This window comes from Paenibacillus sp. Soil724D2, from assembly GCF_001427935.1.
Lineage (GTDB): Bacteria > Bacillota > Bacilli > Paenibacillales > NBRC-103111 > Paenibacillus_E.
The window spans coordinates 288358-345497 of record NZ_LMRY01000059.1 but is presented as its reverse complement, the minus strand read 5'-3'; the positions used below and the strand labels follow the sequence as shown (position 1 = coordinate 345497).

General features: G+C 44.7%; 60 protein-coding genes (1 of these 60 running past the window's edge). 45 read left to right on the top strand and 15 right to left on the bottom strand.

All coding sequences use genetic code 11. The features are described from left to right. Positions 1-52: 52 nt before the first annotated feature. The gene (locus ASG85_RS35100; protein WP_057307893.1) at positions 53-625 is read right to left on the bottom strand and encodes a hypothetical protein; all 573 of its coding nucleotides are present in this window, start codon (positions 623-625) and stop codon (positions 53-55) included. A gap of 164 nt (positions 626-789) precedes the next feature. On the opposite strand from ASG85_RS35100, the gene ASG85_RS35095 reads away from it, so the two are divergent. From ASG85_RS35095 to ASG85_RS35075, 5 genes are all read left to right on the top strand, one after another. Then, positions 790-1086, top strand: coding sequence for a hypothetical protein (locus tag ASG85_RS35095; protein WP_057307892.1), 297 nt, complete (start codon positions 790-792; stop codon positions 1084-1086). Continuing rightward, positions 1080-1715 carry an HAD hydrolase-like protein gene (locus ASG85_RS35090; RefSeq protein ID WP_057307891.1) on the top strand — a complete coding sequence of 212 codons (636 nt, stop codon included), beginning with the start codon at positions 1080-1082 and terminating at the stop codon, positions 1713-1715. Before ASG85_RS35095 ends, ASG85_RS35090 begins: the two co-directional genes overlap by 7 nt. 156 nt (positions 1716-1871) lie before the next feature. Then, positions 1872-2342, top strand: coding sequence for a signal peptidase II (lspA, locus tag ASG85_RS35085; protein ID WP_057307890.1), 471 nt, complete (start codon positions 1872-1874; stop codon positions 2340-2342). A 103-nt stretch (positions 2343-2445) separates the two neighbouring features. Continuing rightward, a complete protein-coding gene (locus ASG85_RS35080) occupies positions 2446-2781 on the top strand; it encodes a hypothetical protein (RefSeq protein ID WP_060649317.1) in 336 nt (111 codons plus the stop codon). A 155-nt stretch (positions 2782-2936) separates the two neighbouring features. Further along, entirely contained in the window at positions 2937-3311 is a 375-nt protein-coding gene (locus tag ASG85_RS35075) for a DUF2512 family protein (RefSeq protein WP_060649316.1), read from the top strand. 96 nt (positions 3312-3407) lie between these two features. Here the strand turns inward: ASG85_RS35075 and ASG85_RS35070 are convergent, their stop codons facing one another. Further along, positions 3408-3602: a DUF2892 domain-containing protein gene (locus ASG85_RS35070; protein WP_063860470.1), complete on the bottom strand. Its 195-nt coding sequence runs from the start codon at positions 3600-3602 to the stop codon at positions 3408-3410. Between the two features lie 332 nt (positions 3603-3934). On the opposite strand from ASG85_RS35070, the gene ASG85_RS35065 reads away from it, so the two are divergent. The 8 genes from ASG85_RS35065 to ASG85_RS35030 all read left to right on the top strand — a co-directional run bounded on the left by ASG85_RS35065 (position 3935) and on the right by ASG85_RS35030 (position 8461). Next, the gene (locus tag ASG85_RS35065; RefSeq protein ID WP_060649315.1) at positions 3935-4714 is read left to right on the top strand and encodes a sulfite exporter TauE/SafE family protein; all 780 of its coding nucleotides are present in this window, start codon (positions 3935-3937) and stop codon (positions 4712-4714) included. Between the two features lie 59 nt (positions 4715-4773). After that, positions 4774-5904 carry an MBL fold metallo-hydrolase gene (locus ASG85_RS35060; RefSeq protein WP_414858808.1) on the top strand — a complete coding sequence of 377 codons (1131 nt, stop codon included), beginning with the start codon at positions 4774-4776 and terminating at the stop codon, positions 5902-5904. A gap of 18 nt (positions 5905-5922) precedes the next feature. After that, the gene (locus ASG85_RS35055; RefSeq protein WP_060649313.1) at positions 5923-6243 is read left to right on the top strand and encodes a rhodanese-like domain-containing protein; all 321 of its coding nucleotides are present in this window, start codon (positions 5923-5925) and stop codon (positions 6241-6243) included. Between the two features lie 37 nt (positions 6244-6280). Next, positions 6281-6853 carry a sulfurtransferase TusA family protein gene (locus ASG85_RS35050; protein WP_060649312.1) on the top strand — a complete coding sequence of 191 codons (573 nt, stop codon included), beginning with the start codon at positions 6281-6283 and terminating at the stop codon, positions 6851-6853. 32 nt (positions 6854-6885) lie between these two features. Further along, positions 6886-7113 carry a sulfurtransferase TusA family protein gene (locus ASG85_RS35045; RefSeq protein WP_060649311.1) on the top strand — a complete coding sequence of 76 codons (228 nt, stop codon included), beginning with the start codon at positions 6886-6888 and terminating at the stop codon, positions 7111-7113. 105 nt (positions 7114-7218) lie between these two features. Next, positions 7219-7701, top strand: a complete 483-nt coding sequence (locus tag ASG85_RS35040) for a DsrE/DsrF/DrsH-like family protein (RefSeq protein ID WP_060649310.1) — start codon at positions 7219-7221, stop codon at positions 7699-7701. Positions 7702-7789: 88 nt separating this feature from the next. Beyond that, complete coding sequence (locus ASG85_RS35035; protein ID WP_060649309.1) at positions 7790-8050, top strand: metal-sensitive transcriptional regulator; 261 nt, start codon at positions 7790-7792, stop codon at positions 8048-8050. Positions 8051-8074: 24 nt separating this feature from the next. After that, positions 8075-8461: a rhodanese-like domain-containing protein gene (locus ASG85_RS35030; protein WP_060649308.1), complete on the top strand. Its 387-nt coding sequence runs from the start codon at positions 8075-8077 to the stop codon at positions 8459-8461. Between the two features lie 140 nt (positions 8462-8601). Here ASG85_RS35030 and lgt read toward each other — a convergent pair whose 3' ends face one another. Beyond that, on the bottom strand, positions 8602-9393 hold the full coding sequence (gene lgt / locus ASG85_RS35025; protein ID WP_060649307.1) for a prolipoprotein diacylglyceryl transferase: 792 nt from the start codon (positions 9391-9393) through the stop codon (positions 8602-8604). Positions 9394-9570: 177 nt separating this feature from the next. On the opposite strand from lgt, the gene ASG85_RS35020 reads away from it, so the two are divergent. Then, positions 9571-10047, top strand: a complete 477-nt coding sequence (locus tag ASG85_RS35020) for a ferritin-like domain-containing protein (RefSeq protein ID WP_060649306.1) — start codon at positions 9571-9573, stop codon at positions 10045-10047. A gap of 81 nt (positions 10048-10128) precedes the next feature. On the opposite strand, the gene ASG85_RS35015 is transcribed toward ASG85_RS35020, so the two are convergent. After that, positions 10129-10368: a DUF3231 family protein gene (locus ASG85_RS35015; RefSeq protein WP_268796153.1), complete on the bottom strand. Its 240-nt coding sequence runs from the start codon at positions 10366-10368 to the stop codon at positions 10129-10131. Between the two features lie 147 nt (positions 10369-10515). Continuing rightward, positions 10516-12663, bottom strand: a complete 2148-nt coding sequence (locus ASG85_RS35010; protein WP_060649304.1) for a DNA topoisomerase III — start codon at positions 12661-12663, stop codon at positions 10516-10518. 203 nt (positions 12664-12866) lie between these two features. Between ASG85_RS35010 and ASG85_RS35005 the strand changes: the two genes are divergently transcribed. The 6 genes from ASG85_RS35005 (at position 12867) to ASG85_RS34980 (ending at position 19817) form a co-directional block, all read left to right on the top strand. After that, a complete protein-coding gene (locus ASG85_RS35005) occupies positions 12867-14471 on the top strand; it encodes a sensor domain-containing diguanylate cyclase (protein ID WP_057307887.1) in 1605 nt (534 codons plus the stop codon). 109 nt (positions 14472-14580) lie between these two features. Then, positions 14581-15639, top strand: coding sequence for a hypothetical protein (locus ASG85_RS35000; protein ID WP_057307886.1), 1059 nt, complete (start codon positions 14581-14583; stop codon positions 15637-15639). Then, positions 15632-16285, top strand: coding sequence for a DUF4129 domain-containing protein (locus ASG85_RS34995; RefSeq protein WP_057307885.1), 654 nt, complete (start codon positions 15632-15634; stop codon positions 16283-16285). Before ASG85_RS35000 ends, ASG85_RS34995 begins: the two co-directional genes overlap by 8 nt. Further along, a complete protein-coding gene (locus ASG85_RS34990; protein WP_060649303.1) occupies positions 16269-17567 on the top strand; it encodes a DUF4350 domain-containing protein in 1299 nt (432 codons plus the stop codon). Before ASG85_RS34995 ends, ASG85_RS34990 begins: the two co-directional genes overlap by 17 nt. A 5-nt stretch (positions 17568-17572) precedes the next feature. Continuing rightward, positions 17573-18493: an AAA family ATPase gene (locus ASG85_RS34985; RefSeq protein ID WP_057307883.1), complete on the top strand. Its 921-nt coding sequence runs from the start codon at positions 17573-17575 to the stop codon at positions 18491-18493. Then, complete coding sequence (locus ASG85_RS34980; RefSeq protein ID WP_063860469.1) at positions 18444-19817, top strand: DUF58 domain-containing protein; 1374 nt, start codon at positions 18444-18446, stop codon at positions 19815-19817. The genes ASG85_RS34985 and ASG85_RS34980 overlap by 50 nt, the downstream gene beginning before the upstream one ends. On the opposite strand, the gene ASG85_RS34975 is transcribed toward ASG85_RS34980, so the two are convergent. Next, positions 19812-20783, bottom strand: coding sequence for a stage II sporulation protein M (locus tag ASG85_RS34975; protein WP_057307882.1), 972 nt, complete (start codon positions 20781-20783; stop codon positions 19812-19814). The two genes, ASG85_RS34980 and ASG85_RS34975, sit on opposite strands and share 6 nt — an antisense overlap. 156 nt (positions 20784-20939) lie before the next feature. On the opposite strand from ASG85_RS34975, the gene ASG85_RS34970 reads away from it, so the two are divergent. The 4 genes from ASG85_RS34970 (at position 20940) to ASG85_RS34955 (ending at position 23414) form a co-directional block, all read left to right on the top strand. Continuing rightward, the gene (locus ASG85_RS34970) at positions 20940-21737 is read left to right on the top strand and encodes an RDD family protein (RefSeq protein WP_060649302.1); all 798 of its coding nucleotides are present in this window, start codon (positions 20940-20942) and stop codon (positions 21735-21737) included. A 14-nt stretch (positions 21738-21751) separates the two neighbouring features. Beyond that, the gene (locus ASG85_RS34965; protein ID WP_060649301.1) at positions 21752-22432 is read left to right on the top strand and encodes an NAD(P)H-binding protein; all 681 of its coding nucleotides are present in this window, start codon (positions 21752-21754) and stop codon (positions 22430-22432) included. Between the two features lie 125 nt (positions 22433-22557). Next, entirely contained in the window at positions 22558-22851 is a 294-nt protein-coding gene (locus ASG85_RS34960) for a Dabb family protein (RefSeq protein WP_057307879.1), read from the top strand. Positions 22852-22997: 146 nt separating this feature from the next. Beyond that, positions 22998-23414 carry a hypothetical protein gene (locus ASG85_RS34955; protein WP_057307878.1) on the top strand — a complete coding sequence of 139 codons (417 nt, stop codon included), beginning with the start codon at positions 22998-23000 and terminating at the stop codon, positions 23412-23414. A gap of 56 nt (positions 23415-23470) precedes the next feature. On the opposite strand, the gene ASG85_RS34950 is transcribed toward ASG85_RS34955, so the two are convergent. After that, complete coding sequence (locus ASG85_RS34950; protein ID WP_060649300.1) at positions 23471-24325, bottom strand: helix-turn-helix domain-containing protein; 855 nt, start codon at positions 24323-24325, stop codon at positions 23471-23473. Between the two features lie 147 nt (positions 24326-24472). On the opposite strand from ASG85_RS34950, the gene ASG85_RS34945 reads away from it, so the two are divergent. Next, positions 24473-25771, top strand: a complete 1299-nt coding sequence (locus tag ASG85_RS34945; protein ID WP_057307876.1) for an alpha-glucosidase/alpha-galactosidase — start codon at positions 24473-24475, stop codon at positions 25769-25771. 577 nt (positions 25772-26348) lie between these two features. Here the strand turns inward: ASG85_RS34945 and ASG85_RS34935 are convergent. The 6 genes from ASG85_RS34935 to ASG85_RS34910 form a co-directional block, all read right to left on the bottom strand. Next, a complete protein-coding gene (locus ASG85_RS34935; RefSeq protein ID WP_060649298.1) occupies positions 26349-26666 on the bottom strand; it encodes a hypothetical protein in 318 nt (105 codons plus the stop codon). Between the two features lie 95 nt (positions 26667-26761). Then, a complete protein-coding gene (locus tag ASG85_RS34930) occupies positions 26762-28987 on the bottom strand; it encodes an MMPL family transporter (protein WP_060649297.1) in 2226 nt (741 codons plus the stop codon). Between the two features lie 73 nt (positions 28988-29060). Then, positions 29061-30440: a sensor histidine kinase gene (locus tag ASG85_RS34925; RefSeq protein ID WP_060649296.1), complete on the bottom strand. Its 1380-nt coding sequence runs from the start codon at positions 30438-30440 to the stop codon at positions 29061-29063. Next, the gene (locus tag ASG85_RS34920; protein ID WP_060649295.1) at positions 30437-31117 is read right to left on the bottom strand and encodes a response regulator transcription factor; all 681 of its coding nucleotides are present in this window, start codon (positions 31115-31117) and stop codon (positions 30437-30439) included. The genes ASG85_RS34925 and ASG85_RS34920 overlap by 4 nt, the downstream gene beginning before the upstream one ends. Positions 31118-31259: 142 nt before the next feature. Next, positions 31260-31706, bottom strand: a complete 447-nt coding sequence (locus tag ASG85_RS34915; RefSeq protein WP_060649294.1) for a cupredoxin domain-containing protein — start codon at positions 31704-31706, stop codon at positions 31260-31262. Positions 31707-31816: 110 nt separating this feature from the next. Then, positions 31817-32293: an HPP family protein gene (locus ASG85_RS34910; RefSeq protein WP_156397063.1), complete on the bottom strand. Its 477-nt coding sequence runs from the start codon at positions 32291-32293 to the stop codon at positions 31817-31819. Positions 32294-32412: 119 nt separating this feature from the next. Between ASG85_RS34910 and ASG85_RS34905 the strand changes: the two genes are divergently transcribed. From ASG85_RS34905 to ASG85_RS34830, 16 genes are all read left to right on the top strand, one after another. Continuing rightward, complete coding sequence (locus tag ASG85_RS34905; RefSeq protein ID WP_060649292.1) at positions 32413-33324, top strand: LysR family transcriptional regulator; 912 nt, start codon at positions 32413-32415, stop codon at positions 33322-33324. A gap of 71 nt (positions 33325-33395) precedes the next feature. Further along, on the top strand, positions 33396-33995 hold the full coding sequence (locus ASG85_RS34900) for a DedA family protein (protein WP_047680532.1): 600 nt from the start codon (positions 33396-33398) through the stop codon (positions 33993-33995). Positions 33996-34071: 76 nt separating this feature from the next. After that, positions 34072-34638 carry a thioredoxin family protein gene (locus tag ASG85_RS34895; protein WP_057307867.1) on the top strand — a complete coding sequence of 189 codons (567 nt, stop codon included), beginning with the start codon at positions 34072-34074 and terminating at the stop codon, positions 34636-34638. 11 nt (positions 34639-34649) lie between these two features. Beyond that, positions 34650-35273, top strand: a complete 624-nt coding sequence (locus ASG85_RS34890) for an MBL fold metallo-hydrolase (RefSeq protein WP_057307866.1) — start codon at positions 34650-34652, stop codon at positions 35271-35273. A 308-nt stretch (positions 35274-35581) separates the two neighbouring features. Beyond that, positions 35582-35887 (top strand): hypothetical protein, encoded by a 306-nt coding sequence (locus ASG85_RS38530; protein WP_057307865.1) that lies wholly within the window; start codon positions 35582-35584, stop codon positions 35885-35887. A 422-nt stretch (positions 35888-36309) separates the two neighbouring features. After that, positions 36310-36753: a DUF1761 domain-containing protein gene (locus ASG85_RS34880; protein WP_060649291.1), complete on the top strand. Its 444-nt coding sequence runs from the start codon at positions 36310-36312 to the stop codon at positions 36751-36753. A 195-nt stretch (positions 36754-36948) separates the two neighbouring features. Beyond that, positions 36949-38382 (top strand): spore germination protein, encoded by a 1434-nt coding sequence (locus ASG85_RS34875; protein ID WP_060649290.1) that lies wholly within the window; start codon positions 36949-36951, stop codon positions 38380-38382. Positions 38383-38384: 2 nt separating this feature from the next. After that, positions 38385-39629, top strand: a complete 1245-nt coding sequence (locus ASG85_RS34870; protein WP_082588350.1) for a Ger(x)C family spore germination protein — start codon at positions 38385-38387, stop codon at positions 39627-39629. A 252-nt stretch (positions 39630-39881) separates the two neighbouring features. Continuing rightward, complete coding sequence (locus ASG85_RS34865; RefSeq protein ID WP_060649289.1) at positions 39882-40979, top strand: GerAB/ArcD/ProY family transporter; 1098 nt, start codon at positions 39882-39884, stop codon at positions 40977-40979. Between the two features lie 111 nt (positions 40980-41090). Further along, positions 41091-41441, top strand: a complete 351-nt coding sequence (locus ASG85_RS34860; protein ID WP_060649288.1) for a hypothetical protein — start codon at positions 41091-41093, stop codon at positions 41439-41441. A gap of 236 nt (positions 41442-41677) precedes the next feature. Then, entirely contained in the window at positions 41678-42841 is a 1164-nt protein-coding gene (locus ASG85_RS34855; protein WP_060649287.1) for a YhgE/Pip domain-containing protein, read from the top strand. A 27-nt stretch (positions 42842-42868) separates the two neighbouring features. Beyond that, positions 42869-43465, top strand: coding sequence for a TetR/AcrR family transcriptional regulator (locus tag ASG85_RS34850; protein ID WP_060649286.1), 597 nt, complete (start codon positions 42869-42871; stop codon positions 43463-43465). Between the two features lie 7 nt (positions 43466-43472). Further along, positions 43473-44435, top strand: a complete 963-nt coding sequence (locus ASG85_RS34845; RefSeq protein WP_057307840.1) for a PfkB family carbohydrate kinase — start codon at positions 43473-43475, stop codon at positions 44433-44435. A 468-nt stretch (positions 44436-44903) separates the two neighbouring features. After that, entirely contained in the window at positions 44904-45509 is a 606-nt protein-coding gene (locus tag ASG85_RS34840) for a sensor domain-containing protein (RefSeq protein ID WP_063860468.1), read from the top strand. A gap of 84 nt (positions 45510-45593) precedes the next feature. Beyond that, a complete protein-coding gene (locus tag ASG85_RS34835) occupies positions 45594-46247 on the top strand; it encodes a YkoP family protein (protein ID WP_063860466.1) in 654 nt (217 codons plus the stop codon). Beyond that, positions 46244-47011 carry a polysaccharide deacetylase family protein gene (locus ASG85_RS34830; protein WP_082562668.1) on the top strand — a complete coding sequence of 256 codons (768 nt, stop codon included), beginning with the start codon at positions 46244-46246 and terminating at the stop codon, positions 47009-47011. Before ASG85_RS34835 ends, ASG85_RS34830 begins: the two co-directional genes overlap by 4 nt. 42 nt (positions 47012-47053) lie before the next feature. On the opposite strand, the gene ASG85_RS34825 is transcribed toward ASG85_RS34830, so the two are convergent. After that, positions 47054-48853, bottom strand: coding sequence for a hybrid sensor histidine kinase/response regulator transcription factor (locus ASG85_RS34825; protein ID WP_060649349.1), 1800 nt, complete (start codon positions 48851-48853; stop codon positions 47054-47056). A 124-nt stretch (positions 48854-48977) separates the two neighbouring features. Then, the gene (locus ASG85_RS34820) at positions 48978-49562 is read right to left on the bottom strand and encodes a sensor domain-containing protein (protein ID WP_057307838.1); all 585 of its coding nucleotides are present in this window, start codon (positions 49560-49562) and stop codon (positions 48978-48980) included. A gap of 203 nt (positions 49563-49765) precedes the next feature. Between ASG85_RS34820 and ASG85_RS34815 the strand changes: the two genes are divergently transcribed. The 4 genes from ASG85_RS34815 to ASG85_RS34800 all read left to right on the top strand — a co-directional run. Further along, entirely contained in the window at positions 49766-51757 is a 1992-nt protein-coding gene (locus ASG85_RS34815) for a serine hydrolase (RefSeq protein WP_060649284.1), read from the top strand. Between the two features lie 250 nt (positions 51758-52007). Further along, entirely contained in the window at positions 52008-55880 is a 3873-nt protein-coding gene (locus tag ASG85_RS34810) for an S-layer homology domain-containing protein (RefSeq protein WP_060649283.1), read from the top strand. Between the two features lie 247 nt (positions 55881-56127). Further along, a complete protein-coding gene (locus ASG85_RS34805; RefSeq protein WP_060649282.1) occupies positions 56128-56835 on the top strand; it encodes a hypothetical protein in 708 nt (235 codons plus the stop codon). 117 nt (positions 56836-56952) lie between these two features. After that, on the top strand, positions 56953-57140 hold the start of the coding sequence (locus ASG85_RS34800) for a hypothetical protein (protein ID WP_060649281.1). Its footprint extends 1048 nt past the window's final position; only the first 188 of its 1236 coding nucleotides appear in the window; the start codon lies at positions 56953-56955; its stop codon lies beyond the right edge, outside the window.

Below are 57140 nucleotides of genomic sequence, written 5' to 3'. Positions count from 1 at the left end.
CTAAAACTATATTCTCTAGTTTTGGACTGCTCTTTGTTTTTGTTGATGTAGTTTACTTAACCACATTAACGTTTGCCTGTGAACTCACAAGATCACTTGAATCATCTGAGACTAAAGGTGCTGAACTCAATTTCGCCTCTTCGCGAAGTAGATAGCTGAAAAATAAGATGTAGTAAGACACGATGATGAAGAAGACACCTGCAGTCAGGGGATCTTTGGTAAATTGAGCTGGATCTACTGGATTCATGTTTGCTGAGTTTGTTGAAAGGTTGATAAAGGCCAAGCGATAGACGATTCGGCCAAGAAATAGCACCAGAACCGTAATTTCGACCCATAAATGAGTGCGATAGTACCATCCGTCTGGACGATGTTCGAAAAGGGTGTGGCGAATCGCGGTGAGTCCGAGTGCGATACCTGCCGCTAGGCCGATGATATAGCCAATGAAATGGATGGGGTGGACAAAGCCAAGCAGGAAGATGACGGCTCCGAGGATACTAAAGAGAGTGAGTCGGAATTTAAGTCTGCCTCGGGATAGCTTTTGAAAACCAATGGTTCGCTTCGCTCTTCGATAAATAAAAAAACCAATAAATAGGAATGGGATGGCATAATGCATCCAGTTTTGCATGAGAGTTCCTCCAAGAGAATCGTAGTTTTTTCTTATTGTAACAAATTTAGGCAGTTTATTAGATAAAAAATTTTATTCCGTTTACAAAAAACTGTCATACACTTAATAGTAGCGCTATAAACTTACTATTACACACAAAAAGTGCCGCAAGGAGTTGACAGTCAATGGCTCTAATCACCCATGTTAATGTATGTAATACAGAGAATGAAATTTACTGCTGTCTTCGTAATAAAATTGTGAAGCTTGACGATCAACAGAAAGAGCAATTTTGCACTGGATGTAAAATGTTTGCCGGTGATGCTGATGAACATGGAACGGGTGTATCCTGTGTATGGGAAGATGTACGTGTCGTTAGCAATCCGCATATCGCTCTAGACCCGCTTGAGGAGTTTATTCATAATCAAATCCGACAAGTGCCGCCCGAGGGTCCGGCTTTATTTCTATATACAACAGAATGGTAAAACACATTCTCTTTGATTTTGATGGGACACTGGTCGATTCTAGAGCATTGCTTGTTAAGCTTTATAATGAAATGGCCGTGCAGTATCAATTTCGCAGGATTCGAGATCAAGATCTCGCGCTTCTGAGATCACTTTCGATCTCTGAGCGGGTGGATCGCTTAGGTGTTCCGGTACTCCAAATTCCCAAGCTAGTAACGGCTGGAAGACAGCTCTATCAAAACAATATTCGTACACTGCACATTGTACCTGGGATGAAAGAGGTTATTGCCAGAATTTCCTCACAAGGGATGAAAAGCTCCATACTCTCTTCCAATTCCGAAGTAAATATTCGTCAGATTCTTAAAAATAATAAGCTGGATGGCGCATTCAAGGAAATCATTTCGGCTAAGCATATATTTGGCAAGCATCATTCCATTCGCAAAGTGATGAAACAATGGGGGACTCCTCCCTCGCGGATGATCTATGTTGGAGATGAATTAAGGGATATCGAGGCTTGCAGGAAACTAGGCGTTCCCATAGTTGCTGTTACATGGGGCTATGATTCTCAGCATTTACTGCTCAGTGGAAAGCCTGATTACTTGGTAAACTCTCCGGGAGAGCTGCTAAAAACACTTCTGTCCTTGGCCTGATAGGATGGTAAAAGAGGGAGCAAATAGCTATCACAGACTGAGTCTGGGTAGTTATTTGTGTTTGCTTTTTGTAAGTGCTGTTGCAACATTCGCAGTCGAGCGGTGTCATCATGTAAAATAGATCTATGAAGTGATATTTGCTGGAGGAGGCGTCTAATGTTATTTTATCTCATCATATTGGTCGTGACAGCCGTGGATCAAATTACGAAGGTATGGATTCGGTCTATCCTAAAAGTAGGCGAATCTATGCCGTTTTATAAAGACATCATTTCGTTTACGCATTATCAAAATAGTGGAGCAGCAGGTAGTTCGCTGCAGGGCTCAGCTCGTTATTTAGGAATTCTTGCTGTTGTGATTATTGCCGTTATTTTGTATTACCGGAAAAAAGGAAGCTTTGAAGGATTCTTCAAAGAGTGTGGTGCCGCATTTTTCGTAGGCGGTGCTATCGGGAATGGAATCGAACGATTATTATTTGGCAAAGTGACCGACTTCATCGTGTTTCGCTCTGGCCATGGTGTGATGAATTTGGCTGACTTAGCCATTAATTTGGGTGTGGTGTTTTTTGTACTGGACTTGTTTCTCTCTTACAGGCATAAGTTGCTGCCAAAAGAGAAAAAATTTCAATAAACGTAGGTATATTAAACTATATAGGTAGATCAAAAGTACTATTCGTGATATCCTTCAAGTAGACGGTTTTGATCGAGAAGACGTTAAACTGGAGGATGGTCACATGAGGCCGGATAAACAGATATTGATTGATGAATTCTTTGCAATGATTCGAAAATTGACGCGTACGGGTGCAGATATTATGTTAGTGAGGGACTTTTTCTGGAAAGCTTCCGAAATCCGTTCATTTATCCCTCCAACGGTAGAATTCATGACAGTTCTTAAAACGTACAACGCAGTCTTGTTTCATGAATTCCGAAAATCACTTGTCCCCAATACAAGTATGCATATGCTAGCGAATGTCCACATGGAAGCGGGAGAAGCGCTCATTAGTTTGGGAATTACGAGTTTGGAGCAGCTTCAACTAGCGGTCAAAGGAACAGTAGCTGTGAGTAGTTAAGAAAGTTAAACCAAGCGATGACGCCAGTCTCGCTTGGTTTTTTTGTTTGGAGAGGGAGACATAATCCATTGGGTGTAATTACCATTTAATATTCCTGCCGAGAAAAAGCCATATTAAGATACAGAATTACATTCTGTGTGAAAGAAGGAAAGAAAATGCTGCGAATGCTTGGGAAACTGTTTTTGAAGTTACTGTTAAATGGAGTTTTTTTAATCCCTATATTGATGTATTTAACGCAAGCCACACTCATCGAGGCGTTCTTTGCAACTTATACTTTTTCTCTTATGTCATATGTTGCAATTGATCAATTGTTTTTAAGAGTTACCAACAATGGGGTTGCTACCTTAGCAGATGTAGGACTAGCCTTTGTTTTCTTTTGGTTGGTCGAGAAATTCTTTTTTCATTGGTCCATAAACTTTACGACTGTGGCGATAGTTGCATTGGTTTTTGGCATCATAGAGTTCTTTATGCATAGCTATTTTCAGAAAGACAGGGGCAGGCTTGATCGACATAGTTTTAGTGATAATTAAACTTAAATTTGTATCTTGGTCCTGTAAAATTAGAAACTGAAGAAAAACTCAGATTCTGAGCTTTCCTTCAGTTTTTTAACAATTTGATATCGAATTTCATGACTTACTATTAGCCATGCAATTCGATATTCCCAAAACCGCGTTCATCGGACAGTAACGAGTTGTTCCTGTAACAATTGGCGCTAATCCAATTAAGCCCCACCAACTTTTGTAATACACCCCAGCGAGAACAATAGCGGATCCAATTGTAATTCTTATAACTTGCTCCGTTTTCCCAACGTTACACTGCATAATAAAACCTCCAAAGGATAGTTGATAAAAAACAGCCATAGACAAAAAGTATGAATGCTGTTGTATTCACAGCACACACTGAATATATTGTCCTTTTCTAAGTCAAACAATCAATCAAATGAGTTTGTAATTTCAGGAGTTGACGAAAATGAAAATCTTGTTTATAGTAGCAATATACCCATACGGGTATAAGTAATGACGATGATTTGTAAAGGTGGTGTAAAAATTTCCGAACTAATAGGTATGAGGTAAGAGAATTTTTTTTGCAATTTTATATACCCCCATGGGTATATAATCGGCTTTTAATATGTAATATGGAAAGGCAGCGCCTTATGGATTTAACATGGATCATAACTATTTTCATAATTGGATTTTTGGGCTCGTTTATTTCAGGAATGGTGGGAATTGGCGGTTCCATTATTAACTATCCGATGTTGTTATTTATACCAGTGGCTTTAGGATTTACGGCTTTTACCGCGCAGGAAGTATCTGCAATCAGTGCAATTCAAGTGCTTTTCGCAAGTTTAATGGGGATGCTCGTGTTTCGAAAAGGAGGATTTCTAAATAAAAGCTTAGTGCTCTACATGGGAACTTCAATTATCGTTGGCAGCTTCATAGGGAGCTATGTGTCCAACACGTTACCAAGTTCAGCTATCAATTCCTTTTATGCCATTTTGGCGCTGATTGCTGCAATTATGATGTTTTTACCTAAGCAAGGACAAGATGCCCAAGACGTAAGTAAAGTTACATTTAATAAACCACTAGCGGTTATTTTAGCTTTAATCATCGGGACGGTATCAGGGATCGTAGGCGCGGCGGGTGCCTTCATAACGGTACCGGTAATGTTAGTGGTTCTTAAGATCCCAACGAGGGTTGCTATCGCTTCATCCTTAGCTATAACTTTTATATCCTCCATTGGCTCTACGACCGGAAAGCTATTAGGAGGGCATATGCTTATGGTTCCATCTATCGTACTTGTCGTTGCAAGTACAATTGCATCACCGATTGGAGCTAAGCTCAGTAAGAAAATCAACACGAAGATTCTTCAATGGATTCTGTCTGCTTTGATAACGGCAACTGTCTTTAAAATTTGGTATTCTATTTTACTTTAGAATCAACTGACTTTTACTCTCGGAGGGAACTATACATGAATGATAAACAGGTACATGGAATGAATGCTTCAAAGCTAGCAAAAAAGGTTTTGAACCAAACGCCTATTTTTATTTTAGATGTTCGGAATGAAAGTGACTTCAACGATTGGAAAATAGAAGGTGAGAATGTCCGTATTATCAACGTGCCTTATTTCGAACTTCTTGATGGCGTAGATGAAATTCTTGATCAAATTTCGGATGACCAGGAGGTTTTAGTTGTTTGCGCGAAAGAGGGATCATCGAAGTTCGTAGCTGAACAGCTGGTCGAAAGCGGAAAACAAAACATTTCTTATTTAATTGATGGTATGAAATCTTGGAGTGAGCATCTTGAGCCTGTGAAAATTGCAGACTTGAAAGATGGGGGCACCCTGTATCAATTTGTGCGGTTAGGCAAAGGATGTCTATCTTACATGGTGATTTCTAACGGAGAAGCTGCGGTTATTGATGCTGTACGGTTCACCAAGGTGTTTGAGGATTTTGCCAAAGAAAATCATGCCGTCATCAAACATACCGTGGATACTCACCTTCATGCCGATCATATCTCAGGCGGCCGGCAGTTAGCTGAGAATACGGGGGGGTCTTACTGGCTTCCGCCTAAGGATGCTACAGAGGTTGTGTTCCACTATGAAAAGCTTGAAGAAAGCAGCCAACTTATCGTTGGCCAAACAGAAATCAATATCCAGCCGATTTATTCTCCTGGTCACACGATTGGAAGCACATCACTCATGATTGATGATCAATATTTGCTTTCCGGGGATATTTTATTTGTGAAGTCGATTGGCCGTCCTGATTTGGCTGGGAAAGCAGAAGATTGGGTCACTGACCTCAGAACGACATTGTATGAGCGATATAAGCAGCTGTCTGAAGATCTAATCGTGCTTCCTGCCCACTTTGGGACAATTGCGGAATTAGGTGATAGAGGGCAAGTAGCTGCACGTCTTGGCGATTTGTTTAAAGAAAATCCTGGTTTAAACATACACGACGAATCCGAATTCAGACGCACCGTTTCTGAGTATCTGCCACCACAACCGAATGCCTATCAGGAAATACGCCAAACGAACATGGGGAAAATAAGTCCGACAACTGAGGAACAGCGAGAAATGGAAATTGGACCAAACCGTTGTGCCATTCATGATGACAAAACAAAATGATTATATGGAGGAATCAAAATGCCTGATAAAACTTATAAAGAGCTATTGCCACACGAAGTTCTAGAGCGAATCAAACAGAAAGAGAATGTAACCATCCTTGATGTCCGGGATCACGACGAATGGGAATCTGGACATATATACGGCGCTAAACATATTCCTCTTAGCCAGATCGCTCGAGCACTTAACGAAATAAAGCCAAAACAAGAAACGATCATTGTTTGCCGCAGCGGTAATCGAAGCGGAATGGCTTGTGATTATTTATCTTCTATGGGTTATCACGTTACGAATATGACTGGTGGCATGTCCGAATGGTCTGGCGAAGTGGAGTACGGGAAATAAATCAATACAAATAAAGAATAATGGAGGTCTTTAACTTATGACTGCATTGCATGTAGATCGCACGCTGGAGTGCGAAGGACTTGCTTGTCCACTTCCGGTGGTTCGGACAAAAAAAGCAATAGATGATATGAATCCTGGCGAAGTATTGGAGGTTCGTGCGACTGATAAAGGCTCGATGGCAGACCTAAAGGGCTGGGCAAGTCGCACTGGACACCAATACATTGGGTTAAAGGAGGAAAATGGCATCTACCGTCATTTCATTCGCAAAGCTGAAGCATCCGGAACAAAAGCGGAGATGAAGTTTCCTCATACCGCAACGAATGATGAGATACAAGCAAGAGTAGAAGCCAGAGAGAAACTCAATATACTTGATGTAAGAGAGCCAGCAGAATATGCTTTCGGACGGATTCCTGGGGCTATATCAGTCCCTTTAGGGGAACTCGAAGTGAAGATGACGCAGCTTGATCCAAATAATGAATATTACGTTGTATGTCGTACCGGGAATCGTAGTGATATGGCATGCCATATGCTAACGGAGCGAGGGTTTAATAAAATTAAGAATGTAATGCCTGGTATGTCTCAGTGGGTTCATTGTGAAGAAAAGGACTAGCTGAATTTACAAATCATAAGGAGGAGTTTAAAATGGTAGATTTAATTGTTGACGCCAAAGGATTGGCATGTCCACTGCCGATTGTTAAAGCAAAAAAGGGGATCGATTCTTTGGAGTCGGGACAAGTCATGGAATTGCAAACGACGGATAAAGGGTCAATGAAGGATTTCCAGGCCTGGGTCAATCAGACCAAACACGAGCTCATTGATGCAAAAGAAGAAAATGGTGTTTTCACATTTACGGTAAAAAAAGGATTGTGACTTATCTAATTGATAAGTGAGTTTTTTAAAAATTGGGTGTTATATTTTTTTGAATATTCAATATACATATACGCGTATATGTATAAAATGAAGGATGTGGGAAGTATGGGAGACAACAAAGAGAAAACAACAATTGTCCTTTTTAGCGGAGAGCTGGATAAAGCTATTGCCGCATTTATTATCGCGAATGGAGCTGCCGCCTATGATCACGAAGTCACGATATTCTTTACCTTTTGGGGACTGAACGTACTTCGTAAAGATCAAAAAATTGCGGTGAAAAAGGGATTCCTGGAGAAAATGTTTGGAAAAATGATGCCTCGCGGAGCTGAAAAGCTTGGAATTTCCAAAATGAATTTCGGTGGGATAGGTCCAAAAATGATTAAACATGTAATGAAAAAGCATAATGCTTTGTCGCTGCCGCAATTAATTGAATTAGCTCGAGAACAAGGCATTAAACTGGTTGCTTGTACGATGACAATGGACTTACTCGGTTTGGAGCAGGAAGAATTGCTCGACGGCATTCAATATGCGGGTGTTGCCGCATACTTGGGTGATGCTGCTGATGCTAAAGTAAATTTGTTTATTTAAGCCTTTCTTCATCTGCCTTCATATTGTTTTCGTGAGTCATATCAGCAATAATATACCTATACAGGTATCTATGAAAGGATGGCAAAATATGAAATACGATGATGATGTGAAAAAGAGATTAAGGCGTGTTGAAGGACAAATCCGGGGTATTTTAAAGATGATGGAGGAAGAACAGGATTGCAAGGATGTTGTTAGCCAAATTTCAGCAGTCAGGAGCGCCGCGGACAAAGCCATTGCCTACATTGTTGCGGTCAATTTGGAACAGTGTATTCTGGAGGAAATAGAAGCTGGAAGAGATTCGAGCAAAGTGGTCAAACAGGCCTTTGAATTGTTAGTTAAAAGCCGGTAAGAGGATCAGGAAAGAGGTTAGCGTATGGATTATACATCCATCTTTAATATCGTGGCGTTAGCGTTTTTAGTTTGGTTTATTTATTCCAGGTTTGCAAGCTTAAAGGGTCTAAACAATCTATCACCGGATCAATTCCAGGAAGAATTGAAGGTAAGGCGTAATTATGTTCTGATTGATGTGCGTGAACCCAGCGAAGTCAAGCACGGATACATCCCAGGTGCGATCAATATACCGTTATCCCAAATGAAACATAAAGTTGGCGAAATTCAAAAAAATAATCATGTATATTTATATTGTCGAAGTGGAATGAGGAGCAAACAAGCAGCAAGAGTTCTAAAAAAGAATGGTTTTAACGAATTATCTCATTTACAGGGCGGAATTATGTCCTGGAAAGGGAAGTTAACCGAATAAACAAAAATCATTAGCCCCCGTGGGTTAATGATTTTTTGCTTAATATAAGCTTGATTGATTTACACATATTTATTTTTGTTGCTACTTCGTAATGTTTTATGTAACCCTCAAGTGAGGGTATGAATTCCTTTTCATAATGATTATGCGGTTGCCTCAGAGCGCTTTTTACCATTGAAGTGGAGATAAATGCCAGCGAGGATACATAATAGAATGACACCTACAGCAGTCCACTGTGCAGTTGTCCATTGAAATAAATATTTTGGAGTATCTCCTCTAAGCATTTCCAGCATAAAGCGACCGGCGTTATAGACTGCGTTTGTGATTAAAAATAAGTATCCCCGTTTCAATTTTCGCTGAAGAAGAATCATGACAAGGGCGAAAATAATAATGTCCATTTGCCCTTCCCATACTTCTGCAGGGTAAAGAGGCTTGTCACCGTATGTATCTCTTGCAATAGTGCCTTCAGGGTAAAGAATTCCCCAGTTTCCACCCGTAGGATCTCCAAAGGCATCGCCATTCATCAGATTTGCATCTCGTCCAATACTTTGTCCTAATATTAATCCGGGAGCACACAAGTCAGCTAATTCCCAAAACGATAAATTATGCTTTCGAACATACCAAATCCCAACCACTACCGCTCCGACAATTCCTCCTTGGATCGAAAGCCCTCCATGCCAAATGGCAATAATCTCTCCAGGATGCTTGGAATAATAACCCCAATCAAACAAGAAAACTTGCCAAAATCTTGATCCCACAATGGCACCGATCATCATAGGGATTAATAAATTTGAAAGATGATTTGCGAGCTCATGCTTCTTTTGTAATTTAGCTAAAGTAAGAGTTACCCCATAACCTAATATTATGCCAAGAACAAACAAGATACTGTAAGAACGAATTGGAAATGAACCTATGAAACCTAAATATTGAAGCACTTTGACAGCTCCTTTGCTTTCCTGTATGCAGTAATTATAACACTATTTATAACCTTATCTTAAACAATATTAAGGGGAATTTCTTGTTCCCATGTAACCTTAATTATTTTTGAACGAAATGGGGGTGGGTGAATATTCTAATGTGTAGATTACGCCATAAAGGAGAAGTGTTAAAACATGTATTACACCTTACAAGCACCTAATTACGTCCCGTATCAAGGTTACCTGGGGCATTTCGTACGTAGTGAAGATATGGTGCTTAATTTAATTCTGCAATCCATATCTGGAGAAAGAAATGATGAGCTCTTCTATCAAGAGTTGATAAGGCTTGCTCCTACGGAGAAAGAAAAGGAAGTTATTACAGGCATTAGAGATGACGAGAGAAAACATAATCAAATGTTTCGAAATATTTATACGCAACTTACGGGTACATCACCTACCGGAATAGAAGCGATGGAGCCGATTGAACACGTTAGCGATTACTTAAGCGGTATTGAGAACGCATTATTCGGTGAATTAAAGGCGTTTGAAAAGTATCGTACTCTATATTTGAACATTCGACCAGAATATCGCAATATGATCTTTGAAATCATGACCGATGAGATTAAGCATGCTAGTTACTATAACTGGCTATACGCGAAAAATAATAGATAAAAGATAGCGGCATTCGATGCCTCTCATTGCAATATAAAAACCCCAGGAGCTTTAATAATGGCGCACTGGGGTATTTTAAAATCAAAGATCCATTTCCGGTGGTTCCTCTAACCATCCTTTGGATATCATAAGTTTGGCGCCTTCCTTTGTATATTCAAATACATCTTTTGCGTATACTCCTGTTTTCGCTATCATATCATTACGTAAAATAAAAGCAGCATTAAAGCCTTGAGCTCCAAGACTAAAACCACCCAAAAGGTATGTACAATACATCATCAATTTTTCGGAAAAAGGAGCATTTGTCGAATTTGTATTGAAGATAATATGTGTTCATTCATATGATTTATTCAAAAGTGGCTTATCGTTCCGTTAAGAACAACGCTAAAAAGGACCTCCCCTTATTGGCGGAAGTCCTCATGGATACGAGTAACCATATTCAAGGTAGATACCTCATTGGTTACATGCACGCTATTCGTCTTTCTTCTGCTGCAGCGCAGCCATCAATTTGTCAGCAAGTGAGTTGCCCAGCTGGGTTTGATCGGAAAACTTCTCGATTAGCTGACGGTTCGCTTTGGCAGAGGCGCGACGGCCACCGCCGGTTGATTCGTTGTCTATTTTCTCCACGACGTTGCAAGGACGGCATTGGAAATACTTGCCGGATTTGCCGGTGTGGATTTCCATTTTTTTGTGACACTGCGGGCAACGGTGGTTGGTCAGTTGTCCGTCAGCTTCGCGCTTATAGGAGCACTCGCGACTGGAACAAACGAGATAACGGCCTCGTTTTCCCTTTACCTCTTGAAGAAACTCCCCGCAATCCGGGCATTTGCTGCCCGTTAAGTTATGCGGTTTATAGGCGGCAGAGCTTTTCTTGACCTCATCGACCAGCTCGGCTGCTTTTTTGCGAATGCCGCTTAGGAATTGCTCCATGCTGCCTTTGCCTTTGGAAATGCGTTCTAGCTCCAGCTCCCAGCGGGCTGTAAGCTCAGGAGAACGCAGCTCCTCCGAAGCGAGTTCTATGAGCTGAGTGCCTTTGCCAGTCGGAACGAGTAAGGAGCCTTGACGCTCAATGGTGTCGGAAGACACAAGCTTTTCAATAATGTCAGCGCGTGTAGCGGGTGTGCCAAGGCCCCATTTTTCCATTTGAGATAGCAAGGAGGCCTCGTTGTATCTAGCCGGCGGTTTCGTCTGACGGCTCAATTGACGGGCGTTACGAACGGTTACGGCGTCTCTTTCGGCAGCTTGGGGCAATAGCTGAGCAGAATCTTCATCAGACTCGGCTTCTTCCCGGTCTGGATCGGAGAAATCAGTGGCTCCGTACACGTCTTTCCAACCAGCTTGTTTAACCACTTTACCTGATGCATACAGCTTCTCTCCGGCTATTTCCACAGTCAGCTTGGTTTCATCATAGCGGCAGGGACCGCAGAACAAGGCTAGGAATCGCCGCAAAATGAGATCATAGAGACGGCGTTCATCTGCGCTTAAGGTGGCGAGCGAGATGGCTTCACCGGTTGGAATAATCGCATGGTGGTCGCTTACTTTGGTATCGTCGACAATACGTTTCGTAATTGTTAATGGTTTGCGTATAAAAGGAGCCGCTAGCGCAGCATAGGGGCCAATAGCTGCACCCTTAAGTCTGCCAAGCAGGGTCGGCACCATGTCCGAGGTCAAGTAGCGTGAGTCGGTTCGCGGATAGGTGACCAACTTGTACTGCTCATACAATCTTTGCAGCACATTCGACGTCTGCTTGGCTGAGAAGCCAAATTTGCGGTTAGCATCGCGCTGCAATTCGGTTAGGTCATAAGCAAGTGGATGCGGAATTTGCTTCTCGGTTTTTTGCACGTGCAGGATTTTGCCGCTCTGGCCCTGCAGCTTCGCTTTTAAGGCATCTGCGCGGTCGCGGTCAAAAATGCGCGTATCGCCTGTTTTGGGGTCTCGCCACACCGCGCGGAAAGAGCCCAGATCGGCTTCGATCAACCAGTAGTCGACGGACCGGAAATCCCGGATTTCCGCCTCGCGGTTGATCATCATAGCCAGCGTGGGCGTCTGCACACGCCCAGCAGACAAGGACGCGCCGAACTTGCTGGTCAGCGCGCGGGTCACATTCAGGCCGATCAGCCAATCGGCCTCGGACCGGCAGACGGCTGCTTGATACAGCCGGTTGTAGTCCGTGCCCGGCTTCAGCTGCGCGAAGCCTTCGCGAATCGCCTGATCCGTCTGCGACGAGATCCAAAGCCGTTTGAACGGCTTCTTCCAGCGGATCAGCTCCATAATCCAGCGCGCGACGAGCTCGCCTTCGCGCCCCGCATCCGTCGCAATGACCAGCTCTGCAAGGTCACCACGGCGGCTGAGCTGCTCGATTGCACGGTACTGCTGCGATGTTTCTTTCATCACCTTAAGCTTCATGCGCTCAGGGATGATGGGGAGATCTTCCAGGTTCCAGGTTTTGTACTTGGGATCATAATCATCGGGCTCAGCAAGGGTAACAAGATGGCCCAGTGCCCAAGTAACGACATAGTTGGCACCTTCGTAATGGTGTTTTTGCTTTTGGTTGCAGCCAAGGACGCGAGCAATTTCTTTGGCTACGCTTGGTTTTTCGGAAAGTACAAGAATTTTCATAGGGAAAATGACCTCATTTCTGCTTACAAATTAGCATAAGCGAAAAAAGCATGCTTTTCAATGCAATGCAGCTCGAAACTGAAGCTCAAATCTATTCGAATGAGAGCTTTTTTGTGTTGAAAAAAAAGGAGAAAAATGTCTGTTCTTGTCCTAATATAAGGGTATAATGAGGAAATAAGGGATGAAGAGGAGCCAAAATCTTTATGAGACCCATGTTTTCTTATTTTACTAATCAAACAATAAAAATGAGGTTTCAATTATGGATCGTTGTTGTCATTGTGACACTTACCTTTTCAATTATTGTCCCTTTTTATTTTATAGAGAAGAAAGATCGTTTAGATGAAGCTGAGAATCAGTTAAAGCAAGTCATCACCTTGCAAAGTCTGTATATCGAAAGATGGAATCAGGAAAAACTGGATACAATTAAACGCTTTGCCTTATCCGACCATGCAAAATTCCATGAAATAGGCGAGTTGAAAAGAGAATTTCAAGATTATTCACGAGTTAATTCTGAATTCGTATCGATTGCTTACGTGGAAAAAGACGGGTTTATCCGTTCTGCAGATCCAGCTATTTCGTATTATGTTGGAGATAGGCAGTATTTTAAACAAGCGCTTGAGAAGAAAAGCTTTATCTCCGGCGTTATTATATCCAAAGATTCTGGAAAACCCATCATAACGTTCTCAGCCCCCGTGCTTGGCGACCATAATGATTTCAAAGGTGCTGTGCTGGGAATAGTCACACTGGAAATGCTGAACGGTTTAATGAAGCAGCTAAGTTTTGGTGAAACAGGGGAAGTCTATGTGTTGGATTCGAACGGGAATATTGTCACTGCCTCAAGTGATACAAGAAAAAGCGAAGAATTCGTCAATGTCCCGATGAAAACTGAAATTGTGCAAAGAGCGAAGACAGGGAGCACTTCAAATGATTCTTACATCGGATTTCGCGGTGAAAGGGTATATGGTCAGTATAAATGGTCTACGGGAAAAAGCTGGATTGTCGTAGGTGAGATCACACAGAGAGAAGTGTTTCAGAAATTAAATCAATTAAGCATTGCGATTATTATCATTTCACTTATTGCACTTATTCTCAGTATCGTTGCCGCCATTACGATTGCATCTAGAATGGAGAGGCCGATTCGATACTTGCTTCGCGGTACCAAAATTATTCAGAACGGGAACTATGATTACCAGATTGATGCGGATAAAATTCGAATGGCTCCGATTGAATTACGACAGTTGGTCAATACATTCAACCTCATGTCTAACAAGCTCAAAGCGAATATTTCTTTACTGGAGCATTCCGCATTGGTAGATCAATTGACAGAGATTCATAATCGCCGTTATATGATGCAGGAAGGAAATAAACAGCTTCAAGCCTGTATTGCTGCAGGGCAAACGTGCTCCGTTATGATGTTCGACATTGACCATTTCAAGAAAATCAATGATAGCTATGGGCATTTGGTGGGTGATCGCGTCCTACATCACGTTGCTTCTATACTACAGCGGCATTCGGGAACAGATACGATTGTTGCACGCTATGGAGGCGAAGAGTTTATCCTGCTTGCCTTGCGTAAAAATGCCCAAGAAAGTGTAAGCTTAGCAGAAGATCTGAGACGACATATCATGGAAGAACCCTACTTGGATGAGCAGGTTACCGTACATCTTACAGCGAGTATAGGCATAGCAGAATATTCACCTACACTGGAGTTCGGTACGATGGTGCTTGAAGATATGGTTTCCAGAGCAGATCATGCCCTCTATCGTGCGAAATCTGGTGGAAGAAATAGAGTAGAACTAGATCGATGATGGGTATTGATCTAGTTTTTTTTGTGTAGAATTTGATGGTCAGGAATTGGAGGGTTTGGTGTATAATAGTCAGAGAGTATTTGAATTACCAACATTTAGGGGGTTTACCATGCAAAACGCATCATTAAGACCAATGGGAATTGGAAGAATCTTAGATCGCAGTTTCCAGTTGTATCGAAAGCATTTTGTGACATTGACAATTATCATGCTGATCTTGTATGGTCCATTTTACTTACTAGAGCAACTGCTTACGTATCAAGAGACAGCGGTAAGTACGCCATCATCCATTCTTGACCAGATCCGCAGCGGAGCATCCATGCAAGATTTGTTTGGATCCGGTGCTTTCATGCAAAATAAACAGACGCCGATAGACGTAGGGAAAGTACTATTCTTCTTGCTGGTTCTTATGCCAATCATGATTCTTGGCCTTATGCCAGCTTCGGTAGCTTCCGTCTTACATCTTGTTAAAGCAAGCCTCTTCGGCGAAGAGACACCGGGAGTCGGGGGGTTATTGCGCAAATCTTTCCGCCGATTTTGGCCATTAGCAGGAAGCACGTTATTGGATGCACTTATCATGTTCGGAATATACATAGGTCTCGCAATTATTATTGTCATTTTTGTTATCGTCTTTGCAATAGGAGGAAACTTATCCAGTTCGGTAGGAGGATTGGGTGGAGGTGCAGTTGTACTATCCGTCATATTCTTCGTCATCCTTGGTCTTGGAGCGATCTTTACCTTCTCCTATTTTTTTATTCGCTGGTGTTATTATTTGCCTTTTGTCGCGATGGATGAAGAGTCTATTGGTCTAGGCCGCAGTTGGAAGTTGACTCGCAAGAGCTTCTGGCGCTTATTTCTGATGTATTTTGTACTTACGCTCATTTTGTATCTTTTCCTAGCCGTCATTGATTTGATTATTGTTGCAATTTTTGGTTTAGGACTTGGTGGGCAGTTATTGCAAAGTTTAATTTCAATCTTGGTTACACCTCTATGGGTGCTGCCTTATGCAGTTAGCTTCTTCGATCTCAAGGTTCGTAATGAGGGTCTAGGGCTAGAATCGTTGATTGAAAGTACCCTACAAACTTCTCCAACTGAATCAGCGGAAGAACTGGAGCCGTTTGATACTTTTGAAGATCTTCGTCCGATAGACTTGGATAAAAAGAATGATTAATGCAGCTTTAGAGAATTCTTTGCAAGAGGATAAAGAGCAATTAAAACAAATCTTAAATCAAAGCGAATACACGGCATATGAGATTAAAGAGAACAGTTCGTTTTGGGCATGGTTGAAGCAGCTTTTTCGTAAAATACGGAGCTGGCTGCCAGATTTTCAAGTTTCTGATTCGGTAACGGACTGGCTAACCATTGGTGTTGTCGTTACACTTCTTGGAATTGCTGCATTCGCGATTTATTGGTTCGTGAAGCAAATGATTTGGCAAAAGAGAATCCGCTCTGATGCTTACTTGCCTGTAGGGGAAATAAGCCGTTCTTATCGCTTCTATTGGCAGCAAGCAGCGGAGTTAAGGGGAACTGGTGACTTGCGAGAGGGCGTGCGTTCGGTCTTTCTGTCGCTTCTGTTCTTTATGGAAGCTAAACGTATGATTCGTGTGGAGAAGTGGAAGACGAACTGGGAGTATGCGGAGGAGCTGGGAAGTTCAGCTTCTTCCCTAGTCCCTTTGTTCCATGATAGCTCGCTTTTGTTTGAGCGTATTTGGTACGGCAAGGAAGTTGTAACAGAAGAGCAGTTCACTTCCATGTTTGAACAGGTTGCCCGTGTTATCGGCAGGGAGGAGGGGACTGCACATGAGAGGGCTGAATAAGCTGCATGTGGGACTAGCACTCAGTATCCTGCTATTTCTCGCATTAGGCTGCTGGCTAGTGAAGCCAAAGCTTCCAGATCAACCTCCTTATCTGTCCTTCTCAGCGGATATTGACGGCACGAAAGCTTGGAAAGAGCTGCTGAGTACGAAGCAGAAGGCTGTAAAGGAATGGCGATTGAGCTGGAAAAACCTGCCGAATGGTGAAAAGATGCTGTTGGTTGCCACACAGCCGTTTGGTGTAACCAAGGCTGATCGCGAGCAGCTGCTGGATTGGGTTCGGAAGGGTAATGACGTGGTTCTGTTTGATCGCAATCCCGAAGGGTGGGAGCCTTGGGGGACTGTGTTGACGGGGGAAATTGGGACGGGAAGTACGGAAAAGAGAATGAGGGACAATACGAAAGACAGTACGGAAGAAAGTACGGAAGAAAGTACGAAGGAAAGTACGAAAGACAGTACGAAAGACAGTACGAAAGACAGTACAGAAGAGAGTTCAAAAGAAAGTGCATCTGTCTCGATGATTGAGGTCTCGCCGGATTATACGCGAGCAGAGGGGCTGCTGACGGGGCGGGTGGATACACCGTACCGGATTAAGCCCGGTGGAAACGGCCGGGTGCTGTTCGAAGATGAACACGGCGTGCTCGCCAGCCGTATAGAAGAAGGTTCGGGCAGCATCACCGTGGTGTTGACCCCGAACTGGATGCAGAATGGGACGATTGATCAGGAGTCCCATTTCGAATTGATCTGGCCGCTGTTCGCGAAGTCCTGGGACGCCGTGTGGGTCGATGAGACCCATCACGGCTTCGGGACAAAGCCCGGACTGCTCGCCGTCTATCCCGCGTGGCTCGTGCTCGCGAGCGTGCAGCTTGGTCTCGCGCTGCTGCTGTGGCTCTGGCTGCGCGGCAAGCGCTTTGGCCCCGTCTACACGCCGCGGGCGTGGACGGTTCGCCGCGGCGACGAAGGCGTGCACGCCGTCGCCGCTTGGTACGAGCGACTCGGCTACCAGCACGAGGCGCTTGCGCACCAGCAGCTGTTCCTGCGGCAGCTGCTGCATCAGCGCTGGGGGCTTAGCCCCAGCGCAAGTGCTTTGCAGGCCGCGGAAGCTGCGCGCGGCCGGATGTCCGAGGCGCAGGCGGCGCAGCTCGCGCGCCTGCTGGAGGAGCCGCCTGCTAGCGGCGGCTCTGCCGGGCCCCGCGCTGCGAAGCAGCGGGGCGTGAGCAGTGGGGCGTTCGTACAGCGAACGCGGGAGATGGGCGAGATGATCGCCTACTTGGAGAAGGAGTGAGCGCAATGAATGAATTAATCCAATCGATGGAGCAGCGCTTGTTCGGCCAAAAGCTGAACATAAGGCTGCTCGTAACCGCCCTATTGGCAGGGGGGCATGTACTGCTTGAAGGCGTGCCGGGTCTCGGAAAGACCAAGATGGCGCGCACCCTTGCGGAATTATCAGGCGGCGACTACCGCCGTATTCAATTTACGCCAGACCTAATGCCCGGTGATATTACGGGCAGCGTCATTTATCATATGCAGGATCATTCATTTACTACGATTCAAGGTCCTATTTTCACAAATGTTCTGTTAGCCGATGAAATTAACCGTTCCGGACCGAAGACACAAGCGGCTCTGCTAGAAGCGATGGAAGAGCGCCAAGTCACGATTCAGGGGAACACATATAAGCTGCCCAATCCGTTTTTTGTCGTAGCCACCCAAAATCCCGTTGAATACGAAGGTACTTATCCACTTCCAGAAGCGCAGCTCGATCGCTTTTTGTTTAAGCTAGTGCTTGATTATCCTGGTGAAGAAGCGGAAGTAGAAATTCTTCGCCGCCACGTACCATTTGAGCAGCTTCAAGAGGAGTCACTCGCGGCTATTCTGACCCCAGAACGCATCACCGAGCTGCAGCGCCGGCTTTCCGATGTTGTCGTGGAGGAATCCTTATACACCTATATTGCCACAATTATTCGCAAAACCCGCGAGTCCAAACGCGTACAGCTGGGAGCAAGTCCTCGGGCAGGAATTGCCTTGCTGATGGCAAGTAAAGCTTGGGCTTTATTGGATGGGCGAACGTATGTTACGCCTGATGATATTAAGCTTGTAGCGCGACCTGCGCTGCGGCACAGACTGCTGTTAACACCGCAAGCGGAATTGGAGGGCGGAACAAGTGACCACATCATCCAAGAGACGCTCGGCTCTATTCCGGTTCCTCGATAAATTCCTGCTTCAGGATTTTATCCTGCCAACGAACCGATTCATTTTACTCGTACTCGTAGGTGCTGTAGTCACCTTAATAGCTTCCATATTTGATGCCGCCCTACCTGTATTCTGGAGCTGGAATGCCCTGCTTTGCGTGCTTAGTGGCGTAGATCTTTTGCTGCTCCCTAAACGCAGTAGTTGGGGAATCCGACGTCAACTTCCGGAGCAGATGGATGTCAGAAAGAGCTTTGAGGTGAGTCTTGAGCTTGAATCCGAGGAACAGCCGACTGTTTACGTTGAATTAATGGATCATTTGCCCCAAACATTCAGTATGGTCCGCAATCATATGAGTGGTGCGTTTCGAGGAACCTTAGCCTCTTTCTTTTATACAACGTTGGCTCTCGAAAGAGGGGAATACGTCTTCGAACACGTATACTTGCGCTACTCCGGAGGCATGGGTCTTTGGAAGAAGCAGGTGCGATTGAAACAAGTAGATAAGATTGATATCTATCCTGATTTAACTCAGGTACGAGGTGTACTAGGCGCTGTACAGGATGCATTAATATTAGAAGGCCAGCGACTTTTCAAAAAACAGCGCAGCGGCTCCGAATTTCACTATATTCGTGATTATGTGCAAGGCGACGATATTCGGCATATCAATTGGAAGGCGTCTGCTCGGACGACGAAGCTGATGACGAATCTTTTTCAGCCGGAAAAAGGGAAGATCGTGACCCTAGTATTGGACTGTGGTCGGCAAATGGCTATCGAGCTTGAGGGACAAGTGAAGCTTGATCGGACACTGGAAGCTGCATTAACACTTGCTGCCGTAGCCCTTAAACAAGGGGATCAGGTTGCGTTAATTGCTTACGCAAGCCAAGTGAAAGTGTACGTGCCAGCTGGAAAAGGGCTTTCCCATCTTCAGGAGTTGACGAGGGCAGTTTATGATCTGCGTACGGATTTCGTGGAATCTAACACACAGATCGCCTTCTCTCATGTGCTGCGTTTTCTGAAAAAACGCTCACTTGTCGTGCTATTTTCCGATATGGAAAGTTATCTGTATGATCAAGAGTTGCTGCCTTATGTGCAGCGGTTGCGCAGAGGTCACCATGTGCTGCTCTTGTCCTTGCAGGATCCGCTTCTTCATCAATGGGTGCGTATTCGTGCCGAAGACAGCCGCCAGGCTTATCGGCAAAGTATTGCCCACCAATTTACGACTGACCGTTATGCCTATGTAAATAAAATGGCCGGCCGAGGCATCCCAGTGATGGATGTCCCTGCCGACCAGCTGACGCTTAGTGCTGTTAATGCGTATTTGGATTTGAAATCACGAGATCGTTTATAGCATTAATTGTTTTTGTTTAGATGTTTTGCTTATGCCATATCCGTAATAGAGTCCGAGTAACAATAAAGTCACTCCGGCTATGAGATATTTAACCTCAAGGGACATCGTGGACGGTGTAATGTAACCTTCAATAATCCCTGCAATGATGAATAAAGGAATTGTGCCGATCAGGAGCTGGGCGGATTCCTTGGCCGACTCCAGAAAACGCAGCTTGCGCGGATAGGGTCCTGGAACGAAGAATCGATAGCCCATATATAAGCCGGCGCCGCCTGCGATGAAAATAGCGGTAAGCTCAATAATGCCATGCGGCAATATGTAGGCCCAGAATACATAGCTTTTCCCAGATTGCATAAAGACCGCAGCCAAAGCTCCTACAATAAGTCCGTTGCTTATCATTAAATAGATAGTTCCGATCCCAAGCGTTACACCGCTTATGAAGGCGAGAACAGCGACCCGAATGTTGTTCGTCATGATGGCTGTGGATACGAGTGGGGAATGCAGGTCGCCGCGTGGATCGGCTGTTTTGGAAGGGTCAATACTGTCGGCCATTGCCCCAGGCATGATCATGGACAGATTTAACGGATCGTTCCATACGGATAGAAAGCCCAGCAGCCCACCAAGCAAAAATAAGAAAAAGGCAAAGCCCACAAAAATACTTCTCACGCGTATTAGCGATGGAAAATAGTGAAGGAAAAACTCCTTCATCTGTTTACTGCTTTTGTTATTTTCTTTATACATCGCATTATGGGCTTGAGATACGAGATGATTCAAATATAGGGTTGTCTCATCCGTAGGCATGTGAGTTTGTAAGGTAGCAAGATGAGCGGATGCGACTTTGTAAAGTTCAGTGAATCGATTCACATGGCTGGCCTGCAAACTGCTCTTCCGTTTATTTAGCTTAATCAGCAGCTGCTCAAGCTCTGTCCATTGCGATTTATGTTCTCGAATAAAGCGCGAGATATTCATGGGAGGACCTCCTTAGAGTTTTCATAGAAAACTTGCCTCGTAAGCATGAGCTTGGGGCTTTCGCAGCATCGTAAGCATTATCTCCGAGTTTTGCTTGTTCATTTTAGCATATCAATGACATTCGTTACCATAATTTTGAAATCATAGGGAGATGCTATGAACGAGTCTCTGGATAAAGAACTAACCATCGTTACACCTGAGCAGGTGCAATTGCAATTCCAAACCGCAGGCATTGGCAGCAGAGCGATAGCACATCTACTTGATTGTTTGATTTTGCTTGTGATGAATGGCCTTTTATTCTTATTCGCTATTTTGATGAGCAGGTTATATTCGGGTGATTGGCTGCCTGCCCTTGCAGATTATTTGATCGCGATTGCCATCATTCTTTGGATTGTAGTGAACTTAGGCTATTTCGTTTGCACGGAAGCCTTCATGGGAGGGCAAACGCCTGGGAAAAGAATCCTAGGACTTCGCGTGCTTCAAAATAACGGACAGTCTGCAACCTTATTATCGATCTTAATTCGCAACTTGTTTCGTTTGCTGGATATGATGCCAACTTTCTACTTCCTAGGTGCAGTTAGTATCATCTTTAGTTCAAAAGATAAGCGCATCGGTGATATGGTTGCCGGAACCATTGTTGTGATTGAAGCTCGTTTTGAGCGAATGAAACGTCGAAAACATATCGACAAGGCAATCTCCAAAAAGAATTTCCCCATCCTCACTGTTGAGATAGAGGAAGCCAAAAGACAAGAGGTCACTGCGGGAGATTGGCAGCTTTTGCAAGCTTGGGTCGAGCGAATACCGACGATGCACAATGTAAGACTACAGGAGTTAGCCGTACCGATTGCTCAACATTTTGCTAAGAAGTTAGGCCATGATCTAGGATTTACACTGGATCCTGCCGCATATTTAGCCCAGCTCTATGAGAAGCTGAGAAACGATTGGGAAGTTTAATTAGGAGGGCTCATATGGGAATGACGGCCATTGTAGCAGGTGGTACCGGATTAGTTGGCCGTGAGCTGATCAAGCTGCTTTTAGAAGATCAAGCATACACGAAAGTGATTGCACTGGTTCGTAAAAATATGCAAATTAGTCATATCAGCGGAAGTGAGAAATTGGTTCAAATTGTAACCGATTTTAACAATTTGGGGGCTGTTATTGAACAGTCTGACATGGAACATGCACATGTATTTTGCACGCTGGGTACGACGATTAAAAAGGCAGGATCCCAAGAGCAATTTCGGAAAGTAGACTTGGCGTACCCTTTGAAATTGGGTCAAATCGCTAGTGCGGGTAAGGCAGATGCATTTGCCATTGTGACTGCGATGGGAGCGAACCGAAAATCCACGATTTTCTACAACCGGGTAAAGGGAGAAGTGGAGGAGGGCCTTAGAGAGCTAAAGCTGCGTGCGCTTTACATGCTCCGTCCTTCACTCATTCTAGGTGATCGAGATGAGACTCGATGGGGTGAGAAATGGGGGAGTGTGGTGTCGCGAGCCATTTCCCCGCTTATGATCGGTGGACTTCGGACTTATCGGCCCATCCATGCGAAAACGATCGCCATGGGATTAATTAAATCTGCAAAGTCAGGCCAGATAGGTCCACATGTGCTGCTGTCAGCTCAGATTGCTGAGCTTGCTTCGAAGTAGAAGCTCCATATCGACGTGTACACGCCTTCCTGATATGATTAAAGACGTTAATCTCGGTTTCCGCGCTTATTTGAACGTTAATCATAAACACACTAAGCCATCTTAGGGAAAGTAGGATTTATATTATGATCGATCATATTGTACTAGTTAAATTCGGTGAAACAACAACACAGGAGCAGCTCCAGGAAGTCGTTGATAGATTTAAAGCGTTAAAAGAGCATCTAACAGGCATCGTAGATATTCAAGCGGGCATTAACTTCTCAGAGAAGAACAAAGGCTACCAGGTTGTTTTATCTGTACGTTTTGAGGATAGAGCAGCGCTTGAGGCATACGGTCCAAATCCGGAGCACCAAGCGGTTGCAGCATATATTAGAGAAGTAGGTAGAGAAGATAGTTTGATTGTTGATATTGAAATTTAATCATACGAAAAAACTGCTGATAGGGATTAGTCCTTATCAGCAGTTTTTTTATGCGGATAATTTCAAAGATGATTATTTTGTCCAATCTATTAATCTACCAACTTCATACAATATATTATCTTACAAGAAAAGGAGATGAAAAAAGCATGACAAACCTTGTTGAAAGTTACTTTGGTGTTACAGTTACGCCCGTTACAGATGGGGTGCAAATTCCTGTCCCCTTAACTCCGGCAGGAGTAGGACTTGCGGAAGTCAGAGTGAATGTTCCAGCCACACATCCTCAAGTTGTAGAATTGAAAGCAACAGTTGGATTAAGAGGAGATGTAGGTTTAGGAAGTGTATTATTCCGAATTTTCCGCGATGGTCAAGTTATTTACTATGCACGACTAGGTGTAGAATCTGCTTTTGAGAAATACTATGTTCCGACAATTCAAGCAATCGATGTGAACCCGCCAGCAGGATCTCATGGCTATACGTTATCTATTGAGTCTTTGACTGCAGGTCTAACAGCTGTTGTTATTGGTCCTATTACATTGAGCGCATTAGTTATTAAAGCCCTCTAATAAAGAAGCCTCCGGCCCTAGAATGAACACAGGGTTGGAGGCTTTCTTTTGAGCAATTAGGCTTTATGTTCCTTGCGATAAACCGAAGGTGCTGCTCCACTCCATTTGCGAAATTGTTTGGAAAAATAGAGGGCATCGTTGAATCCGACAGAAGCCGCTACTTGGTCAATGGTCATGGACGTCTCTAACAACTGTTTTGCCCGTTCCATGCGAACTTTTAACAGATACTGCATAGGGGCTAAGCCTGTAGATTGTTTGAACATTTTACATAAATACGTACGGTGATAGCCTAGTGTGTGTGCGAGTTCCTCGATAGATACCTGCTGTGTGTATTGCAGTTCTAAGTATCGGACGGCTTGTCCGACCTGACGCTCGATATCAGTTTCGGTCGTTGGTTTAACGGCAATCTGGTGGCTGTTCATGCGCCCGAGTTCCCGGATTAAGAGGCGAAGCCAGGCAGCGGATTCCATATCCTCAAGCACAGGAGTGTCAGAATGCTGAAAGCTGGAGCGAATGTGTCGGTAATAATGACGTATAGAGCGGGGGTTGCTCCCCGAAATGACGGCCTGTTGGGGGGAAACGCCAATTTGCGAAAGCAAGGTTCCTGCAGCGCGGCCTGAAAAGGCAACCCATGTATAGTGCCAGGGATGATCGCTATCTGCGATATAACTGAACAACTCTCCGGGATAAATAACGAAGGTGTCTCCGGCAGAGCACCGGTAAGTACGGTTATGCATCACGAACGTGCCTTCTCCCGCTTGCACGGTATGGATAAGGTAATAATCATGCACGGCAGGTCCCATTTTATGCAGAGGAATAGGCTTGCCTTCTCCACTGAAAAGTACGGATAATTCATTGGTGCTATGGAGCGGATTGATATGAAGGGCGAAATAGGAATGATCCTGATTCATAGAAGCCTCTTTTTAGTTTTTGTTTCTAGGGTACATCAATAAACTACAAATGTCCATATAGGAGTTCATTCAATCCATGTCCTTGGGAGTCGTCCTGCGCTATAGTGAGGATAAGAAAAAAGAACTCACTATGGAGGAGATTCACACATGTCCAAGATTACTTTTCTAGGTGCTGGAAGTACGGTTTTTGCCAAAAATGTACTTGGTGATTGTTTGCACACACCTGCGCTGCAAGGCTTTGAAATCGCTCTCTTTGATATTGATCATGAACGTCTGCAGGATTCAGCCAACATGCTGAATAACATCAAAAAAACTAGCGGAAGTACGTCTGTTATAAAAGCTTATACGGACCGTAAAGAAGCTCTAAGCGGAGCTAAATATGTGGTGAACGCTATCCAAGTAGGTGGCTATGATCCATGTACAATAACGGATTTTGAAATCCCTAAAAAGTACGGTTTGCGTCAAACGATTGCTGACACAGTCGGTATCGGAGGTATTTTCCGAAATCTGCGTACGATCCCTGTGATGCTGGATTTCGCGGCGGATATTCGCGAGGTATGTCCGGATGCCCTGTTCCTCAACTACACGAATCCGATGGCGGTATTAACCAATGTTATGAACACGTATGGCGGTGTTCGCACAGTTGGCTTATGTCACAGCGTACAAGCGTGTATTCCGGAGCTTTTCAAAAGTCTGGGCTTGGAAAAGGAAGGCGTTAAAGCCAAAATCGCCGGTATCAACCATATGGCGTGGCTGCTGGAAGTAACCAAGGATGGCGTTGACCTTTATCCAGAGATTAAGAAGCGTGCTGCGGAAAAGCAAAAAGAGAAGCATTGGGATATGGTTCGTTATGAAATGATGCTGAAATTCGGTCATTATATTACCGAGTCGTCCGAGCATAACGCTGAGTACCATCCGTATTTCATCAAACGTAATTATCCAGAGCTGGTAGACCGCTTTAATATTCCACTCGACGAATATCCACGCCGCTGCATCGAGCAAATTAGCAGATGGAAACAAATGCGCGAGGATCTAGTAAATGATGCGAATTTGACACACAATCGTTCCCATGAGTATGCTTCATACATTTTCGAAGCGATTGAGACCGATATTCCGTTCAAAATCGGCGGAAATGTGATGAATACTGGTTTAATTACGAACTTGCCACGCGAAGCATGCGTTGAAGTTCCTTGCTTAGTAGACCGTAATGGAGTTACGCCTACCTACGTTGGCGATCTGCCTCCTCAGCTAGCGGCGCTCAACCGTACGAATATCAATACACAGCTGCTGACAATTGAAGCAGCAATCACAGGTAAACGCGAGCATATTTATCACGCAGCTATGTTGGATCCACATACATCAGCAGAGCTGTCGATGGACGATATCGTTGCGATGTGTGATGAGTTAATTGAAGCACACGGCAAATGGCTGCCTGAATATCACTAAGCATCTTAAAAGAACGTAGGGCGGGGCATTTGTCTGAAGCGTGACCCGAAAGATGGACACATTGAAAAAGGTGACCTCTTTCGGGTCTTTTTGCGCTTATATTCATGAATATGAAAGTGGTTTACAGGTGGGTGAAATAGCAGGAGTAGGAGGGGAATATGGTTTGAATGAATGAGTGAATTCCATCTTCACGGTAAAATGATGTTGCAGAAAGTGCAACAATTCTGCCTAGATGCCACCTTTATCCCTTCGATGTTGCATAATGTACAACAATTTAGCCCCATACAGCCCATTCGCGACAAAGGGATTCGAATTGTTGTACAAACTGCAACTTTTACTTGCAAAATAGCCTTTAGGCGTGTGAATTGTTGTACAAACTACAACATTGGTAATCACGGTAGCCCATCGAGGTTGCTGCTCGAATCAAAATCGGAATTTGGAGCTAGGACAATAAAAAAGATGACTCCCGGCGAATACCGAATACAGGAGCCATCTTTTTATTAAATTAGGTTCTTTCATTTAAATGTCCACGAATGGGGTCACATTCCTGTCTAACATACCCATGGCCTTCTTTGCTTTAACCACCGAATGCGTCACGAAATGCATGGTTTAATGCTTCAAGCTCTACATTCCAAAGCGGGGCAATTTCTGGCCCTACGTTTTCGTCGAACCAGTCGGAAAGCGCTTTGCGGTTGCTGCCGTTCTCCATGATGAATGGGAGATTCAGCATCACCTTTTTCACATAGAGCTCTTCAGCAGCCCTAATCTGCTCGGGGGAAATCCATACTTTCAAGCGCTTAACGGTTCGGTATAATTCCTTGCTGCAAGCCCTCCGAATCCCACGTGCACTGGGGAACTGCTGCTTATGTTTTTCACTCGGCTTGTTATTGATCATGACTGTATCCACACTCCCTCTATGCTATTTGTATGCATGGAGAGGGCGCAGAGCCACTGGGGACAGGAACCTAAGCCGCCCATTTGGGTAGAGGATTATAGATTTACTGCCTTATTTTGTTGGAGCCTGGTGTCTGCTCCTTTTGGTGCCAGGTAAGTCATTAGAGCTGGAAGCAGCATGCCGCGAACGAGGAAGGTATCGATTAGAATCCCGGCAGCCATGGCGAAACCGAACAGCATCAATTCTTGAAGCGGTTGTGTCATTAGCACACTGAAGGTAGCTGCAAGGACAATACCAGCAGAAGAAATGACCCCGCCTGTCAATGCGACGCCGCGACCGACTGCTTCCTTCCACACATAGTTCTGAGCTTCCTCTTTAATCCGAGAGACCAACACAATGTTGTAATCGACACCTAACGCGATGAGAAAGACGAACGTGTAGACAGGCAATCGATAGCTAAAAGCATCATAGCCAAATCCGTAATGGAAGACACTCCATACTAGCCCCATAGTTGCCGCATAGGATAATAGCATGGTTGCAATCATTGTGAAAGCCAATCGGATAGATCGGGCCTGCCAAATGAGCATGAGAGTAATAAATACGGTAATTAGCGAAAATAGGACGAGTGTATCACGTTTATTCATAGATCGGACATCCAGTTGATCAGCCGTTTGGCCTGCATAATGAAGGGAAAACTGAGCAGGATCAAATCCGCTGTCTCGGAGTAATTGTTCACTATCCGTACGCATTTGGTTAATCAAATCCAGTGCTTCCTGATCGTATGGGTTTTGCTTCAACGTCATCTGGAGTTTGATGGTATGTTTTTGCTTAGAGAGAATCGTTAGGGCAGTTGGGTTACCCGGAGTCAGCAAATTCTGATTGATTTCAGGTGTGATTCCGCTGATCCCGTTTCTTTTTTTCATGGCATTAACCAATAAACGAGTCTTATCAATAAAAGCGGCATCCAAAACGATCTCTTTCTCCGATTTCAAGAGGACCGTAACCGGGGCTAATTGCCCTTGTGGGAAGCGCTGCTGTAGAAGCTCGAAGCCTTGTCGCGACGAAATATCGTTAGGAAAGGACTTCATTAAGTTAAATGAATAGTTCATGCTTAACGTAGTAAAAGAGGGAATAATTAATACTATTAATAATAGGACGGCAGTGAAAGCAGGCTTTTTTGTTATAAAAGCACTAATTTTTGTCCAGAATCCCTTCTGTTTCACTTCAGAAAGTGTCATCTCCCTCTTTGGAATCAGGGGCCAGAAGGCTTTGCGTCCAACAAGTGCAAATACGGCAGGGATTAGGGTCAATCCACCTAGCAGGATGATGATCATGGCAACTGAAAACACAGGCGCAAAGTGATGGTAAGGTTTGAAAATGGCAGAGAACAAAGTGAGCATGGCGATAAAGACCGTCCCGCCGCTGAATAGGATAGGTTCAGCTACTTTCGAGAAAGCAGTAGACATCGCATCGTATTTGGAGTCTGTTTTCCTTAATTCAGACCGGTAACGAGCAACGATAAATAAGCAATAATCGGTTAGCACCGCGAAAAGCAGAATCATCATGATGGAAAGGGATTGCTTCTCGACGAAGAACCAGCCCATTTTACCCGCCAATCCGAGGATTCGGTCGACAACTTGATACACCATGCCGGCAATAACTAAAGGCAGCAGGGCGAGCAGAGGCGAACGATAAATGATGATCAAAATGACTAAAATCAAAACAACCGTTGCTAGCATTAAGACGAAGTCAGCTTTCTTGAAAAGCATGATCGTATCGGAAGAGATGCCGGCAGGCCCTGTGATTTCAAGCCCGACAGCTCCCAGGCCAATCTGATCCGCAGTATGTCGAATTTGCTCAAGGGTGTCATAGACGTGCCCGGATTCCAAATCCTTTTGCAATGAGACGGTCAGCAGGAGTGTTGTTTGATCCTCGGAAAATAAGGAATCCTGTTGTGGTTTGGGTAGTTGATGGAAAGGTACGGCGCGCGTAATCAAGGGCGGCTTCTGATCGGAGCTAAGCCATTCACTGATTTTTTCGATATTTCTGCGTTCTACATCTGTTATTGCGTTCTGTCCATGGAAGACAAGAAGGGCTGTTAAGCCATCTTGAGATGGATAGTCTTCTTTCAGAATTTGCTGAGCTGCCGCGGATAGCGTATTTTCATGGATGCTGCCTTCTCCGCCGCTTTTTGCAACTTCCTTTGAGGATGGCGCAATTACGCTTAATAAGATAATAGCAGCTAGCCAACTGATCAAAACGATTTTAACTCCTTTGGAGCTGCTAACAAAACGAGCTAACTGTGGTAAAAAACGATTCATTGTGTTCGTATCCCCTTTCCTTATTCTCGTTAGAATTGTAGGAAAGGAATATGAACGGACGATGAATGTTCGATTACAATCGTGGCAGACGCACTGTGAACGTTGTGCCTTTATCGACTTCGCTCTGCACATCAATGCTTCCCTGGTGGAGCCGGATAATTTTCTGTGCAATCGATAATCCCAAGCCGCTGCCGGAACGAGCACGGTTTCTTGCCTTATCTGCTTTATAGAAGCGATCAAAGATATGCGGCAGCTCAGCTTCCGGTATCCCAATCCCTGTATCGCTGATCAGAATGAGGATCTCTGTTTCCAGCTTCTGAATCACGATCTGCAACGTATCCCCAGGCCGGGAAAACTTGATGCTGTTCGTGATGAAATTCAGCCAAACTTGATGGAGCAGCTGGGCGTCCGCAGAGATTTCTGTTTCCGGCAGTTCAAGTTCGATCTCTAGCTCTTTCTCAGTCCATTGCCACTCGGTGACAATCAGAATCTGGCGAACTTGCTCATCAAGTCGATAGACGCTTCGCTTAATGACATGGCTTTCTTTGTCTAAAGAGGCCAGCGTTAGCAGCTGCTTACTGAGTGAAGACAACCGCTTGCTTTCTTCTAAAATGATATGAAGATACCGTTCTTTCTCTTCCTCAGAGGTCTCTTTATCCAGAATCGACTGAGCGAAGCCTTGTATGGATGTTAACGGAGACTGAATTTCATGGGAAACGTTGCCCACGAATTCCTGACGCATGTTATCCAGCTGTTTGAGGGATTGGGCCATGTAGGTGAAGTCTCTGGCCAACTCTCCAATCTCATCTTGCCGGGAAACGTCCATGGCACTTTCAAAATTTCCTTTGACGATCCGTTTCGTTGCATCAGTTAACTTTTTGACAGGCTTAACAATGTATTGCGAGAAAATAATAATGAAGAGGATACTAAAAAGAAACGTAAGCCCTAACAGAAAGGCCATGAGGATTCGAACACCGCCAATTTGCTGCGTCAGATTTGGCCGCACGAATAGGGCATAAGGTTTTCCCTTTACCTGAATAGGGACACCTATGCTATTTTGTAGGCTATTTTCAAAGAATCCAGTCACCATGAGAAAATGACGCTCTTGCAACACGCCCCGATACGGTTCTCCGGCTAAGACAAGCCTGATCTGCTCCGGATCCATCTGGGTATGTTTGAACGGAGTCCCGTAGAAGGTTCCTTCCAACCGATCGTTAACGGCATAAAGTTGAAATCCCATATTAGCGATATGAGTAAAATAGATTGCCGGCTCCAGATCAGGCACTTGTTCATACAAGGTACGGATCTCCGTTGTGATCTTCCAAAGCTGATCTTCATTTTCGCCTCTTAATTTGGCCGAATAATAGCCATTCGAGAGGAGCAGGGCGAGCATACTGCTCACCATCGCAATGACAATAAAGGTAACAACGATGCGTGTATATAGTGTCTTCACCGTTCAGTCACCTCAAGCTTGTAACCAAGTCCTCGTACAGTTGTAATGACGAAATCATCGGTCATCTCAACAAATCGTTCCCGTAAACGCTTGATATGGACATCAATAGTACGGCTGTCGCCTTCATAGTCTGTTCCCCAGAGCATTTGAATCAGCTGTTCCCGCGTGAATATGCGTCCTGGATGACTGGCTAATTGGGCCAATAGTTGAAATTCTTTAAGGGGGAGCAGAAGTGTTTGGCCTCTGGCTATCACTTCATAGCTTTTGCGATTGATGATCGTTTGGTTCAAGGTAATCACCTCGGAGGAGACAAGCTGGTAACGGCGCAGTAAAGCTCTCGCTCGGAACAACAATTCCTTGGGCTCAAAGGGTTTAACCATATAGTCATCAGTCCCAGACAGAAAACCTTTCTCTTTATCTTCGATTTCTCCTTTGGCAGTTAAAAGAAGGACAGGAATATCATAATGCTCGCGGATTTCCGAACATAGCTCCAGGCCATCGCGCAGCGGCATCATGACATCGACAATCGCCAAATGAATTTGCTTCGTTTCCATCAACCTGGACGCTTGTTCTCCGTCACTTGCTTCAAACACCGCATAGCCTTCCTTTGAAAATAAGAAACGGAGCAATTCCCGAATGTGAGCATCGTCATCGACAACTAGAATATGAGTTTTCAAAACGAAAGCACCTTCTTCATTAAAATCATTGAACTTTGCAACAGTGTAAACGAAAAAAAACCTTATTGCTACTCCAGATATCAAAATCCCATGAGGGAGTTAGGAGACCTGAGAGCAGATAAGGTTTTCGTCAGAAAAACGGCTAATCCACCACGATATAGCCGATCATCGGACCGCTATGGGCAATATCCGTGTGCGTCAAGCAGATGAGGCGGTAAGTCCCTTCCTGATTGGCTGTGAAATGTACAATGGTTTCTTTCCCTTTCTTGACTTCACCGCTAATATTTAGCCCTTCGATGAGAAAAGGGTGGCTCTGACCGTTCACGCCATAGATGCTAAGTTTGATTCTCTCGCCCTTTTGGACAACGACAGTGCCTGGATCCCATCGATAGGCTTCGATTGTTTTACCGTCTGCCGTGGTTGATTTAAACTCTCCGACAACCATGTGAATCGTTCTTTCCGCGGTCGGGTCGGCCGCCGTTGGAACGATGCTCCCACGGTTCATATACAGCAAGCCGGAAAAGAGCAGCAGCAGAGCAGCGGCTGCCAGATAGAGATGCTTACGTTTAACAATCCATACTCGGGACATGGTTGGTCCGCCTCCTGTACAAGGGTCTTGTACATCTTATGCGGAGGCTTGTCAGCGCATGATTATGATCTGATGAACAGTTCAAGCTTCTGTTCAAGTGAGGGTTCTAATTACCACCATGCTGTGGGGTAATGGGTTCGGGTTACCCGGTGATAAACGAGGGCAACCAGCACGAGCACCGCGGCGCCGAGCAGCACCGGCGTAAGCAGGAAGCCCCAGCCCGCGCCCGTGAGCATCACGAGCAGCGGGTCTGCGCCGGCCGGCGGATGCAGCGTGCGCGTCAGCTGCATAAGCGTGATAGCGGCGCCAACAGCAAGGGCGAGGCTCCACGCGTGGACGCCGAAGGCGGAGAGCGCGCAGAGCCCGACGAGCGTGCTCAGCAGGTGGCCGCCGACGAGGCTGCGGGGCTGAGCGAGCGGGCTCTGCGGGAGCGCGAAGGCGATGACGCAGGAAGCGCCGAAGGGCGCCATAAGCAGCGCGACTCGGGTGAAATCGCCGAGTAAGCTGCAAATCAGAATGGCGAGAAATCCGCCGATTCCGGGGATGAGCAGAGCGAATACTTTGGGGAATGATGCAGGGCTATTCATTGCTTGTGTACACCTCTTTTCCATTATTAATTCTCATGGTATCATGAGTTGAATCATTTGAATAACGAATGATTGTGATATTAGATATTTGATAATTCGATATGTGGGAGTGGCGTACAATGCTTGAACATATGGACGGGCGCAGCATGAAAACCTTCATCACGGTGATGGAGGAGAAGAGCATCAGCAAGGCAGCTCTCAAGCTCGGATACGTGCAATCTACAGTTACGATGCATATTCATCAGCTTGAGCAAACATTGGGTCAAGCTCTGTTTAAGCGTTTGCCCCGAGGTGTAGAATTAACTGACGCGGGCCGAGAAGTTGCCCCCTATGCGTATCGATACCTACAGCTTGGCGAATCCCTCCAAGATAAATTAACTGGCTTGCATGAACCCAAAGGCGTGGTGCGGCTCCGAGCGCTTGAATCCTTTTGCGTACCGCATCTCCCGCAGCTTCTGCCTACTATTTTTGAACAATACCCTCAGATTCAATTGCAGCTAGAAACTGGCTTTCAGCGCGATATTATCCAAGAAGTATCTGCGTACCGCGTTGACCTTGGTATTGTTCCACGCGACCCGAAGGCTAACAATCTTACTTTTATACCTCTAATCCAAGACGAATTGGTATGGGTAGGGGCTCCTGCATTGGTAAGTCGGATAGAGAACGATGGTTGGGAAGCGATAGCGGATACCAAGGTAATCGGTTTTGGAAGCCGCTGCATTTACCAATCGATGGCCTCTCAGGTCTTAGCAGACAAAGGGTTAGCCACCTTTACAGCCATGGAGTTCGACAGCACGGAAATGATTAAACAGACCTTGATGTTTGGAATGGGTCTTTCCTTAATGCCGTTAACATCCGTTCAGGAAGAGCTTCAATCAGGTAAATTGTTGAGACTGCAATTGGAGAAAACAATTCTACTAGAGCATGGGCTCATTCATCGCTCAGGCAAAGATTTAAGTGCACCTGTACAAGCCTGCAAGGAGCACATTATATCCTACTTTTTAGCGCAAAAAGAGCGTGAAACTGGTTGATAGGAGCCCGTCTGTGATAGAATGTTTTATAGACTAGAAACGGATATTCTAAGTGGAGAGAGGTTTCATGGATGAGTGAGTTGATTCACAATGTACTGCTTTATTTGGAAGAGCTTGGGTATTGGGGGATTTTCCTCGGATTAATGTTGGAAGTTATCCCTAACGAACTGCTTTTGGCTTACGCTGGCTATCTGGTGTCTAAAGGTGAAATTAATTTTGTAGGCGCTATTATTTGCGCAGTAATCGGCGGTACCTTAGCACAAGTGGTGCTCTATTGGATCGGACGCTACGGAGGCAGACCCTTCCTTGAGAAGTACGGCAAATATTTACTTATCAGCAAGCATCATATTGATGTGGCCGAGTCCTGGTTTAACCGCTATGGGACAGGCATGATCTTCACAGCTAGATTCATTCCCATCGTCCGTCATGCGATATCCCTTCCCGGCGGTATGGCCAAAATGCCGCTAGGTAAGTTTACACTCTACACAGGTCTAGCTTTAATTCCATATTCCATTCTCTATGTCTACTTGGGCATGAAGCTCAAAGATAACTGGGAAACGATTGACGAAATCGCAGGACCTTACATTAAGCCATTAATTATCGCAGCGATTGTCTTAACAATCTTGTATGTGGGTTATCAATTATATTTGAAAAGAAAAGCGAAGATATAAGCCACAAAGATTTGGAGCTTTCGCTTGCATTTGCTACAATAAAGAAACGAAAAACGAAAATGGAGGATGACTAGCGATGAGTAAGAATCTAGCAAATAAACTACGTACGGGCTTAAAGCCGCAACAGTTCATTGACAGTATGGAGAAAAATCAAGAACAATTTTTAGCTTATTACAATGGATTTGAATGGGATAATGAAGACGATAAGGAGTATTTTGATTCTCTGAACAACCGGGATGATCTGCGCTGTCTGATCGTTGCTGCGGATTGGTGCGGCGACGTTGTTCGCAATGTACCTGTCGTATTCAAGGCGCTGGAGAACAGCGGTATCCCTACGGAAGTACTTATCATTGAACAAAATTATGACGTGATTGACCAGTTCCTGACGGGTGGCGGTCGTGCGATTCCAATTGTTATATTTACAGATACAGGCGGTTTTGTTTTGGGACAATGGGGTCCGCGTCCGAAACACGTGCAAGCTGTCATGAATCAATTCAAAAAAGAAAATCCAGATCGTGAAGCGGCAGATTATAGCGAAAAAATTCAAGTAGCCAGAGCCGAAATGGGCCGTCAATATGGTGAAGGTAACGGATATCATGCTGTTATTGTGAAGGAACTTCGTGAATTAATCGAGTCGTTCTAAGGTGAATACATATGATTAAAATAGAATCTTTTGTTCTAGGCCCGGTAAGTACAAACGCGTATTTGTTATCTGATCCAGAAACGAAAAAAGGCATTATCATAGATCCTGGCATGAATCCTAAATCACTTATCAAAAAGATTGCCGATTTGGATATTGAAGCGATTCTCCTCACGCATGCTCATTTTGACCATATCGGCGGTGTCGATGAGATTCGTAAGCTCAAACGCTGCCCCGTGTATATTCACGATTTAGAAGCCGATTGGCTGACAAATCCGAAGAAAAACGGCTCAGCACGCTGGCCTGATCTAGGTGCTCCGATTGAAACGGACCCGGCTGAATATGCGCTAGACGAAGGCCAAACGCTCGAGTTTCTTGGTATTAAGCTTAAGGTATTCCATACCCCCGGTCATTCACCGGGAAGTGTGAGCTTCTTATACGAGAAGCACCTGTTCAGTGGAGATGTGCTGTTCAAACTGTCAGTAGGTCGAACGGACCTTCTCGGTGGGGATAACAACGTATTGCTGGATTCCATTCAAGATAAGCTGTTTTTACTCGATGACGATGTCATTGTGTATCCCGGACATGGCGCCAAAACAACGATTGGTTTCGAACGTGAAAACAATCCATATGTGTAAATATGAAAGGACTGCTCCCGCCTGAGGAGCAGTCTTTTTTTAGTTGAAAATGAGCTAAGAGGAACGACGATTCGCTATTTATCGAAAAAGTTACCTATTTGAGGGTTAGGGAACATGAATGCTCGTTCGCCCATGACACATAACCATTTTATTTGGATCTGGGTATTTACCGTGTTCAAGGTAGGTGCTCCCCCATAGACTGATGTTGTAAGCTATTCACCCAACCTAAACGAAAACAAGTAGTTAAAGACCATTTAATTTTATGATGAAAGTTTTCCTTAAGGAAAACTTTGAGGAGGTGCTCTTTCATGGAATATGTAAAAGCTCCAACGTACCCGATGGCCCCAATGCCGATGCCAACTCCAATGCCAGCTCCAATGCCAATGCCGATGCCAACCCCAATGCCGTTACCGGTACAGCAAGCTCCAATAATGCAAAGCCCGGTTCACAATGATATCCACTTGCACGCATCCTACCAACAAACATCGTATGTTTTCCCGAAACCGGTTGTGCATCACCCTGTAGCCAAAGTCAGCTCTTATAACTCAGTAGGAAGTATTCTCGTTCTGTTCATTTTGCTTGTTATTATTACACGTGGGTTTTGTAAATATTAATTCGCTGGTCATCAGTAAAAAAGTAATCCACCCGGGACTTTCAACCGGAGTGGATTACTTTTTTTATATTCGGAGTGGACTTAGAGCCATAAACCTGGAAATCAAATAACGAATATCTGTAAGTTGTTCAGTGTTGACGGCTTCTTTGAAACGAAATCTCATGTAAACCGTATAGAATGGGACGAATTTGACCTGTTAAACCACTTTTCGCCAAAGGCATAAGCCCTGGGAAAGTGGTTTTTTACGTGAAGTCGTATATTAGAGAAAGAAAGATCAAAAAAATGATTGCGCAGCAAAGCAGCTGGCTGTTTTTAGGGTTTGACATGAAACCAAATGGTTGTATATAATGAATTGGGAAACCTATTGGTTTCATATCCAGCAAGAGATCATGCCAAAAAAAATCAAAAAAAGAGGGTATCTGAATGTTGTTACAAGGGATCAATTATTGGGCAGTCTTAGTAACAGGCATTTTATCTTTAGTGCTTGGATTTTTGTGGATGGCGGTTATTTGGAAGCAGCCTTATCAGAAGCGTATGTACGGGGGCATGGACTTGTCCAAAGAGGCAAGTTCGTCAGGCAAGATTCAATCTTTCGTGATTTATATTTTAGTCTCATTCATAACCTCGATTGCATTCGCAGCCTGCTTGGAACTTTGGAGAGCCGGTGGGAAAGCCTTCGGCTACGATGGAAACAGTTTGTCGAGTTCTTTCTGGTTTACCATGCTGCTAACTGCCGGCTTTACGCTTCCATTCACGGTCGGTAAAAAAGTATGGCAATTCAAAAGCTGGCTCGTTGTAGCCGTAGATACTTCATATGAGATCGTTCGTTTTACGATGCTGCTTCTGATCTTCTGGTTCTGGAAGTAAGCTATTATCCGACAACAGTCTAACGACATAAAACTACCTACAACGAAACCTTGTTAAATCAAGGTTTTTTGCTTTTGTAGGGATATTCTTGTCGTTTTTTTTGAAACAATTGTGTAAACCTCTATTAAAAAGCGCACAGGTTTTGAAAATTATTTTCAGTTTTCTGGAAATACTTACTATGAGGTGGGATCGCGAATGCACACGGACGAGCAGATGATGAATTTTTCAGCCCAATTAAACGAAAATAGCCAGTATTTACAAACGGTAATGGGCGCTAGCTCGGACTTTGTTGTGCGCAACTTGACGCTACCGGGTAGTTTGCAGATGGCCATCTTTTACTTAGATGGCATGGTTGACAAACAAGCACTTCAGGAAAGCATTATCCAATGTTTACACGAGCGAACGCCACTTCTGGTGAATGAAATCTCGATCCAATCGATCAAAACAAATGTACTGAATGCCCCAGAAGTGCTAAGCACGTCCTCTATAGCGGAGGCATTGGATCTGATGCTTTCAGGTGCCGTGCTACTTGTAATGGACGGTGCTGGTGAAAGTATTGTAGTGCCAATGCAGGGTTGGGAAGAACGCAGCATTTCGGAATCGAAGACACAGTCAGTTGTTAGAGGACCGCAGGATTCATTTACGGAAACGCTGCGAACGAATACCACCTTGGTTCGAAGAAGAGTGAAGGATACAAGGGTTAGAGTAACAGCTACAAAGGTGGGAGGCTTAACGAAAACGGATATAGCGTTCATGTATATCGAAGGTTTGGCAAATCATGAACTCGTCAATACGTTGCAAATTCGTCTAAATGAAGCCAATTCAGAGAATATTCTGGAGGGAGAGTATTTAGAAGAAATTCTATTAGAGGAAAAACAACTCACGTTATTTCCGGTTATTTACAATACAGATCGGCCAGATGCTATCGCTTCCGGCATTTTGGAAGGCAAAATTGCCATCTTCATTGATGGAACGCCATTTGTTCTATTGGCACCCGCTTTGTTCGTGGATTTTTTCAAATCCGTTGAGGATAAGTATCAATCTGTTATTTTTAGTAATCTTATTCGATTATTACGTTACTTTGCATTATCCATTTGTATACTGGCACCTTCTGTCTATATAACCCTTACGACATTTCATCAGGACATGCTGCCATCACAGCTTTTATTAAGCTTAGCTGCACAACGAGAAGGCGTACCATTTCCAGCATTTTTCGAGGCTATTCTTATGGAGATTACCTTTGAAATACTTCGTGAAGCAGGGATTAGAATGCCTCGTACTGTCGGACAAGCTGTGTCCATTGTTGGCACGATTGTTATCGGACAGGCAGCTGTAGAAGCTACCATTGTTTCAGCGGTTATGGTCATTGTTGTAGCCATAACCGCGATATCCAGTTTTGTCATTCCATCCTACAGTATGTCGATTCCCGTTCGAATCGTCCGTTTCGGTTTTATGATTCTTGCAGCTTCTTTCGGCATGTATGGTTTAACCATAGGGATCATTCTATTATTGATTCATTTATGCCATTTGAATTCTTTTGGGGTTCCATACATGAGTCCCCTTGCTCCTTTCGATAAAACGGAGCAAAGCGACGGTATTTTACGATTCCCTTTTCGAAATAGGAAGTAACTATGAACCGATCGGAGAATGTCACCGTGAAACAAGTTGGCAATATGACATTTATGAGATGCGCGGCAGCTTTACTGATCGTATTCCTCATGTCAGGATGTTGGAATCGGAGAGAGTTAAATGAGCTATCGGTTGTACTTGCTATGGGGATTGATTATAAAGACGATCAATATATGGTAACCGTTCAAGTCGTTGATCCATCTCAAATGTCAAGAAATCGCGCGGCAGAGCGCTCCCCAACTCATGTTTACACGGAAAAAGCTGCCACAATTTTTGAGGCGTTGCGGAAAGTAACAACACAATCTTCAAGGAAATTGTATTTTTCTCAAATGCTTTTACTGCTATTTGATGAAGATGTTGCACGATCAGGTATTAAAGAACCGTTGGATTTTCTATTTCGCGATCACGAAGTTAGACCTGACTTTAATATAGCAGTAGCCAGAGGGAGAAGTGCCAAAGATATCATGTCTTTTGTTACACCGATGGAAGTTCTACCTGCTATGGATTTATATAAATCGCTTCGTGTTTCCGAAAAGGCTTGGGCACCAACTGCTGCGGTCAATGTGAAAACGATCATGGAGAATTTGACAAAAAAAGGTATTGAACCTGTTTTGACCGGACTGACTTTGGAAGGTGATATCGAGAAAGGGATGCTTGGAGAAAACATTAAACAACCTCTAACTTATGCCAATTTCAAATTTAAAGGGATAGGAATTTTCCGAGATGATCGCTTAATTGGATGGCTGAATGATTCTGATAGTAAGTCATTCTCTTACATTACGAATCATGTATCTAACACTGTATCTTATGTTAAGTGTCCTCGTTCGAATGGTGTATTTAATGTTGAGGTTAAACAGGCAAAGGTGAAAGCAGTTCCTATAATGAAAGCTGGCAAGCCATTTGTGAATTTGAATGTATTTATAGAAGCTAACGTTGCCGAAGTGCAATGTGAGTTAGATTTGACGGATGAGGCTATATTTCTTGCTATGCAAACGAATGCGAGTGAAAAATTGAAGCAAATCATAGCGAATGGCATTCATCATGTACAAGACACTTACGGTGTTGATATATATGGCTTTGGGGAGTTATTCCATAGGAAGTATCCAACTTATTGGCATCAACAGGTAGAGGAGTGGGATCACATATTTAGCAACCTGCCGGTTGAAGTTACGATGAACTACAAGCTTCGCAAGTTTGGCAAAATCATCAGTCCCATTGCTAATAATCCTCGGCAAGATAAGGAGTGAATACGGTTGCTACTTGTTTTTTGCATGATAATTGCGGTCATATCTTTTCTTATCGAATGCAGGAGTTTAAAGAAACAAAAGCATAATCGCGACATAGTTACAAGTGGGGGATTTCTTTTGATAGGCGTAATCTTGTGTGTTTTACATGTTTGCCATCTGAAAGTTCCTAGCCCAACGTCGATCATTGAGTATGTGTTTCGTCCAGTCAGTAATTATGTTGCAGGAATTCTCTCATAAGGAAAGAGGTTTACAATGACCAAGCAGCTCATTTCGACTCGGCAAGCAACTATGTGGTTCACACTATATCAATTGGGAAGCGCCTTGCTAATTCTACCAGCTGCCTTGGCTGGTATATCCAAACAGGATGCTTGGATTTCTGTTATAATTGCAATCGGATTATTTCTTTCCTTCAGTCCTGTCTATATCAAGCTAGCGTCTCAAATGAAAGGCCATGACGTAATTGTACATCTTACTTACCTTATAGGCAGATTTCCTGCGAAAATTTCACTCTTTATCTTCTTGATGTGCTTCCCATTTCTGACCTTCACTTTGGTATTGAATGATTTGGGCGCATTTCTAACGACGTCCATTATCACTGAAACACCTTATGAGCCGATTTATTTATTAATGATCATTGCAGTAATTTGTGTTGTTAGAGCTGGAGTCACGGTTGCGGGGAGAGTAGCAGAGCTCTTGTTTTTTGCCTATTTGATTCTAATTATCATTGGATATTCGGGCTTACTGCCTGTGTTTAAAATAGATAATATACTTCCCATTCTCGAGTATGGGTTTAAGCCGGTTATTCACGGTTCTCTACTACTTTTAGCGTTCCCTTATTTAGAGGGTGTGCTTTTTTTGTTTTTCGCTCCTCATGTACAAGATCAGACCAAATGGAAGAGCATCATACTGAAAAGTACCATGATGAGCGGAATTACCTTTTTAGTTATTACTTTATTAGTCATTGGAACGCTGAGCGAGGGTGTGACTGCCAATTTAACTTATCCAAGTTATTTTGTATTGCGTACAGTGATTTTCGCGGATATCTATGAACGATTTGAGCAATTGTTTGCTGTGTTATGGTATATTACTATATTTTTTCGTTTGTCATTACTTCTACATGTCGTTTCACATGGTCTGGCTGGAATTTTTCAATTAAAGAACGCTAAGTCATTGACCATCCCCTTGTCTTTCATTGCTTTTACCAGCGCGAAGGATATTTTCCCTAACTATCCAGCTGTTATGCTCGCTTTTCAAGTGTGGCCCTTTTATATCCTTATATTTGGTATGCTGCTTCCAATTGTCATTCTCATTCTGGGATGGATGAAGAGAAGAGGGGCTCAAACCAATTGAGCAATTTGGAAAATGACGTACTGAGGTTCCTTGAATAGTATTACTTTACGACAAATTTGCATATGATTCGTTAGAAAGCGAATAAATTAAGGGCCGGGGAGTGGAAGGGGCATGTCATTTTTTGATAAAGTTAAGCAAGGGGCATCAGAGGCGGCGAAGAAAGCGCAACAAACTGTTGAAATTACGAAATACAAAACTCAAATTTCATTGAAAGAAAGAGAAATTGATAAAATCTATAAATTAATTGGGGAATCGGTCTATACTTCTTATCTTACCGGAGACTACACACAGGTGGAGGCCAATGTAAAGGACTATTGCCAAGGCATAGCTCAAATCAACCAAGAGATCAGTGAGATTGAACAGAAGATTACAGAAGTTAAAAATGAAAAAGAATGCGTATGTGGCAAAGTTGTTGTTGCTGACACGAAGTTCTGTTCGTCATGTGGACATCATTTTGTTTGAGTAGTAGGACGAAGGAGAAAGCAGTTATCGCAGAGAATGCTTCTGTGAGAACTGCTTTTTTGTTGATCCTCAACCTATGCTATGATGTTTTAGAAATAGGTAAGTTAAATGGAGTAAATTAAAAGACAGTTGGACTACAAATCAGATATACATATCTTGACAGCTTTTTAACTCCGCCCTATAATTTAAACAAACGTTTAATTTAAACAATTGTTTAACAAAGAGGAGTGGTTAAAATGAAACACGCACTAGGTGCATTTCTAAAACAAGCAACGACGAAGGTCGGGATTATTACAGCGATTACGTTTCAGTTGTTGTTTAGTTTGATTTGGATGACGGGTTACGCAGGAGTATCCGACAACACGAGCCAATTAAAGATCGCGATTGTTAATGAAGATCAAGGTTTGGGGAGCAAAATTGTTCAGAATCTGCAAGGAAACCTTCCGTTTCAAACAGAGCTAGTAGCTTCTAACGAACAAGCACAGAATCTGTTGAATGATCGTCAGGTTCAGATGGTTATGCATATCTCGGCTGATTTCTCTAAACAGCTTCAAACACCAGGACAGACGGTACCCATTACGTATACAATTAATGAGTCTAATCCTTCTATGACGAAGTCCGTGATGCAAGCGGTAGCCGGGAATGTCACGGCGTCTGTGAACAAAGAGGCTGTAGCAGCTGGGGCATCAGCAGTTCTAACACAGATGAATCCGAAGCTACCAGCCGAGCAAGCAGGTCAAATAGCTCAAGGACTCGCAAATAAGGTGACCTCTGATATTCAAAGCACCAATAGAGTAAAGGATATGCCGAATCAAATGCTTCCTATGATGCTCGTGCTTGCTTCTATTGTGGGTACAATGATCATGGGAATGAACTTTAATGTGTCTACGAATATACTGGGTGCATCTGTTAATAAAATGGGCAAAATGACCGCAAGAATCGTTGTGACAGTCATTGCGGTCGTTGTAGTGGGACTGATCAGTGCAACGATGGTTGTTTCATTAGGCGGGCATGTGGAGAAAGGCTTTTTATCCCTTTGGGCGTTCGAAACCTTATTCTTACTCACCTTTGCGCTCGTCGCTCAAATGTTTTTGACATTGTTTGGGAACGCAGGTATGCTATTTAACATCGCGATGTTGTCCTTGCAATTGGTATCTTCTGGCGCTATTGTGCCAAGGGAGCTTTTGTCGCATTTTTATCATACAATCAGTAATGCTTTCCCCGCGACTTATGCGGTGAATGGGTTAATGAACATTTTGTTCGGCGGACCGGGTGTTGCCAAGGAAGTCAGTTTCTTGTTTCTTATTGCCGCAGTTGCACTAGTCATTGATATTTTGGTTGTGTCTGCGAAAAAAGCAAAGGCAGTGCCTGCCATGGAACAACGTACACAAACCGCTTAGCTCAAGTACGAGGAGGGCGTTGATAGAATGGCTGAGCAAGAATTAGAGATGAAAATGAAAATTCTTCTGGCAGCGAAGAAGCTGTTTGCGAAGCACGGTTATGATGCGACAAGTGTTCGTCAAATATGTGAGGAGGCTGGGGCCAATGTGGCTCTGGTTTCTTATTATTTTGGCGGCAAAGAGAGTGTTTTCTACGAGATATTTAAACAGTTTTTCCCCACGAACAGGATTGATGATTATATTGCCATTGAGGATCCCATCGTAGGTATCCGGACAATTATTCAGGGTGTCATAGAGCTTAGAAATGCTGATCCTCAAATGATTAGCCTGATTCAAATGGAGATTATTACGATTACCCCACGTTTGGAAAAAATGAGAGAGTTCTTGTATCCATTATGGAAAAAGGTAAGGGAATTTCTAGAGCAAGGCAGATTGGATGGGATTTTTCATTTTGAATCACTGGATAGCACACTTATGTTTGTGCTGGGATCGATATTTTTTTATAAGCAGAGGGAGTTTTTTGAGCTTTTGTTTACGGAGGAACGGCCTGATACCCCGACTATAATTGAGCAAACGACAACTTATGTGCTAAATGCTTTAAGATACCAATGCAAAGGGGATTGATGGAGAAATGGGTAAAACGTATATCGTATGTCTGGGTGAGCTTTTGATTGATTTCGTACCGGAGGTGAACGGGCAAGCGTTGGCAGACGTTACGAGCTTCCAGCGGGCGGCGGGCGGAGCGCCGGCCAATGTCGCTGCGGCGGTCGCCAGGTTGGGCGGCGACGCAAGGTTTATCGGTAAAATCGGCCGTGATCCATTCGGCGATTTTTTGGTGCGCACGCTTGACGAAGTTGGCGTGCATACGGCAGTTGTGCAGACCGATGAGGCGAAGACCGGTCTGGCGTTTGTTTCATTGCGCACGGATGGTGAGCGCGATTTCTTGTTTTTCCGCGACCCGGCGGCGGACATGCTGCTGCGCGCAGACGAAGTCCAGGCGCAATGGCTGGAAGACGCCGCGGTCTATCATTTCGGCTCGGTATCGCTGATCGCCGAGCCTTGCCGCACCGCGACGCTGGACGCAGCACGACGAGCGAGAGAACTTAGCGCATTGGTGTCGTACGACCCCAATGTGCGCTTGGCGCTGTGGCCGAGCGCTGACGCAGCTCGGGCAGAAATCCTTGCGCAGCTTCCGCTTGCGGATGTGGTCAAAGTCAGCGAGGAGGAAATCGAATTCCTCCTCGGCGTGGATGTGACCACAGGTGCGCAGCAGCTGCTGCAGCGAGGACCTAAAGTGATTATCATCACTTTAGGCCCTGAGGGCTGCCGTGTCGTCACCGCACGGCAGGATGTCGTCATCCCCGGCACGCCTGTGGCAGCCGTGGATACGACTGGCGCCGGCGACAGCTTTGTCGGCGGCATGCTTTATCAGCTGGTTTCGCTGGGCGCTACGCCAGCAACCATCGTTGACGTGCTCGCCAAAACAGGAGCCGCTGAGCAGGTATTCGCCTTCGCCAATCGTGTAGGCGCAATTACGACGACGCGCAGGGGGGCGATTCCTGCGCTCCCTACGCTGGCGGAAGTGCAAGACTAGCTTGTGAGAATCCACCAATGCCCACTATCCCCACAGCTCAGAAATGGATGCGAGAAAAATTTCATCCAATTAACCGAAAGTTAACGGGATGAAGTAGTTTCCTGACGAATGAGCAATGCTGAGTGAAAGGGATAGTGGTTCTCAAGACGGCCAAGGCACAAACAGTATAGTGCAGGCTATAGCACCCTGCACTCTTAATTATTATAATTATGGTTTATATTGCAAAGAACGCAAATTTCGGATGGATATCCGGGGATGCGTTCTTTTTTGTTTACTTTGAGGCAAGGGAGCTCTACCTTCTACATTCCTTCTCGGAATTAGACGATAGGGTATTTTTTCCATGGAATGACCCTTTACCGACAACGTTTATCGAAAAGATCTGTCATATGACATTATGGCACTAGCCGATTTTACATCACAAGAACTAGCATAAGAGTTGTAAGGGATTTCTAAATTAGAGAGGAAGAGATGGACACGATTCAAATAATCCGGAAACACCTGAGAAACTTCTGTTTTTTGTTGCTTACTTTTGTAACAGGTTTTTTTTATTTTTGCTTTTATTTGGTGGGTATTACAATGGGGGTCACGATGGCGTTCACCTTAGTAGGGCTTCCAATCCTCCATTATGTTTTGCGTTCGACCAGAGCGTTAGTAGAGCACGAACGGATCCAAACCGAATGTTATACGGATATCTCCATTGGCCCGGTTCCAAGCCGAATAAGAACGGAAGGAAGCTTATGGGATCAGGTTAAAGCTGAACTATCCGATGCGCGTAATTGGAGAGCAATATTCGGGCTGATGTTGATATTCGTTATCGGACTTGTCAGTGTGATTTGCGCTTCTCTTTTCTATGTGACACCGATTATCCTTCTGTTAGCGCCCATATTGTCCGTCTTTAATCTGTTAGATTATTTTTCATTCTTAGGGATGGAAATCAGAACGTTTAGCGACTCGCTCTACGTCATGCTTGCAGGAGCAATCCTAATATGGTTCGGCCCTTATTTGGGTAATGGCTTGGTAACGATGATTGGAAGCCATACGCGTCGTTTAGTTGAAGGATTTACTGGAAAATAAAGTGATAACAACAGATGATATGGAATTCCAGCTGTAGTCTAGGATGAATGGAATGTGCATATCAAATGTGAATAGGAGGAGATCATGACAGCGTCACTTATGCAAACATCCTTACAGTCCCTCTGGATGATGTGGGAGCACGTGTTTGATTTCTTAAACAGATTTCGAAGCGAGTCTGTGTATAGATATGGCATATGTAAATTGGTGGTCAGACAGCATCACGGAAACAGTATTACCTGTCAAGACGGGCGCCGAATACTTGCCGGGGATTGGGTGGGCGAACTTCATCTGGATAACCGGCAGGTACTGAAGCTTACACGTACGGTCGGTGCAGATCGAGCCGGCTTGAGTACTGCACGCTTGTTTCGCATTGCAATCAAGCAAATTAGTCAGGAGCTGGATAGCAATCCGGAACTGGTGAAGGTCCAGGCCTTAACCGGGATCACGCTGCTTCATCGGGGGATCATTCACGGAATAGGGTTTGAACAGCATCCCATCGAGTCCAAATGGCAGCAACGATTTTATGCGATATATCTTCGCTTTCTTCTTCGTATGCTGCATCCGGAAGGGAAACAGCGAGTCGGGCACAGCATCGAGAAGTTATCTCCCATAATGATAGTGATAAGCAAACAGTCTCTGAAGGAACGTTTTACGGTACGGAAAAAAGATTCCAATCCATCATCTCTTGATGGTAACCAGGATCTGCGGGATCAACGGAAGAAAGAGGCGGTCTCATGATACAAAAGCTAATAAATTTATCCATAGATGTGATGATTCTCTATATGATAGTTCCCTTTATTCTTACAAGAATATGTAGGTGGGGCGTTCACTCCAAAGGAAAAGTGGCGAAGGGAATTGCCTTTACTTTCGATGATGGTCCTGACCCTTGCTACACGCCTAAATTGCTGGACTTGTTAAAAGAGCATGAAGTAAAGGCCACCTTCTTCGTACTGGGCAGCAAGGCCGAAAAATACCCGGAGCTGATTCAGCTCATGTACCGGGAGGGGCACCAAATCGGCATTCATAACTATACGCACACTTCCAACTGGATTTTGTCCCCATGGACGAGTAAACGGGAGCAAGCAGATCGCACAGCTGACATTGTCGAGCGAATCACAGGAGAGCGGCCTACCTTTTACCGACCGCCCTGGGGGCTTCTCAATCTAGGAGATCTCCTCTTGATGAGAAAGTCTTATCGGATCGCACTGTGGTCGGTCATTGTAGGAGATTGGAAACCAACGGTCAGCGCTGAAAAAATGAAGCGTGCCTTGTTGAAAAGGATTAAGCCTGGTTCCATCGTTGTTCTGCACGATAGCGGCGATACACTTGGAGCAGATGAAGAAGCACCGCGGCACATGATAGAAGGTCTGAAAGAAGTATTGGAAGAAATTCAAATGAAGGGTTTGAAATGTTTGCGAATGGATGAACTGCTGGACAAGAAAGCCAGGGGGATTGGGGACGTCGTGCCGAGAGGCAAATCTCCTGGTCAAGTCCATATGTAGGCTCGCTCAGTGAATGAGAAGGTAAGGATAGAAAGCCAGGATTTATTCAAGAAATCCGGCTTCCAATGCCTTCTGTACAGCTTCTTCCCGGTTGCGAACGCCCAGTTTCATATAGGCTGTTGAGGCATAATTCCTCACTGTGCCGTCAGATAAGTATAATTTCGAGGCGATGGTTTTATAACGTAGACCTTTGGATACAAGTTGTAGAATTTCAATTTCGCGTGGAGTTAGGTCGAAGTTTTCGGTTGCTTTCGGTTTCAATAATTCGATTTCATTATTGTCCATTTCGAGCTTCTCAAACAATTTATGGGACATTTCCTGATCAATCAGTGTGCCCCCGCGATAGACAAGACGAATGTTCTCAGCAAGCTCACGCGGTTCAATAGATTTCAATAAGTAACCATCCGCTCCGCTTCGCAGAACTTCCAGGGCTTGTTCGGTGTCCTGAAACGTAGTAAGAATCAGAATACGGATGTGAGGCCATGCTTGCTTGATTTTTTTTGATGCTGAAATCCCATCCATGTTGGGCAAGTCCAAATCCATGAGAACCAACTGTGGCTGACACTGCTCGCATAACTCAATGGCTTGTTCGCCATCCTCGGCCAATCCCACCACTTGCAAATCCTTGTGTCCCTCCAGAATGGTCCGGAGGCTTTCTCTGATGAAGGGTTGGTCATCGACGATCAGTAAGCGAATGACCTCATCCGATAATTCCACTTGCCTCGGCAATGTGCAGGTAACAAGCGTTCCTTCACCATGCTTTGTATAAACAGAGACTTGCCCTTGTAGATTCATGGCTCGCTCTTTCATCGCGTTCAAGCCGAAGCCATCCTGCCATTTCTCCTTCCCAGTACCGTTGTCCTGTACTTCGAGTCTAGTGTGCCGCTGCTCAAATTGCAGTGAAACGGTAATTTCCGTAGACTGCCCATGACGTACAGCGTTAGTTAACGATTCCTGCAAACAACGAAAGAAGGCCATTTTGGCTTGCTTGGGTAACGGGTATTCCTCACCAAAAGTTCGGAAGCGAACGCTCACTTTGGCATGTGCTTGAAATTCTTCTCCTAATTGCTGCAACGACTGAAGCAGCGGAAGCGTCTCCTGCGGTGACTCTAATTGATGCAAGTATCCTCTGACTTCGTCCATGCCCTTGCGAGCTAAATTCAACAGAGAATCGAGCTTCTGTTCCCCGGCTTCCATAGAAAGTTCCGGACGCAAAGTTTCTAATCCCATGATAATAGAGGTATAGGAATGTCCAACCGTATCATGAAGATCCTTGGAGAGCCGATTGCGTTCTTCAGCTAGTGTGATGCGTTCGATTTGGGACAAATACTGTTCTAAAACCGTATTCTGTTCACGGATGACCTCACTTTGCCGATGATTGACCACCAGTAAATGAAAGGCAAACCCAATGGCATAAGCGAGTCCGATGTGGCTCATCATGATCCAATAATTGTTTTGATGAGAAAGCAAATTTATGAAAAGAGGTATGAGAAAGATCGTGACGGGCCCTGACCAACGATAGGATTGGTGAGCGCTGTTCACTGCAATCAGGAAAGCATATGTCAGAAATGAGAGATAAGCTTCCGGGAACAAAGAAGTTAAATACAAGATTAGTCCGCCAGAAAAAATGATTTCTGTAAGTAGATAATACTTATAGTTGAGCAATAAACAAAGCCAAGGAACAGAAAAAGCAATAATCTGCCAAAAAATCAAAGCCCACAGCGGCAGCGGTATTTCAGCATGCAAATGCACGGTGGTAACCATGAGAGAAATACTTAAGATAAGTCGTAAAACGAACATAATCCAGTCATACCAGAACCACTGTTTTACTGTTTCAAACAAGTCCATCATCCTCTACTAAACCTTCTGATTCTTGCTGTTTCCTTACCAGTATAGAACAAATTTTTATTAAACGATACTATCTCAGCTAGTCATGGATACCTGTAAGTTGGGGACGCAGCAGCTATCAGTTTAACCTTCTGATCATTTGACGTGTGTAACCGCCGATCAACCGTACCAACCCATTTGCTAACCAAGCGCTCACAAAAGTCATAAGAATCCCCACAACTGATACAAGAAGAGATTTCGTGAATGTATCTATCGGTATTCCAATGACGTTTATGTCAGAAAAAGGAAGTAACAACGGAGCCAGGATAAACAAAAGAGGCGTCACATAGAGCATGGCTGCACTTAGGAGACAAAGAAGCCCAATCAAAAATTTCAACATCAACCAACAGATAGCGATCCAGTTGCGGGGATCTTGAAGCTCCTCTTTGGCTTGCTCCCAGAAAGACGCCTCTAGTCTTATTTTCCGTTCGTAAGGCGGAGTGGTGATATCGGTATAAATCTTCGTTTGTATACGTTCGAATTGTATGAAAGTTGACGTGGTTCGCAGTACTTGTGTGAGAAGTGGAATGCCTGCCACTGTAAAAGAAAGACCAAAACCTAAGGTAAGGGTAACTAGATAAAAACAAAAGTAAAATAATCCTGTAGCAAAAGTGAACAGTAAGAAGTAGCCATTTTGAATGAAGCCTATGATCTTCTTTTTCATGAATAACTCATCGTCCCTTCAATGTAATAGCCGTATCCTACTGCTTTCCGTGTCAAATAATCTAGTGCCAAAATGTCATATGACATTATTGGGAAAGCCAAGTAAACGATGACGAAATGCAACTTGTTCGTATGACAATCGTTTTGCAATACTGGGTAGGCCGAGCGTTCACAGGCTAAAGCGAAAAAGAGGAGATGGATATCATGAGAAAAATAATTCGCAACACCAGTCTCGCAGTACTACTATTATCTGCGAGTGTCGTTACAGCTTGTACTGCTTCAAATGGTGCACCAACATCAGTACCGGTATCAACAGAGAAAGTCAGCTTGGAGGGACCTCTAGATGGGAAAGAAGTAGAGGCGTTCGCTGATCCCTTATTCGCAGATAAGATGAAGAAATTTAATACGGTCGGCTCCAATTTCGTAGTCGTCAAGGATGGGAAAGTAGTGTTAAGCAAAGGCTACGGATATGCAAATAAGGAAAAGAATATCCCTGTCGATAAAGACACTATTTTCCAAATTGGCTCTGTTACCAAGTCTTTTACAGCATTGGCGGCTATGCAGCTTGTCGATCAAGGGAAAGTGAGTATGACTCAAGATATTCAAGCATATCTTGGAGGATTGAAAGTACCGAATACAACGGGAAAACCGCTGACGATGTTTGATCTGCTTACTTATTCGAGCGGTGTGGACTTGCCGGATATCGTCACTGATTTTTCGCTGGAGCATTTGAATAAGGACATTCCAATGAAGGGGTATTTCAATACGCATATGCCGACTGTGGTAAGACCCCCCGGAGAAGCTTATACGTATGACAATTTTGGTTTTATGTTAGCGGGATATGCGGTAGAGAGCGTAAGCGGCATGCCTTATTCTCAATATATGGAGAAGAATGTATTCAAACCATTAGGGATGAACAAGACCGGTGTTCGATTAACTCCTGAGGTATTATCCAATATGGCTGCACACTATGGACCGAATGGCGAGCTTCAGCCGACAATTGGATTTGCGCCGTCAGAGAAGCCTGAGGGAAGTATGACTTCAACAGGCGAAGACATGGCTAAGTACTTGATCATGCACTTAAATAAAGGAGTATTTGAAGGCAAAGAAATCGTAAGTAAAAAAAGCGTCGATCTGATGCACACCTACCATATTTTCGCTGACCCAACAATTCCTATCACAACCGTTGGATTTGAAGGGTATTTCAACAATTTGATGAATGGCCAGCATGTGATACTCAAGGGAGGGAATGTTCCGGGCCATTCCTCGTTGATCGCCATCCTGCCAGAGAAGAATACTGCTTTTTACATGTCTTACAACAACGATTCAATGATGAGTTTAGAAGTGTACGAGGCATTTATGAATCACTATTTTCCTAAGACTGGGAAAACACAGCCATCCACCTATACGCCAGTCAGTGAGCAAGCAGCTCAAGCATACATTGGATTATACAAAAATACGCGTGTACATGCGTTAAGGACTCAAATTTCTTATGCGGACGGGAATTTGCTCATGGAAACGGGGACTACGGGCAAGCACACGCTGAGAATGGTCCATCCGCTTCTATTTGAAGACGAAGCCGGTAATAAAATGGCATTCAAGAAAGATGAATCGGGCAATATCGCCTATTTCTATTATACGAATCCAAAAGGACTGGATTTCGTTGCTCATGCGCAAAAAGTGAAGATGAAAGCGGCATTTTCCGATGTGCCTAATGACAGTCTATTTAAATCGTATATTGATAATCTAAACGGATTAGACATTATGGGAGCCAAGTCAGGTGACCGCTTTGACCCTAAAGGAACGATGACACAAGGAGAATTTGCGGATGTGCTGCTGCGCGCCCACGGTTGGCATACAATTTCGGATTTGTTCGAAGGGAATAAGAAACAGATGATAGTTGGAATACCCAATTATCAATCAGCGTCTCCAATCACAAGACAAATGGCGGCGGTTATGATTCAAAATCTCAAGCAAGCAGCGCCTGGAACCAATGTTAAGCTAATCGGCAAAACGGATTCTTGGGCGGCTGAAGCTATCACTGCGCTTGTTTCTCAAGGCATTGTAGACCCGGATACGAAGGTTAATTCGGATCAGACTGTTGATTTCCGCTCCACACAAAATTTGAGTCGTCAAGAAGCCAGTGCATTACTTGATAAAGCTTTTGGTTACTACACATTGCCAATTAAACTCTAAGGGTCAAGGGCTGGCGATTAACGGAAAAGTGTTAAAAGAAAACAAATAAATATTTACATCACTCCCCAAAAACCGCGAAGCCTTGATACTACGCGGTTTTTGTTCTTTTTTATACAAAGTCTTTCATTATTCTTTTATTGGGCTTTAGTAAAATTAAAGAATAGAGATTGCAATATTCATTGAGACTTGTTTCGACGTGTACAGTTAAGATTATGCAAGTAGGATCAATCATGGGAGTGGGAGAACAACGATGTTTCTATTAAAATTATCAGCTTCTACAAGAGTGCTGCGAAGTTTCACGATTCGTTTGTTAGTGGGATTAATGTTATTTAGTTTGTTCGCGCCTTCACTTGCGTTAAATGCATCGGCAAGCGGAGGCAACGCTGGACCGGACGGCAGTCCTGGTTGGACCTATTGCGCGGATGAAGGGATGACTTGCACCTTCCTGGGAACGAAGGAAGTCCGATATTGGGGATATGACGATAACAGCCAGACCTCGATCGGTTATCGGACAAGCGTCGCAACGAACAATATTGATTGTACAACGGCTGCTTTCGGCGGAAGCGATCCCGCGAACGGAGTCGTAAAAAGGTGCTATTATAGCGGCGTGCAGTTGGACAGCGGGGGGATAACTACAACGATTAGCGGACTCAACAAGATTGTTACAGTTACCTTTAGTGTATATGCCTTGCAGGCGGGAACCGCGGATGATTTGAAGAGTAAGATTACCGTGAAAAAGACGAGTGGAGGCAGCTTCGCGGCGTTAGGTCAAGCCGATACGGTGGTGAATGCAACCTATACCCCTACATCGAGTAAGCTTGAGATTCATTTTGAAGATACTGTAACTGGTTCGGAAAATGCAATTCGAATAGATGGCGGGGCGTTCGTAGATAGCTCGGGCTCTCTATACAGTCAATCGATCGAGATTGCACCGCTCCGATTTGCCCCGCCGGTTCTCGTCCCCGACGCGACCGATAATTATACCGTTAACGACATCGAAATCGCGTTCGCGGACGATCCGCTGTGGCGCGGGGCGATCACGGCAGTATGGAACGGGGGATTCTCGTTAATCGAGGGGACGCAATACGTTGTCACGCCAGGTCTCATTACGATCAAAGCCGGCGTGCTTGCCAGTGGCACTTATAACCTCCTGATCAAGGCAGCGGGGTATTCGGATGTGACGCTGAATCAATCCGTTATCAAGTTTTACGAAGAACCGGAATCGGGAACGGGTACGGAAGCCGATCCGTATATTATTGCAACTCCCGAACAATTGGATGGCGTTAGAGAGAATATGGGGTACCTCGAGCATTATCGGTTGAAAAACGATATCGATTTGAGCGGTTACCCGAACTGGGTTCCGATTGGCACCAGTAACGCCCCCTTCTACGGACACTTGGACGGCAATGGGAAAATCATCTCGGGACTAACGATCACTAGCGTTGGCGGAAATGTAGGACTATTCGGGAGGACGTGGACGACTAGTTCGATTAAGAACACGAAGCTGCGCAACGTGAATATTACAGGTGGATATAGCGTCGGTGGATTGGTTGGCACCAATACCGGCATCATAGAAAATTGCTCCGTTACGGGGACGGTGAGCGGAGAATACTACGTCGGCGGATTGGTTGGCGGTAGCGGCGCAATGGAGATCAGCAACAGCCTTTCCTCGGCGGATGTGAGCGGATTGAACTATATCGGCGGCTTGGCTGGATCACTTGATGGAACAATCAGCCATAGCTATGCCACAGGAAACGTGAGCGGTCAAGAAGCAGGAGGACTAGTCGGTATAAACAGTGGAGAGATCCTTTACAGCTTTGCCACGGGGAATGTAACGGGGACGAATATGCAGGATATAGGCGGCTTGGTCGGATTCAACTTCATGGGAAAGATCAGCTATAGCTACGCCTCGGGGAAAATGAACGGAAGCTTTGGAGTAGGAGGCTTAGTCGGTTTCAATAGCAATGGAGAGATTAGCAACAGCTACGCTTCTGCCGCAGCTAGCGGAAGTTATGGCGTAGGAGGCATGATCGGGGTTAACAATAACAGTTCTGGCGGAGAGATTATCAACAGTTACGCGTCAGGTGCCGTGAACGGAAGAGAAATGTATAGCGGGGCTCTGGGTGGGTTAATAGGAAAAGACAACTTGGGAATCATCACGAATAGCTTCTACGACTCAGTAACTACCGGACAATCCGTATCTGCCGGAGGGGTAGGTAAATCAACCGAAGTCATGAAGGATAGAGCTACCTACGAAGAAGACAGCGCTAATGCTTGGGATTTTGCGGATTTCTGGGCAATAGATTCGTCGCTTAACGGCGGGTATCCTTACTTGCGAGACATTCAGGTATTTTTAACCTATGACGGGAATGGAAGTGCCATCGGGGCCGTTCCGGCCAGCGTCTCTTTCATGCCGGGCGTGGTAGCCGACATTTATTCGGGAACTGTGGATTTACGCAAAACGGGATATCTCCTCGATGGATGGAGCACGCAGGCTGACGGCGATGGTGATTCCTACTTGCCGGGGGATTCCTTCCGCATTACGTCCAATGAAATTTTGTATGCGAAATGGAAGGCGGCCAGTGCGATAGCCACGCTGACTTCGACGATCGGGACCGTAAGCACGGGAGGAACGGCGAACGAAAGGATTAAGAGCGTTCCGAACGGAACGACGTTAGCCGCATTCAAGGCGGCAATTACTCCGGCCGCGGGAGCCTCGTTTGAGATCTACGATGCGGATGGAACGACCGTTGCGACCGAGCTTGCGACGGGCAAGAAGGTGATCGTCACCGCCAAGGATCGAATCACTACGGTTACGTATGCGGTGATGGTGAATGCACCGATAAGTAGTGCGGCCACGCTGACTTCGACGATCGGGACCGTAAGCACGGGAGGAACGGCTAATGAAAGCATCACGAACATTCCGAACGGGACTTTGTTAGCTGCTTTCAAGGCAGCGATCACGCCGGCAACAAGTGCAACGTTCGAGATCTACGACACGGACGGAACGTCCGTAGCGATCGAGCTTGCGACGGGCAAGAAGGTGATCGTCATCGCGGAGGACGGGTTAACGAAGGTGATCTACACGGTGTCGGTGAACGCTGCGGCGCCGAGCGGAAATAGTGGAAGCGGCGGTTCGCCAAGTGATACTCTCGTAAGATCGACGGATGGCAGGCTGACGCTTCCAGCAGGTAAAGCGGGAGAGGTTAGCTTGGACAATGAAGTCGTCGTCTCGATCCCGGCCAATGCGACAGACAAAGAAATAAAAGTCACCATCGATAAAGTAACGGACTCTCAGAAGCTTCTCGTGAATAATGAAGTTCTAGTCAGCGCGGTATTCGAGATTCTGAAGAACTTCCCGGAAAACTTCATGAAGCCGGTAAAGCTGATCTTCACCTTTGATCCGAAACAAATAAAGGGGAATCAAAAGCCCGTTGTCTTCTACTATGATGAAACGAAGAAGGAATGGTTGGAAGTCGGCGGTCTGGTAAGCGGCAACCAGATCATCGTAGAAGTAGATCACTTTACCAAGTATGCGGTATTCACCTTAAATCAAGGGAAAGAACCTGTTAAGGATCCTTCGGCCGACTTCAGCGATATCTCCGGACACTGGGCGGAGTCAAGCATCAAGCAAGCGGTTAGTATTGGCCTTGTTAATGGGTACGCCGACGGAACGTTCAAACCGAGCAAATCCGTGAGTCGAGCCGAATTTGCTGTCATGCTGATGAATGCGTTGAAGTCGCAAGAGGCGGGCACGGAGTTGACTTTCACAGATACCGCGAAGATCGGATCCTGGGCCCGGAAAGCGGTCGGGCAAGCGGTACAAGCGGACATTATTAATGGTTATTCGGACGGCTCATTCCGTCCGACCGCAGAAATTACGCGCGCCGAGATGGCAGTAATGATCGCGAAAGCGCTAAAGCTATCCATCGTGCCGGACGCCGCAACCGGATTCTCGGATGACAAGAGCATTCCGTCATGGTCGAGAGGCGCAGTAGCCGTAATAAAGGAACATAACCTTATGGAAGGAACGGGCACGAACCGTTTCAATCCTAGTGAGCAAGCAACGAGAGCGGAAGCCGTAACGGTTTTGATGAAGATGTTGGTGCTTAAGGGTAAGTAGAAAAGCCACGGGAGATCAACACATCCAGTCTAATACTTTATTTTCCTTGAACAAAAGGACTCATACTAGGCGTGGTTTTCAGAACGATTGTAAAAATATGTTGAAAAATGGAAGATCATATGCTATTTTAAATATATCGTTTTATTTACTCAATCAAATATGTTTTATTTGCGAAGAACGCAGATTTCGGATTTATATCCGGGGTTTGCGTTCTTTTTTATTTTGGCGAGAAAAAGGGGGTGAGGTTTTGAATCGCAGGAGAAGCCTGCTTATTAGTTTGGTTGCTGCGGTTATGGCGGGGTTGCTTGTGTATGGGGTGTATGTGATGCAAGTGAATCAGGTCGAGCTGCAGCAGACTGTTCAGATTGCGGTTCCGAAGGATTTTATTCGGGCCGGTGTCTTGATTCGTGAGGATATGGTGGAATTTAAAGCTGTTCAGAAGGGCAGTTACACTGAAGGCATGATGACGAAGCTGACGGAGGTGGTTGGGCTGGAGACGTTGATACCGCTTGGTAAGCAAGAGCCTATTTTGAAATGGAAGGTGAATCGTTATCATCTGCTCCCCAATGAGCAGCAGGCTACTTTTCAAATTCCTAAAGAATATTTATTGTCAGTTTCAAATGGTATTCGTGCCGGGGATCGGGTGCGTATTTATGTATCTGGTGCCGACGGCAGCTCGCGCAGGCTTTTTGATGAAAAGGAAATTACGGTTGCTTCCGTGAAGTCCTCGGCGAATGTGGAGGTGGACAACCCGAAGAGTTCTAATCTGCTATCCAAAGTGGAAGGCGATAAGGAAAAGATGTATGCTTCCCGATTGGAAGCGAACGGTGCTATCGACCAGATCAACCTTAATTTAGCGGAGAGTGAGTGGCTTCAGATTGATCAATTATGCAGCTCGAAGAAAGCGAGGTTAGTCATCGCGTTCAGTTCCTCTTCTATTTTGGAGGGGGAATGAAGGGGAGTATGGTGGAATGTGGGGGAACGAAGGTAGGAGATTCAACGAGAGTAAGATGGAAGGCAGAAGAATGAAAAGGTGTATGAGAACAGCGAGGAATGAAGGGAGGTAAGAGATGTGCATATAGGGCTTCTATCGACGGATCAGCGATTAATTGATGAAATTACGAATGTGGTTTATTCGAAGCAATTAAACTGGATGATCTGCGCGGCTGCGGATGATTTACGTAGTAAATTAACGGAGATACCTTACTCGCATACGATTATTTCGGATCGGGAAATGGATTTTGGAGACTTTGAAGAGTT

What these genes read in the sequence shown, in the direction of transcription:
- ASG85_RS35005 (WP_057307887.1), top strand. Translation starts at nt 12,867, where the DNA reads ATGAGACCCATGTTTTCTTATTTTACTAATCAAACAATAAAAATGAGG.
- ASG85_RS34945 (WP_057307876.1), top strand. Translation starts at nt 24,473, where the DNA reads ATGTCCAAGATTACTTTTCTAGGTGCTGGAAGTACGGTTTTTGCCAAA.
- ASG85_RS34950 (WP_060649300.1), bottom strand. Translation starts at nt 24,325, where the DNA reads ATGAATCAGGATCATTCCTATTTCGCCCTTCATATCAATCCGCTCCAT.
- ASG85_RS38530 (WP_057307865.1), top strand. Translation starts at nt 35,582, where the DNA reads ATGGAATATGTAAAAGCTCCAACGTACCCGATGGCCCCAATGCCGATG.
- ASG85_RS35045 (WP_060649311.1), top strand. Translation starts at nt 6,886, where the DNA reads ATGGTAGATTTAATTGTTGACGCCAAAGGATTGGCATGTCCACTGCCG.
- ASG85_RS35075 (WP_060649316.1), top strand. Translation starts at nt 2,937, where the DNA reads ATGCTGCGAATGCTTGGGAAACTGTTTTTGAAGTTACTGTTAAATGGA.
- ASG85_RS34835 (WP_063860466.1), top strand. Translation starts at nt 45,594, where the DNA reads ATGACAGCGTCACTTATGCAAACATCCTTACAGTCCCTCTGGATGATG.
- ASG85_RS34995 (WP_057307885.1), top strand. Translation starts at nt 15,632, where the DNA reads ATGATTAATGCAGCTTTAGAGAATTCTTTGCAAGAGGATAAAGAGCAA.
- ASG85_RS35000 (WP_057307886.1), top strand. Translation starts at nt 14,581, where the DNA reads ATGCAAAACGCATCATTAAGACCAATGGGAATTGGAAGAATCTTAGAT.
- ASG85_RS34840 (WP_063860468.1), top strand. Translation starts at nt 44,904, where the DNA reads ATGGACACGATTCAAATAATCCGGAAACACCTGAGAAACTTCTGTTTT.
- ASG85_RS35040 (WP_060649310.1), top strand. Translation starts at nt 7,219, where the DNA reads ATGGGAGACAACAAAGAGAAAACAACAATTGTCCTTTTTAGCGGAGAG.
- ASG85_RS34845 (WP_057307840.1), top strand. Translation starts at nt 43,473, where the DNA reads ATGGGTAAAACGTATATCGTATGTCTGGGTGAGCTTTTGATTGATTTC.
- ASG85_RS35080 (WP_060649317.1), top strand. Translation starts at nt 2,446, where the DNA reads ATGAGGCCGGATAAACAGATATTGATTGATGAATTCTTTGCAATGATT.
- ASG85_RS34880 (WP_060649291.1), top strand. Translation starts at nt 36,310, where the DNA reads ATGTTGTTACAAGGGATCAATTATTGGGCAGTCTTAGTAACAGGCATT.
- ASG85_RS35065 (WP_060649315.1), top strand. Translation starts at nt 3,935, where the DNA reads ATGGATTTAACATGGATCATAACTATTTTCATAATTGGATTTTTGGGC.
- ASG85_RS34810 (WP_060649283.1), top strand. Translation starts at nt 52,008, where the DNA reads ATGTTTCTATTAAAATTATCAGCTTCTACAAGAGTGCTGCGAAGTTTC.
- ASG85_RS34815 (WP_060649284.1), top strand. Translation starts at nt 49,766, where the DNA reads ATGAGAAAAATAATTCGCAACACCAGTCTCGCAGTACTACTATTATCT.
- ASG85_RS34855 (WP_060649287.1), top strand. Translation starts at nt 41,678, where the DNA reads ATGAAACACGCACTAGGTGCATTTCTAAAACAAGCAACGACGAAGGTC.
- ASG85_RS34955 (WP_057307878.1), top strand. Translation starts at nt 22,998, where the DNA reads ATGACAAACCTTGTTGAAAGTTACTTTGGTGTTACAGTTACGCCCGTT.
- ASG85_RS34915 (WP_060649294.1), bottom strand. Translation starts at nt 31,706, where the DNA reads ATGTCCCGAGTATGGATTGTTAAACGTAAGCATCTCTATCTGGCAGCC.
- ASG85_RS35070 (WP_063860470.1), bottom strand. Translation starts at nt 3,602, where the DNA reads ATGCAGTGTAACGTTGGGAAAACGGAGCAAGTTATAAGAATTACAATT.
- ASG85_RS34910 (WP_156397063.1), bottom strand. Translation starts at nt 32,293, where the DNA reads ATGAATAGCCCTGCATCATTCCCCAAAGTATTCGCTCTGCTCATCCCC.
- ASG85_RS34990 (WP_060649303.1), top strand. Translation starts at nt 16,269, where the DNA reads ATGAGAGGGCTGAATAAGCTGCATGTGGGACTAGCACTCAGTATCCTG.
- ASG85_RS35035 (WP_060649309.1), top strand. Translation starts at nt 7,790, where the DNA reads ATGAAATACGATGATGATGTGAAAAAGAGATTAAGGCGTGTTGAAGGA.
- ASG85_RS34975 (WP_057307882.1), bottom strand. Translation starts at nt 20,783, where the DNA reads ATGAATATCTCGCGCTTTATTCGAGAACATAAATCGCAATGGACAGAG.
- ASG85_RS34900 (WP_047680532.1), top strand. Translation starts at nt 33,396, where the DNA reads ATGAGTGAGTTGATTCACAATGTACTGCTTTATTTGGAAGAGCTTGGG.
- ASG85_RS34870 (WP_082588350.1), top strand. Translation starts at nt 38,385, where the DNA reads ATGAACCGATCGGAGAATGTCACCGTGAAACAAGTTGGCAATATGACA.
- ASG85_RS34850 (WP_060649286.1), top strand. Translation starts at nt 42,869, where the DNA reads ATGGCTGAGCAAGAATTAGAGATGAAAATGAAAATTCTTCTGGCAGCG.
- ASG85_RS34960 (WP_057307879.1), top strand. Translation starts at nt 22,558, where the DNA reads ATGATCGATCATATTGTACTAGTTAAATTCGGTGAAACAACAACACAG.
- ASG85_RS35090 (WP_057307891.1), top strand. Translation starts at nt 1,080, where the DNA reads ATGGTAAAACACATTCTCTTTGATTTTGATGGGACACTGGTCGATTCT.
- ASG85_RS34865 (WP_060649289.1), top strand. Translation starts at nt 39,882, where the DNA reads ATGACCAAGCAGCTCATTTCGACTCGGCAAGCAACTATGTGGTTCACA.
- ASG85_RS35010 (WP_060649304.1), bottom strand. Translation starts at nt 12,663, where the DNA reads ATGAAAATTCTTGTACTTTCCGAAAAACCAAGCGTAGCCAAAGAAATT.
- ASG85_RS35100 (WP_057307893.1), bottom strand. Translation starts at nt 625, where the DNA reads ATGCAAAACTGGATGCATTATGCCATCCCATTCCTATTTATTGGTTTT.
- ASG85_RS34935 (WP_060649298.1), bottom strand. Translation starts at nt 26,666, where the DNA reads ATGATCAATAACAAGCCGAGTGAAAAACATAAGCAGCAGTTCCCCAGT.
- ASG85_RS35060 (WP_414858808.1), top strand. Translation starts at nt 4,774, where the DNA reads ATGAATGCTTCAAAGCTAGCAAAAAAGGTTTTGAACCAAACGCCTATT.
- ASG85_RS34965 (WP_060649301.1), top strand. Translation starts at nt 21,752, where the DNA reads ATGGGAATGACGGCCATTGTAGCAGGTGGTACCGGATTAGTTGGCCGT.
- ASG85_RS35055 (WP_060649313.1), top strand. Translation starts at nt 5,923, where the DNA reads ATGCCTGATAAAACTTATAAAGAGCTATTGCCACACGAAGTTCTAGAG.
- ASG85_RS34875 (WP_060649290.1), top strand. Translation starts at nt 36,949, where the DNA reads ATGCACACGGACGAGCAGATGATGAATTTTTCAGCCCAATTAAACGAA.
- ASG85_RS34895 (WP_057307867.1), top strand. Translation starts at nt 34,072, where the DNA reads ATGAGTAAGAATCTAGCAAATAAACTACGTACGGGCTTAAAGCCGCAA.
- ASG85_RS35030 (WP_060649308.1), top strand. Translation starts at nt 8,075, where the DNA reads ATGGATTATACATCCATCTTTAATATCGTGGCGTTAGCGTTTTTAGTT.
- ASG85_RS34890 (WP_057307866.1), top strand. Translation starts at nt 34,650, where the DNA reads ATGATTAAAATAGAATCTTTTGTTCTAGGCCCGGTAAGTACAAACGCG.
- ASG85_RS34985 (WP_057307883.1), top strand. Translation starts at nt 17,573, where the DNA reads ATGAATGAATTAATCCAATCGATGGAGCAGCGCTTGTTCGGCCAAAAG.
- ASG85_RS34970 (WP_060649302.1), top strand. Translation starts at nt 20,940, where the DNA reads ATGAACGAGTCTCTGGATAAAGAACTAACCATCGTTACACCTGAGCAG.
- ASG85_RS35020 (WP_060649306.1), top strand. Translation starts at nt 9,571, where the DNA reads ATGTATTACACCTTACAAGCACCTAATTACGTCCCGTATCAAGGTTAC.
- ASG85_RS34830 (WP_082562668.1), top strand. Translation starts at nt 46,244, where the DNA reads ATGATACAAAAGCTAATAAATTTATCCATAGATGTGATGATTCTCTAT.
- ASG85_RS34820 (WP_057307838.1), bottom strand. Translation starts at nt 49,562, where the DNA reads ATGAAAAAGAAGATCATAGGCTTCATTCAAAATGGCTACTTCTTACTG.
- ASG85_RS35050 (WP_060649312.1), top strand. Translation starts at nt 6,281, where the DNA reads ATGACTGCATTGCATGTAGATCGCACGCTGGAGTGCGAAGGACTTGCT.
- ASG85_RS35095 (WP_057307892.1), top strand. Translation starts at nt 790, where the DNA reads ATGGCTCTAATCACCCATGTTAATGTATGTAATACAGAGAATGAAATT.
- ASG85_RS34905 (WP_060649292.1), top strand. Translation starts at nt 32,413, where the DNA reads ATGCTTGAACATATGGACGGGCGCAGCATGAAAACCTTCATCACGGTG.
- lspA (WP_057307890.1), top strand. Translation starts at nt 1,872, where the DNA reads ATGTTATTTTATCTCATCATATTGGTCGTGACAGCCGTGGATCAAATT.
- ASG85_RS34860 (WP_060649288.1), top strand. Translation starts at nt 41,091, where the DNA reads ATGTCATTTTTTGATAAAGTTAAGCAAGGGGCATCAGAGGCGGCGAAG.
- ASG85_RS34930 (WP_060649297.1), bottom strand. Translation starts at nt 28,987, where the DNA reads ATGAATCGTTTTTTACCACAGTTAGCTCGTTTTGTTAGCAGCTCCAAA.